Raw genomic sequence first — 57,671 nt, 5'->3', positions numbered from 1 at the left:
AAATCTTTTGATTTTCGAACAACAGCATCAGGGTAAATAAAATCCCAAAAATGAGAACGACACTTAATGTGAAGAGTACTAAGAAGGTTCTTTTTTTACTGTCCCTTAATAAGTTTATCATTTATAATCAATAAAATGAGAAATTCGGTGTACTACCTTTTACAGTATTTAAATTTAATCAAAGAAAAAGTTACAATGCTAGGCGAATGTCGAAAATCGATGTATTATGTGATTCACGTAGACAAAAAAGAGGCTAACTTCTCAATGAAATTAACCTCTTATCTAAAGATTAGTATGTTTTACTATCGATCCTTAAACTTTAATCACAATATTTTTTCTATATAAAATTAAGATCGGAATACCAATCAGTGTTACATAAGAGAATGCAAATAATAAACTATTTGCTTCTATTGGAAAAGCATTTAAGGAAATCAATGAAAAGATGTGGCCTTTTATTGTTGCATCGCCTATGGAAATCACTCCTATTAATCGAGCGATCATCTCTGCTAATACATAAGCTGCCATAGGATTTAAACCAAAAGCCCTTGGTATTAAAACATGATCTCTTCCCTTCTTTTTATAATCAAAAATGTAATAAGACAGGCCTAAAGTGATTGCTCCCAAACCTCCAGTATAAAGCACATAAGAAGAAGTCCAAAGACTTTTATTGATCGGAAAAACAATGCCCCATAACTGACCAATGACCACACCGACAACTCCCCAAACTGTCAACCTTTTTACAACTTCATTCCCTTTATATTTTTTAACAATTTCACCTGAAAACAAACCTAAAATTGCTGTTCCGATGGCTGGTATAGTAGTAAATACTCCTTCGGGGTCCCATGTTTTAGTCCCTGACCACATATGCCCTTTCAAAAGTAATTGGTCAATGTATGCTGAAAGTACAGCATTCGGGTCGTCCAGATTAGGTACTCCAATTCCTGGTACTGGAACGATGGTCATGACAAGCCAATAAACCACCAAAAGGCATATCAATGTAGCCAAAATTGTTTTCCTGTCTGCATAAAGAAATAAGGCAGAAGTAATGATAAATACCACACCGATTCTTTGCAATACGCCGGGAATTCTCATCTCTGCAAAATTGAAAAATGGAAACAATCCTAAAAACAAACCAATCCCTATAAGCTTTGCTCCTCGCCAAAGTGCTTTACGCATAGCCGTTGGTCGTTTAATAGGGTTATTTTTTACTTTAGACATTGAAAAACTAATGGAAACACCTACTATAAATAAGAAAAATGGAAACACTAAATCCGTAGGTGTACAACCATGCCATTGAGCATGTTGGAAAGGAGGGTAAATAGCAGACCAAGTGCCTGGATTATTTACCAAGATCATCAATATTACCGTTAAGCCACGAAATATGTCAAGTGATAGTATGCGTTCAGATTTGTTCATTATTATTCATTTCATTTATTAGAAAGGTAATAGGACAAATGTAAACCTGTTGTGTTTATAAAAAAGTGCCCTAATACACAATAAATGTAATTTGAGCACTTTTTATAATCAACAATTTTAGACTACTAGCACATATTCATATACTAACAACCTTTTTTCATTTATCAACTGAATCATTTGTCGATGACAAGAGATATAATCCCAAAATTGTAATAGCGGCATTGACCAATAAAATCTCAAAACCGAATTGATAACCAAAGAATAATTCTTTGGAATAAGAATTGATTAAATAAGATGCAACAGGAGAAAAAAGGCATAAATAAACTACAAATTTATCCTTGACTTTCCGGCCTGTATAAATTCCAAAAACAAACAAGCCTAATAATGGTCCATAGGTATACCCTGCCCATTTGAATACTTTCGAAACTACCGTATCATCATTTAAAGCCCTAAAACCTACAATGACTAAAAACAATAGCAAAGAAAAACCTAGATGTACAATTTTCCTTTTTTTATTATTATTCTCGTGACTTTTATCCATCGATAAAAAGTCAATACAAAAAGCTGTAGTAAGTGCTGTAAGGGCCGAATCTGCACTTGAAAAAGCGGCCGCAGTAATACCCAATAAAAAGACAATCGCCGTAAATAAACCAAAGTGATTTAAAGCCAACAATGGGTAAAGTTCATCTGATCGTTCTGGGGCTTGAATCCCATGGTAAGCGATGTATTCATACAATAAAACGCCTAAAGCTAAAAATACGACCGTGGCTATGAAAAATGCCAAAGCAAACCAAAGTACGTTTTTCTGTGCTTCTTTTACCGACTTACAAGTAAGGTTTTTCTGCATGATATTCTGATCCAAACCATTCATTGATATTGTAATGAAAATACCCGCGAAAAACTGTTTCCAAAAGAAATTCCCAGCCTTCCAATCACTCACAACAATATCAGACATCTGACTCTCCCAAACGGTGGTTACCATACTACCTAAATTCATATTTAATGAATCAGAAATCGTATAAATGGTCCATATTACCGCTAAAATTAGAAATGTCGTTTGTAATGTATCTGTCCAAACAATTGTTTTTATTCCTCCTTTAAAAGTATACAACCAAATCAATAAAATGGTGATCAGTACTGAAATGGCAAATGGAATATTAAACTCATCAAAAAAAGCAATTTGAAGCACCATAGCTGCCAAATAGAGTCTAAAAGCTGCCCCTAATGTTTGGGAGACCAAAAAGAAAAAGGAACCCGTTTTATAACTCACTATACCAAACCTTTCTTTGAGGTATTGATAGATCGATATCATTTTTTTGCTGTAGAACAATGGTATTAATAAATACGCAATGACTGCATACCCAACCATATTCCCCATCATAAACTGAAGGTAACTCCACCCCGATTTTGCAACCATACCAGGTACAGAAATAAAAGTCACACCTGACAGCGTAGCACCCACCATACCATAAGCCACCAAGTACCATTTGGAGTTTCTGTTGGCAGTAAAAAACGAATTAGACTGATTCTCACCTTTCTCTGAAGTGAGAAAAGAGATTAACATCAAAAAGGAGAAATAGAGGAAAATGACAATAAATACGGTTGTTGCTGACATAGTTTAAAAAATCATATTTTTATGAAAAATGAATATAATTTTTATACTTATCTTGTACAACAATTTCAATTAATTATACGACCTAAACCGTTTTTGATCGATTATACTTCACATCAACGGTACATAGAAAACCAATTTTATAATCATTTTATCATGACAAATATACTTTTAATACTTCTTCTAACTCTATTCGCCTGCCAATTTAATGCTCAAGCACAAGTCACTCAAAATACAAACCTTTATGAGTTGGCCGACCCGGATCAGTTGAATGTCTCCCTTCTTTATGAAAATCAAAAAAATGATTTCAAAGGCTCTCCTTTTTACAATGAAGGGTGGAAAACCGGTGCAGTAACCGTCAATGATGGTACTGAGTATAAAGATATTCAGTTACGCTTCAACGTGTATAATGATGAGCTTTGGTACAAGAAAACGGAAGAAAACATCATTGTTATTAATAGACTTAACGTTAAGGCATTTAGATGGAAAGATGAAAATAGAATGACTCATTTTGAGCAGTGTTTTATTCAAAAGAAACCTTATTATATGGAGGTAATCTATGCTGACGAACATTTTCAGGTTTATAAAATGCTAACTAAAAAATTTATCAAGAAAGATAATACATCTAGCAATTCTTATAACTCTGATCAAAAAGATCAGTATGTTTGGGGAAAATCAGTATTATATCATAGAAAAAATGGTAAGCTGTTAGAAATAGGCAGTAAAGACAAAGCATTCTTCTTGCTATTTGGCCAACAAAAAAGTGCTATTCAAAAGTTTGCGAAATCGAATAAATTAAAAATAAAGAATAAAGAAGATGTAAAGGAAATGTTCACCCATTATTACACTTTAATTCAATAATCTATTTAATATGATCACAGAAGAGCTTTTTCAATACCTTAAAGACCTAGGGGAAAACAATAATAGGGATTGGTTTAATGAAAATAAACCTACTTATCAGAAACACCTTCAAACCGTAAAATCTTTATTTCAAGAGATACAAGATGAGTTGTCACAAACAGATCAGATTGAAGGACATAAAATATATAGAATCTATAGAGATGTCCGTTTTTCAAAGGATAAATCTCCTTACAAAAAGCACTTCAGTGGTTATTTCTCAAGAATAAAACCAATGCTGAGAGGCGGTTATTATTTACATCTTGAGCCAGGTGATAAATCCATTGTAGGTGGTGGTTTTTATGGTCCCAATTCTGATGATTTAAAAAGAATTCGAGAGGAACTTTCATATGACGCTACCGAATTAAGAGACATCATTGAAGCTCCTTCTTTCAAAGAAATGTTTGGAGAAATGTATGGGGATGAATTAAAGTCGGCCCCTAGAGGATTTGATAAAAATGATCCCGCAATTGATTTGATCCGAAAAAAGCAATTTATCTTTTTCAGAACTTTTAAAGATGAAGAAGTAACTGCTCCTGATTTTTCTGAAAAGATAATGAAAGGTTTCATCGAAATCAGACCGTTCTTTGATTACATGAGTAATGTATTAACTACTGACTCAAACGGAGAACCTCTTTATTAATGGTTCATTCTAAAACGGAAGAATGTAGTTCGTCAATACAAAATGAAGAGAGGAGTTCAAAGGACTCCTCTTTTTTTATCCGAATTTGTAGACTTTACTAGGCTGAACCCCAAACTTTTCTTTGAACATTCTACCGAAATGGGTCACACTGATAAAACCTAACCCATAAGTACAATCCGATACATTGTGTTTTCCCTCTTGCAACCACTGATACGCCAACTGCAATTTGTAATCATTAGCGTATTGTAGAATCGTTACCCCAAAAATTTCCTTAAACAATTTTCTCAATTTGCTATAACCAAAACCTGTCACTTTTTCTAAGTCATGAGGCTCACTCTTAGAAGCATAATTTTGCTCAAGGTACTTTTTGACTCTAAACGTTTTATCAAGGTCATTAGAGCTGTAATATTTAGGGATACACTTGTTTTGAACTCTTTCTACCAAAATACTTACAAAGTCATAAATCAATAAATAAAGGTCGGAGTATTTTCTAAAAACATCACTCGCATCCCCATCTTCCAAAAGATACTGTAGCTTTGGAAGTATGGTCGCATCCATTTTTTTGAATAAAAAATAGCCTTCTCTTACTTCCGAAAAACTGTTTTTCAATACCTCATTTTCATGTATATTTTTAAATACATGTATAGAAGGAAAAGTAATGACGATTAATTCTAACGTTTTATCTGCATCAAAATAAAGGTATTCCTCTTCTTGACAATTTGAAAAATAGCTCCAGCTTTCTTCACTGTGCTGATACTGTTCCTCGTTGTTAGATGGAGGTAAAAAACGGAAAGATGAGTTTATATATAAGAAAGAGAAAAAGCCATCGGTATTGGACTCCTTAATGAATCGAAGGTTTTTTGTTGGGTTTCCCTTGAGGTGTACTATATTAAATGAGTCAATATTTTGATAAACAATGTACGGACTTGTCACCAGAAAGGATTCAGGGAATAAAATATGTTGACCGTCTATATTTTCATAAAATGAAGACCTTAGCCTTATTTCTTCCATAATAGGGATGGATACTTTAAAACGGTCAAGTTACAACTGTAAAAGAATAAAGAAAAAAAGTAGCAGAATTTTTTACGTTCTGCTACTTCAAGTTTGTATTTGAAAAGTAAATAGTTTATATCTTTTTTCTTGTGGCAATGAGAATCAGAAAATATATTTAAAAGGGGAGTCAAAAAAAACTGATCTTATAACTAAAAAAATCTCCCTCCCTTAAAATTCTTCTACCAAACGGTGTTCTTCTAAATCGATCATTGCGTTCAATGCCTTCAAATTCGCAATATGAGAAGCTTCAGTTTGATTTTCCTGAAACGTGCATTGCATCTCTCTTACTGCTCTTTGAAGCTTGTCTAGATTGTCTTTTCTTTCTTTGATTCTTTGGTTCAAAAGCTGATAGTAAGCTTTGTTCACTGCAGGATCAAATTCAACATTTTCATCATTTACTTTTCCTATAGTTCTTTGATTGTCAGAAAAAAATAATTTAATAGTCTTGATAATACTCATAATCTGTAGGTTTGCTCCCTTTAAAGTTCAATAATTATATAAGTAGAATTACTTTGATTTAATTAAGTTATACCTAATCATCAGAAATTTATTGTTACGATCCAACTATTTAGCCTAATAACATTGTAAACTCGTCTAAATTTTAACATATAAATCCTAAATATATTCATAAATCCTTAACATTAACAATTGTTTGAAATCAAGTTTTAGGTTCAATTCACTTCGTATAAAAATAAAAAATCTCAATATTATCCTATTTTAGACTGCAAATAGGATTTCAAAAGACACTAGTTAACATTCTGTTAACATATCACTGTTCCATAATTTCATAATTAGTATTTGTTAGGTAGATTGTTACAATAAAGTCATCTTAACATTTCAATATGTACTATGTTAAAATACAGCATCAATTCTCAACCTTCGGCTTTACATTCAAGTCATGTAGAGGTAAAGTTGAATAAAAAAAGCCATTCCATGGACAAACATGAAATGGCTCTTTGCAAAAGGTTTGAAAGCAGAAATGATTATTTCATTCCTTCTCGCTTAAACGCTTTAAATGTATTTTTACTAATTTCTTTATTGCTTTTTACTTCGTAGATACACACTTTTTCACTGGGTTGTAAAAAAGTTTCAAAGGTGTCATAAAATTCTTCCCTTGAGTTGACCTCCCAGTGCTTAAGCTTGAATTCTTCCGCTAAATATTTTGCAGATGTTCTTTGTTCCGTTTCAAAATACTCTTCCAACTCAGGTTGTCGGGCTGGTCCATCGATCATTCTAAAGATTACCCCTCCATGGTTGTTCAATAAAACAACTTTTAGGTTAGAAGGAACATAGTTATTCCAAAAAGCATTTCTGTCATAGAAAAAAGCAAGGTCTCCTGTCAATAAGAAATGTAACTCATCAGGGTTAGCTATAGCATGCCCTACAGCAGTACTTGTACTTCCATCAATTCCACTAGTGCCTCTATTGGCATAAACCTTCACATCCTCCCTTTCTACCCCAATAAAATTGGCATACCTTACCGACATACTGTTCGCTAAGTGTAGGTTCGAATTTTCGGGAAGGGAATTAATAAGGTAATTGACTACTTCTAATTCTGAGAAAGACAGTAATTCAAAGAAATCTGCCTTTTGAGCTTTGACTCTATTATTATGTTCTTGCCAGTCGAAAAGGAATTGGTTGTAATCCTCTTCATCAAAATTAATGGTACTCAACTGATCAAAAAATAATGCCTCAGAGGAACGTATCACTTTCGTCAATGACATGAAAGGATCTGGAACTTCTCCAGCCTCCTGTATGTGCCAATGTTCAACAGGTTGATTATTTCTTAAAAAGAGTTTTAGATTTTTTGAGATAACAGACTTACCAAACGTAATCAGAAGGTCCGGTTGAAGTGCTTGATTCTCATTTGGAGTCAAAAACACGTCTTGATGAACCGTAGCATTTTCTAAGTGGCCATAATTTGAGATGACATCAGAGGCTACTGGAAAAGGTAAAGATGATAAACTCTCTCCGACTTCATGATTGTACTTACCATGTCCCGCTACAATCAGAATTTTTTGATGTGACTGTAGTAAAGGTATAAGTTCTTCTTCCCAAACCTCATCTTCTATATAAGGTTCTGAACTTAACTCTTTTTGAATTCTTATCGTATTGGTCTCAAAGTCGAAATGCTCCTCTGCATCAGGGTAAAATGGTTCTCTCAACGGCCAATTAATATGAATGGGACCTTGAGGATAAGCCATAGCATAGTTAAATGCCTCGTTAGCAATTCGCTGCTTATACCATTTAGCATCAGCATGCGACAAGTCGTCTGGCATTTGGAAACTCTTCTTAATATGGTTTCCAAAAATGTTATTTTGACGAATGGTTTGACCATCCCATTGATCAATCCACTCAGTAGGTCTGTCAGCAGTAATGACAATGACAGGAATACGTTGATAGTAAGCTTCGGTGATGGCTGGAGTATAATTCAAGGCCGCTGTACCTGAAGTACAAGCAATGACCACTGGAGTATTAGTTTGCTGAGCGATACCCATTGCTACAAAAGCAGCTGATCTTTCATCACTGACTGAAATGGTATTGATTTTTGGATGCCTAGCAAAAGCAAGTGCTAAAGGTGCTACCCTTGATCCTGGTGAAAGTACTACATCTTTCACCCCCATTTCTGACAGTTGGGCTACAAACTGCCCTACCTCATGCAATAATTCTGACTTATTGTGCCCCATTACCTCTTATTTCTTTCTCTCCACAACATAAGTAATCAACTCATGCAAAGCCTGACGGTATTCTGAATCAGGTAACTCATCAAGAATTTGTCTTCCTTCCTTAATGTATTCATGCATAGTTTTTTCTGCATATTCCAAACCACCTGATTGTCTTACAAACTCAATAATCTCACGGACTACTTTCTGGTTTGTATTTTGAGTCTTTATCTTAAAAATGATTTCTCTCTTTTTTAACCATCCAGCATTGTTCAATGCATAGATCAGAGGTAATGTCATTTTCTTTTCTTTAATATCAATGCCAAGAGGTTTTCCAATCTCATCTGTTCCATAATCAAACAAATCGTCTTTGATCTGAAAAGCAATACCGATTTTCTCCCCCATGAGTCGCATTTTGTCTACAATCTCCTGAGATGCTCCTGCCGATGAAGCCCCCACTGCAGTACAAGCCGCTATCAAAGTGGCTGTCTTTTGTCTAATGATTTCAAAGTAAACATGTTCAGTGATGTCTAAACGCCTTGCTTTCTCAATCTGCATCAATTCCCCTTCACTCATTTCACGAACGGCAGTTGATACGTATTTCAGCAATTCAAAATCTTCATTTTCAACAGACAACAATAAGCCTTTTGATAAGAGATAATCTCCCACAAGAACGGCAGTTTTATTTTTCCATAATGCTTTAATGGAAAAGAAGCCTCTTCTATAATCTGCATCATCTACCACATCATCATGTACTAATGTGGCCGTGTGCAATAATTCAATTAAAGCAGCTCCTCTGTAGGTTTGATCTATAATTTTTCCAGTTGCTCCAGCAGTCAAGAATACCATGATAGGTCTCATCTGCTTTCCTTTACTTTTCACAATGTAGCTCATGATACGGTCTAACAGTGCTACATCGCTTTTCATAAAATAGCGGAACTTCTTTTCGAATTCAATCATTTGGTCCTTCACAGGACGTTGAAAATCCCCTAATACCTTCGGCATATATTATTTATTCTTCGTAACTGGAACGTAAGCAATCTTTTTTGTCTCAAAGAAATCCTCCTCGTAGAGGTCTTTCATATCAAACAACTTGTATTTCTTTTTGTTTAATTTTGAGAACTCTTCTGTCAAATCTCCTCCTTTCAAACAAATAATACCGTTATTCAGCTCATGTCCTTGTTGGAAAGCTACTTTAGATCTTACCCATCTTAAAAGCACGTCAATTCTTGTTACGGCTCTTGATACGATAAAGTCATACTCTCCATCTACTTTTTCGGCTCTCATTTGCTCCGCCTTCACATTCGTCAAACCAATTGTCTTTGCAATTTCATTGACCACGTTAACCTTCTTTGCAATAGAGTCTACAAGGTGAAACTTTACATTTGGAAAAAATATGGCTAAAGGAATTCCTGGAAATCCTCCTCCTGTCCCTACATCTAAGATCTCAGTACCTGGCTTAAACTCGATAATCTTAGCAATACTTAATGAGTGTAATACGTGACGTTCGTATAAGTTATCAATATCTTTTCTTGAAATAACATTGACCTTCTCATTCCATTCTGCATAGAGGTCTCTCAACTGTGCAAATTGATTTTTTTGTACTGAAGTTAAATCAGGAAAATATTTTTCGATAATATCTATTTGTGCCATAAATTTTTGTTCACTTTTCTGAAGGTCCAAATTTAAGGATATTTCAAAGGTATCTTAAAATTATTGTCGAGATTATTCCATAATATTTCTCAAATCTATGTTTTTTGGATATTCTGACTCTAAGTACCTTTAGGAATCCTAAATTTTAGAGGAAAAATTTCACTTTTTAAGGATCATTCAAGGCATTTTTGAAAATTCAATGATCAGATACACGTCAAAATAGTTTATAAATTCATCGTTTTTTAATTAAAAATAGGTTTCGAACTCCTATTTCTGATTGCTTCAAAAGAAAATAACCATCTATAAATTGAAAAAAAGGGAAAGGTTATGGTGCCATTTTCTTGACAAAATACCACATGTAAACAATTTAGGTTTTGAGTCATTTTTCAACATAAAACCTTATTTCAAAGGCCATTTCCCCTCAATAACCGTTTTAGAAGAAAAGATAATGTTTCCTTTTTGAGGAATAAAAGGTATTTCTAGTGTAAATTCCTTACATGCTTTATCATTCCAGAAGTGAACAAAAATGAGAAAACAGATGTAATAGATGCAAACAATCTGAATAACTGTTTTACATAAACCTAATATTATTATGACCAACTTTACCACGGATATCAACAGCAGAAATAATACGCTCACCATACGTATGAGGGGCTTTTTTCAACCGGATGCTTTTACAGAAAACCTTGAAAGTACGCTAAAAGATATCCAAAGTGGAAAGCCAGCGGTTGTACTATTAGATGCTCGATTCGTTAAAAGCGGATGGATGTCATCAAACCCTTGGTTAGTAAGTTGGTTTATCCCAAAAATACTACTATTGAAAGTAAAACATTTTGGAGTAATCATCGAAGACGACTGTGATCCGTTCACAAGATTTTCGATTATCAATCTAGAACACTTACTTGAAAATGAAACCAGTTTTAAAATAAAATTATTCGAATCTCCAGAAGAAGCCGCAATTTGGGGAAGAGATAATATTAAAGCAGCATAATAATTTTAAAAATATTTGGGTGGTTTATCACAGTTATTCTGTGAGAGGGGTCTCTTGGTCAGAGACCTCATTTTTTTGTCTAATTTTTCTGATCGTTTCTTGATAAGAACATATAGAAATGATCTTTTTTGATAGTAAGAAAACAAATGGATGCATATGCCCCCATTATAATGTGGAACACCTCAACCTTAGGAAGGTGACAACCTCAATTGAATTCGTAAAATCCCCTGAGAACTTGGACTCTCAAAAACCACTTTCTACATAAGAGTAGGTAAAGGTCAATTTTGAATATTTATTTATCAAAAATTGACCTTTACTTTTACCTCTCTTCTTTTTTATTTGAAGTTATTTCTGAACATTAATAAAAAAATATTATCATGCTATTAATTAACTTGAAACAGAATATTTCACAAACTCATCTCTTTTGATAATTACTAATAGAATTGGAAATTTCCATTATCATGTCTTTATTTTCAAAAAAAGTTTTAACGTAAAGATTAGGGCTAATCCCAAAAACGTATGAGCAATCCTCAAAATAAATTCTATAATACATAAAGAAAACATTCTCAACTTTTATAAATGAGTTTTTGCTATGTTTTTTTAAGAAAAAAACATCTTTTATAAAAAAAGTATTATTATCTATTCGGACCTCTTTGATATAATATAACATTACAATGACAAATACTTGGAACATGATGATTGGAAATATTATTAATAATATTTTCATTATATCTGGTGAGGAAAATAGATATTTTAACTCAAAAAATATAAACATTAAAATAATAATCCCTATAATCCTATTTACAAAAAAGTTAATTTTCATTGATACATACATAATCTTAATAATCAAATTTAATTCTAATACCAATTTCTCCTACAATTCCAATTCCTGCTTTTACCCCTGATCCTACCGAACCTGTAATTACTGTTTGATTTTTTTCAACTTCAATTTTCCCTCCACCAACTACTGCTGGTATTAACGTAGTTCCAAAAGTTGCTTCACCTTTCACATTTGAAATACGGCCTCCTCCTAGCCTTTGGTTATATTCAACTTTACCTCCACCTTCTAACGCTTTACCTACTGTCAAACCATGAGTTGTTTTAACTTGATTATTATCTCCATATACTGTAAAATCTGAATTATCCGTACTTAATGATAAATCTCCATCTGTATCATTACCTAAAATTACTTCTCCAGTTACATTAACCAATTCAGAAGATTTCAGGTCTGCATCAATTTGAAGACCACGAACACCAAGAGCAAACCTTCCTCCACCTGTAGCTTTTGCTTCAACTTTACCAAAACCTTCTATCGATACATTATCTTGAATATATTCCTTTGCTTGTTCAAACTTCTTTTCAGTATACTTGACTGCTGCATTCAAAAGAGATTTAGATGCTTTGGATGCTGCTAATTTTACTTCCTCCTTGGTTGGAATTACACCACTAGGTGCCATCCCATCAGGATCAATAAACCTGATAGGATTATCAAAAGCATAATTATAAACAGAATGCCTTCTCATCTTCTCGCCCAACGGATCCACTACAAACCATCTCCCCAAACTTGCATCATAATTCCTATCACCATAATCATAAAAACCAATCTCCTCTTGCTTCTCTTTTCCATTGTATTGGAATTTATGATCAGGAGTGCCTTCCTTCTCAATACCCGCCATATTCATACCAAACGGATAGTATTACTTTTCATGAAAATTTAATAATTAAGGTAGAAGTGATATGCTATATAATACCCAAAACCCTCAAAAAATCTTCTTCTACACATGAACTTCAAGTTGAATTCATTTAATTTGCATTTTTATTTAAAGGAGAGATTAGATGTTAGCCACTGTAAAAGAAAAATTAGTTTTAGGTATTGACCCAGGTACTCAAGTGATGGGTTATGGTCTTATTTTAGCCAAAGGACAAAAGCTAACATTGATTCAATATGGAGTGATTCACCTCAAAAAATACTCTTCTCATGCTTTAAAATTGAAGAAGATTCACGAGCGAATTACGTCTATATTAGAGGAATATGCTCCAGATGAAGTGGCTTTGGAAGCTCCTTTTGTGGGACAAAATGTACAGTCTGCTTTAAAACTTGGAAGAGCACAAGGAGTAGCGATGTCTGCCGCCCTAATGAGGGATATTCCGATTACGGAGTATGCTCCAAAAAAAGTAAAATCAGCCGTTACAGGCAATGGTAATGCTTCAAAAGAGCAAGTAGCAAATATGATTGAAAAATTACTAAAATTTAAAATTGATGATCAATCGCTTTTTGATGCCACTGATGCTTTGGGGGTAGCCATCACACACATTTTCCAAAATGGAGTCAACACTGCTAAGAAAAAATCTTGGTCTACGTTTATTGCCAATAACCCAGGGCGTGTTTCAAAAACTAAAAAATAATCGTTGTTAGGAAGCTACACTTTTTTTAATATCCAAAGGTACCTTCACAATAAAAGCACTACCTTTCCCTTCTTCACTTTCACAAATGATATCGCCTTTCATGGCTTCGATAAACTTTTTTGCGATACTTAAACCTAAACCTGTCGATGATTCACCACCGGTTGGTTTAGCTGATAAACGTTGAAATTTCCCAAACATGCGTTGCATATCATTTTTGGAGATGCCCGGCCCGTTGTCTTTAATGATCACACTTGCTTGTTGCTCATTACAAACTTTCACCTCTACTTCAATTTTCTCCTTTTTAGGTGAGAATTTAATCGCATTGCTCAACAAGTTGTCCAATACTTGTCTTACACCATTCGGGTCCGCAAAAACGGTAACAGGTTTCAATTTTTGAATAATCTGAATTTCTTTTTTCTCGGCTGTGTGTTCGCAATTTTCTACGACAGCCTCTACCACCTCATCGATATCAAAAGAACTCATATTTAAGTTCATATGCCCTGCCTCTATCGCTTTTACATCCAAAATTCTTGTAATCATCTCATTCATGCGTAGCAACGCATTTTTCACACCTTTAGCACAATCTTGATTATCTCCATCCAATTCTACTTCCAATAACTGCGAAAGTGTCAAGGCTGAAGTCAAAGGGTTTCTTAAATCATGGGCAACTACCCCTATCAGGTGATTTTTTTCTTCATTGAGATTATTCAACAATTCATTGTGTTCTTTTACTTCATTATTTCGAAGTGCAAGTTCCTTTTGTTGGTGTTGTAAAAGTTCGTTGGCTGCTGTCAGTCTTTTGGTCAGTTCTCTTTGCTTTAAACGTTCTTTGATAAACACCATAATCACCCCAATCAGTAAGAAGGAAATGACTAGAGAAGCAATGGTCACCACCAACTGTTTGTCCATACTTGCCTCTTGTGCCTTTTTTTGTTCCTCTAAAAGTTTATTCTTTGCCTCCTGCTCATTAAACCTTACCTGTGTTTCTAACAACGCAACTTCCCGCATTTTTTCTTGTGTAAATACACTGTCATAAAGTGCATGAGACTGACGGTTGTATTTCAAAGCTGATTTATAATCTCCTTTTCTCTCGTATAATTCTGACAATTGTGACGATGCTCCCATTAACTCATGCCTAGCTTCTAAAGTAGTAGCTAACTCGTAACTTTGCTGAGCATAATGTAAAGCCGAATCCAATCGGTTCATATCAATATAAAGGCCAGCAATATTACTAGAAACTTGGGTCAATCCTCTTTTGTCGTCCAATCTTTTTAAAATCGCATAGGCATCTTTATAAGCTCTTAGTGATTGCCCTATTTCACCAACAATTCTGTAGACAATGGCAATATCATTGTAAGAATAAGCCAAGGCATTCTTCTGTTTTTCTTTCGTTCTTATTTGAATAGCTTTTTTGTGGTAAGCCAGCGACTTTTCGTAATGTTGTTGATAAAAAAGAATATTAGCCATATTACTGTAAGCCAATGCTCTCAAACGTGCAGAAGAAGAGTCATTTAATAATTCCAACCCTTCCTTATAGTAATTGTAAGCTTTATCATGTTCCCCTTGAACCTCGTAGGCTTTTCCAAGATTTTGAATTGAGACATTCCATGCTGAGGTATCTCCAAGATTTTTTGCAATAGTAGTAGATTCAAAATAATCTTTTAGTGCCTCACTGTATTCCGCTTGATAATAATGAACTACACCTTTGAGGTGATATGCTTTTTGTAGATCTATTTGGTCGTCAATCTGTAGTGCATTCTGAATGGCAAGATCAGCAAAGTATAATGCAGAATCTAAATCAGACTGATTATAGAGCGTACAAAGAGACAAGAGGTCTTTGATGTAATTTTCATTGACTTCTTGCAGCTTAATATTTTTCCTTAAACTATCAATTTCGTGGTTCTTTTCAGATTCTAAAGATTGAGCTGAGAGTGATAGTGAAAAAATAAGAGTAACAAATAGCAAATAGTGTTTCAAAAGAAAAGCATTAATATAGATAATAATATTATCCCCAAGGGACTTCAATATATAAAGACAACGTTAAACTGTAAAGGTTGCATGGAAGATTTTATTTCAGTTTAATATTATTTAAGTTAATATTGAATGAAGGCAGCTTCACAAAAAAATGACTATATTCAGCTTCCAATTTGTACTATTTAACCTTCATAAGTGTCAAATTGATTGAAGACCTAAATCGTTAATTTAAGTCTTTAAATTATTCACTAAATTGAAAAATAGCCAAGTCAAGATTACTTAATCACTTAAATTTTAGCTTTAAATAAAGTACCATCCTATAAAATTACATATCCTTTTAAAAACAAACTACTCTATGTTACGAAAATTAGTTTTCATTTTATTTATTTTCTTCAGTACTAAAAGCCTTTATGCTCAAGAATTCATCAAAGGACAAGTCACTGACGCTGAATCTAAAGAAGCATTACCTTTTACAAATATCCTATTCTCCGAAAAAGGGAAAGGTACCGTTTCGAATGCCGAAGGGAATTATACTATTAATCTATCCAATTTAGAAGATACAGATTCTATTTCTTTCAGCTATGGTGGTTATACCACTATTAAGTATTTAGTAAAGGATATTAAAAAGCGATCTACCTTAAATGTTGCATTGAAACCGCTCGTCATCAATCTTGAGGAAGTTGTGATCACCTCTAAAAATATTTCTGTAAAAGACATTATTAGCAAAGTTGAAGAGAATTTCGAAAAGAACTATAAAAAGGAAAATGTAAAAGAAGAGCTTTTTATTCATAGTTTTCATCGAACAACCATGAACAAGGACAATCCTTTTCAGCTAAAAAAATCTAGTTTTGAAGAAATCAATCAAGCTAAAAGTGATAAAATAATGGCCATGCTTCCAGATGAGTTTATCAATTACCTTGATAGTAAACATAGTTGGTATACAGGAGAAGATGAGCATAAGCTTGTCGCAAAAAAAGCCATCTCACTGGAAGAAAGTTCATTTCAAAAAATCAATAAGGAATTAGAGAAGACACTTAATTTTTTAGCCGAAGATATTGAAAACTCATTTGGAAATGATGATGTCTACTATAGAATTAAATCGGGCATCATTGGTACAAAATTAAAAGACGAAGAAGAAGCGGAAAGTGATTCTATTAACTCATTGAACCCAGATGTATTGGACTCCCTTCACTACAACTTTAAGACTAAATATGTAAAAAATGGCATTGAAGAAGTTTTCAATAATGTGACGGATATTGACAGCGACTACTTGGAGTTCATCACCAAAAAAGGGAAATATAATTTTGAATTGGAAGGAGCTACGATGATCGATAATGATGTAGCTTACAAAATTTCTTTCACTCCCAAAGGGGGCAACTTTCAAGGAATGATTTTCGTTTCTTCCGAAACTTTTGCCTTACTTCAAATGGATATTGAATATGCCCCTGGAAAACGAGGAAAACATATACAACTATTAGGTATTGGCTTTTCTGAAAACTTCAAAAAGATGAAAGTGATTTTTGAAAAAGGAGAAACCAACTACTTTGTAAAATACATCTATAACCAAGTTGATATCTCATTCTCTTTTGAAAGAAACCTTTCCCTTCTCAAGAAACAAAAACGTTTTATGTTTGATAAAAAACTTGAGGAAATCAAAGTGAAAACAAATCTGCACATGAGCTCAGTTGAAACTAGAGAATTATTGGTGCTAGAGCGTAAAAAAATAACACCCGATCAATTTGATCAGGTGAAAGAAGAGGAAATTGTTAAGGTGAAAAGAGAACAGAAAAATTCTCTTGATTTGTGGGAAGGAGGAACTATAATTACTCCTACCAAGTCCTTAGAACAATACCAAAGAAAAGAGGAAATGTAATTTTCATTACATTAACCCCAACATATCTTCAACACTTTTGTCTTCGAGCGTCTTCCCTACATATTGTACAGGAGGAAGCTTGAAGCCAATCACTAAAATATCATCAGTTTGCTTTTCGGTTTCTTGCATCCATTCGTTGATGGTCATTGCAATAATGGACTTCTGCTCAAACATAGGCTTCTGCGCCACATCTAAGAAGAGTTGTCTCATATTTTTCTTGTAGAACTTTTGTCCGTTTTCCCCTCCAAACTGATCTTGATAGCCATCAGTACACATATATACAGATTCCACTTGTGCATTAGGATCATCTAATCGGATCACATGATTGGTGAAAGGCTGGTATTGTTTCTTTTTGAAAATATGACCGCCAATTGACTGTTTCTCTCCTTTGATCACATCAATTTCTTGATTACCCAACGCATCCTTTTTCACTAGATAAAGCGGATGATGAGCACCGGCATAAGTCAATTCACGTTTTCTTTTATTGATCACGCAAATACCGATATCCATCCCATCTTTATTATTCATTCTTTCCTGTTGCAAGGCTACTCTGATTCTAATATTCAGTTCATCCAACAATTGAGCAGCTGTAAGATTTTCTTTCGAATTAATAAGGTTAGATAAAATTTCTCTTCCCAAAATAGACATAAATGCACCAGGAACGCCATGACCTGTACAATCTGCCACTGCCAGATAGGTGTAATCTCCTTTGGTTTCTAACCAGTAAAAATCGCCACTCACAATATCTTTGGGTCTGTAGAATACAAATGCATCATGGAATTGAGAACGGATCAATGAGATGTTAGGCAACAAGGCTTGTTGGATTCTCTTAGCGTATTGAATACTACTTGTCTGCTGAGCATTCTTTTTTTCCAACTCCTCTAGTGTCCCTTGTAACAGCAAGTTACTACTCATCAATTCATCCCTATGTCTATTGATTTGCTCGGTCTTCTTCAATACCTGCGTTTCCATATCCTCATAGTTCATTGCTGTTTGTAAGGCACTAACAGCATAAACTACAATACTTCCAAGCATGTTGATTTCCACGTCTGAGTAAGCATTTGGTCTGTCATTATGAATGGCCAAAACACCAATTTTTCCTGAAGGTGTAGTCAACGGTAAATAGATTAATGAAGCCGCTTTTTTATGCGTAATAACAGGCAATAAATGCTTGTATGGATTTGGTGTACTGCCTAAAAAGTCCTCACAAATAATTGCTTCCTGAGCGTTAAAACACGTGACCCCCAAGTGCGTATTATCCAAAAGAGAACGTTTTAATTCATAGTACTTTCCTTCTTTATCATAACCTTGATAATGCATTTGATCTTCGTGCACAATCCCCACCATGAATAATGAGAAATCCAATACATTACTCAATGCTCTGTTGAATTCTTCTATGATTTCACTTACCGACGTATGGTTACTGATCTTATTACCGATTTGTCTGATCGTATCAATTTTCTCATAAGTCGTAGCCAACTCTTCCTTCTGTTGAAGGATTTCTTCACTTCTTTCGTTCATTTTCTCCAACACATAATTGAAGTCTCTCGAAAGTGCACCAATCTCATCCTGCGTTTTAATCGTATAGATTTTCCCTTGGAATTTATCTTCAACAATTTTATGAATTGAATTAGATAACTCATTAATAGGCTTTCCTAAACGATTCAATAAATAATAAAGTAGAATTGCATTGACTAAAATAATACTAAATGCAGAAACAAAAAGGATAAAAATATTTATGGATTGCCAATACCTTTCATAATCCTTTACTATTTCTGAGATCTTCGTGATATCCTTTTCGATAATATTTAATGAAACATTTAAATTATCTTTGATACCTGCATGACCGAAATAACCTAATTCAGCATCTAACGCAACCAATCTTTGAAAGTATTGCTCGTAATTATCCAAAGCTCCTTTCAAATAAACGCGTCCATATTTGTCAGATACCGTACGATCAATGTCTACCTTCAATCTCTCAATTACCTTAGAAAGTTTGTTGGCATACGTTTGATCCTTTCTTAAAATGTAATCTTTTTCATGTCTTCTTAAGGATAAAATCTTGACTTGATCAAGATCATACCCTGAGTTCATCACACTGTAGACAGAACGTCTCATATCACCTTCTACCCCGTAGCTTTTGAAACCGCGTTTAAGCTGAACGGCAACCAAAGAGTCTAAAGTAGTATGATATAATGCTATCGATTTTTCAAGATTACGTAGTGGAACAATCACATTTGCTCTCTTTACATACTCATTGACATAGAATTGATCAATCTGTTCATTGATCTCTAAAATCATCTGCTTGTTCTTTTCTATATACTTGTTCTTTTTAGTCTCGTAGAAAGTCGGGTTGATGGTTTCAGTGAGCAAGAAAGATTGTTGCCCCGCTTTAATTTTCTGAATCTTATTGGATACCGTAGCTAGATCAGTAACAACTTTTTCAGCATTTGTTGTCGTATTTTTGATGTATGCATACACAAAAAACACCACACTGATAATTAGTAAGTTTGTAGCAAATGACCAGACCAGTCTTGTTTTAATACTTTTAGCCTGTCGTTTCTGAGGTGATAATTTCATAATTGGATCTAGTTTAGAAAGCTGGAATGTATCCTTTGTGAGCCACCACTTGTTGTCCTTTTTCTGAAAGCGCAAACTTCACAAAACTTTGCACTGTACTCTTTTCTGAATCTCTATAATATAAATAAAGAGGTCTTGAAAGAGGGTAAGTTTTTTGAAGTGCATTCCTGAATGAAGGATACACATAATCTGTATTATTAACGCTCACTGATACAGGTTGAACAATTTCGTCAACGTAAGCAATACCACAATACCCAATAGCACCTTCTTCCTCACTCACTTTTTCTACTACTGCAGAATTAGACCCCACTTCTACGCTACCATCTCGCATAGGAGCACTTCTCATCACTTCAGATTTGAAAAAGCCAAAGCTACCTGAGTTTTCGTCTCTAGTGACCACAAGAATAGGAATATCATTTCCTCCTAATTCACTCCAATTGGTAATTTCACCTTTAAAGATCTTTGCAATAGTTTGAACTGATAGTTTTTTAACCGGATTAGAAGGGTGAGTAATAATTGATAAAGCATCAAATGCTATCACCTTTTCCATAAGATGATCATATTTGTCTTCAATTTTTTCCTTCTCTCCTAATTTCACTTTTCTTGAAGAAAGTGCGAATTGAATAGCGTAATTTGACAGTCCTCTAAAACCTAGAGAACTTCCACCTCCTTGTACATCGATTGATGCAGTAGATGAATATGTATTTACTAGTGCTTCTACTACTGGAAGCATAGTGTCACTTCCTTGTCCTTTAAGTGTGTTTGTTTGTGCGTTTGTTCTAGTAGTAAATATGCAAGTATAAAAAAGTATTACTGTTATGAATTTTAGAGATAGATTCTTCATTTTTTCAGCATTTATTGATATCACAAAAGTCGAGATCTAATGTTACAAGAATAAGTCATTATCTTTACATTATCTTGATGTTATAAGTGATCTAAATACACTTAATAGTGCAATGAAATAGTTAATAAATCCTCTTTTAAACTGACTTTATCAATATTTAGTGATAGTTTAGCACTTTTCTAATGTTAACATAATGAGAACAATTTGGATTTGGCTATTTAAATTAGCCGGTTGGAAAGTAGAAGGAATATTTCCAAATGAGGTAAAAAAAATGGTGGTAGTTGTAGGGCCACATACAAGTTTTTGGGATTTTATGGTGGGAGTACCTGCTCGAGATATTGTAGGTATTAAGGCGAAATTTTTTATTAAAAGTACGCTTTGTAAAGGTTTATTAGGTCGGTTTCTGTTAAAACAAGGAGCTATTCCAGTTATTAGAACAAAAAATACAAGATTGGTTGATCAAGTTATTCAAGAATTCAATCAAAGAGAGGAACTGATCATGGCCGTTACTCCTGAAGGCACTAGATCTTATAATGATAATTGGAAAACTGGATTTTATAGAATTGCTATGGGTGCTAATGTACCTATATACATGGTGGGTATGTGCTTCAAAACAAAAAGAATTGTATTCGGGGAGTATATAATTCCTTCGGGTAACATTGAGGAAGACACATTGAAAATCAAGACTTATCTCAGTCAATTTGTAGGCAAACACCCAGAGAAAGGAATTATAGTCTAAAACCTTTCTCTAAGTGCTTTCTTCTGATGACGAACAACTAAAATTATTCCTTATTTCAAAATCCCGATATTAAAACAGAATTTAAATACAAGCTGATTATAATTTATTGCTGCTATATCTTCCGTTAGTTTCACATTTGGAATGAAGTGGTACACAGTTGAAAATTGAAATATTCCTATACTCAATCCTAATTCTGGAGATACTCCAAAGGCATTAACAATTGGATATTCTTCTTCAAGCTCATCGGCACCAAATAAAGAAAAAATAGGTACAAAGGATAGCGGAGAAACTGATTTGGCAAGAATCCTATAATAACCAACCCCTAGCCCTAAAAAAGGCTTTAATTTTCCACTACCTAAGTAATACTTACCTCTTATTGAAAAATTTGTAATTTCTGATGATAAGATATAATCAGATTCATCACCGCCTTCTCCAATATAGTTGAGGTTAAAGTAGAGTTCTCCACCTACATCAATTTTGGGATGGACATGGTAAAAGCTATTGATGAAAAACCCACCACCACCACCACTCATCTTAGTATCATTTAATTTACTGGAAGTGTAGTTGCCTTCAAAACCAAGTCCAAGTGTTAGCTTTTTGTCTTGTGCTTTTAGGCTTGTTGATGAAAGAATAATCAATGAAAAAATTAATAATTTAAGTTTGCACATTGTATTGAAGAGTTTAAAAATTGAGAAAGTTACTATACGACAGGTATAGTTGAGTTTTAGTTCACTTATTCATACGACATGCAAAATTGAATGAATGACAATTACAGTTAGTTAAAATTTGTTATTATTTAGATAGATTCTAAAAAGTCATTTAGAACAAATACAGAAAATATGGATTACAGATTTTAAAGACTATAGGCTCTAAGCATGAGCTAAATCGAGCTAAACTCTATTAAAAAGCCCATTCAATTTATCTTCCAATAAAAACACTTGAAGTCCAAACTGATAGTTCAGCCATACATAACTGTAAGGACTAAGCGGTGTATGATCATCTGTATATTTATCGTTCAAAGAGGCCAACTCTTCTCTTGACGAAGTTAATCTTAGGTTGATTTTTCAGGTGCTTCAAAAGAATTATTCGACAGCTGCTCAATCATCAGATCAATACGTGATGTAAAAATTTCATGTTTTTCCTTGATGGAGTAAAGCTGAGAGATATACTGATTACCAATTTCAGAAGCGAAAGTTGACGTATTTAATAACTCAATTATACCAGACATCCTTCTAAGAATAACCATTGTTTCTTCTAATTCTTGTGATTTATTTTTGAAATAGGCACTCTCTTTCTTTACATGAGTAATGATCTTTCTTTGTTTTCGAATAGAGGCAATAATACCACTAATTTCCAGAAGATAAGGTTCTTCTACTAGATCTCCCTCTACTACGCTCTTGTATTCTTTATTTATCAAAGATAAAGCATGAGCCATTTCAAATTTTAATTCTCGAATTCCTCGAACCGGAAAAATTAATGAAAAAACCAAAGTAATAAGCCCTCCAAAAATAATATTTCCTGATCTCCACAAAGCTGTATCCAAGCCTTCACTCTCATTGACACTTAACAGAATTACTAGTGTCATCACTCCTATCAAATAGGCATAAGGGTATTTTTTGAAAACAACTAATCCAAATAATGGTATAGAAATAAGGATAATCAGTGTTTGAATGATCACATTATTTTGAAATAGTATCAAGGTCGCTACTCCTAATAAAGCTCCCGTCACCGTTCCTAATATTCTTTGTAATATACGGTGGATAATTCCTCCAAACTCTGGCACTGGTCCTATTAATACAACTACTGTAATACTCACCCATGAGCCGTGAGGGATGTCCAATAGATTGACAAGAATGAAACTTAACCCCACCAAAACCATGGTCCTGATCAGGTGTACTCTTTCTACATTTTGATAGATATATGTTTCGATCTTCTTGTTCATACTTTAATATATAAAAGAAAAGGCTACCTCTTTCGAAGTAGCCTCTTGATATTTCTAATTCCTAGTCAATATTACATAGACTCGTGGAATGTTCTTTGAATCACCTCTAATTGGTGCGCTCTTGATAATCTGATGAAGTTCACAGCGTATCCAGATACACGGATTGTTAACTGTGGATAGTTCTCAGGATTTTCGTAAGCATCCATTAAAGTATCTCTGTTCAATACGTTCACGTTTAAGTGGTGCGCCATACCGCCTTCTTCAGCGAAGTAACCATCCATCATAGTTACTAGGTTTTTCACTTGAGTACCTCTATCAGAACCTAATGACTTAGGAACGATTGAGAATGTATTTGAGATACCGTCTTGAGCGTCATTGTAGTCTAATTTTGCAACAGAGTTCAATGAAGCAACAGCACCGTTTGTATCACGACCGTGCATTGGGTTAGCACCTGGAGCGAATGGCTCACCAGCCTTACGACCGTCAGGAGTAGCACCCGTTTTCTTACCGTACATTACGTTTGAAGTAATTGTCAATAATGACATTGTAGGTACAGCGTTACGGTAAGTTTTGTGCTTCGCTAACTCAGTGAAGAAGATATGAGAGATTTCTTTAGCGATGTTATCTACGTCGTCGATATCGTTACCATATTTAGGGTAATCACCTTCGATTTGGAAGTCAACAGCTAAACCATTCTCATCACGAACTGGCTTCACTTTAGCATTCTTGATTGCAGATAATGAGTCAGCAATGATAGAGATACCAGCAGCACCGTAAGCCATATCGATACCTGGATCAGTGTCCAAGAATGCGAATTGTGCTTTTTCGTAGTAGTGCTTGTCGTGCATGTAGTGAATGATGTTCATTGTCTTCACATAAACACGAGCAACTTCTTTCATTGTTTTCTTGAATTGCGTCATTACTTTGTCGTAATCCAAGTACTCATCGTTCGCCATTGAATCGATACCATTCACTGTCAATACGTTTTTGTTTTCGTCATGACCAGCGTTGATTGCCATCAATAATGCTTTTGGTAAGTTTGTACGTGCACCGAAGAATTGGATTCTTTTACCGATTTCTTGGTAAGATACACAACAAGCGATACCATAGTCATCTGATCCACGGTTAGGACGCATTAAATCGTCATTTTCGTATTGGATAGATGAAGTATCAATTGATACTTGAGAACAGAATTCTTTGAAACCTTCAGGAAGATCTTTTGACCAAAGTACAGTTAAGTTTGGCTCTGGAGATGCTCCTAAGTTATAAAGAGTTTGTAAGAATCTGAATGAAGTCTTAGTCACTTTAGTACGACCGTCGTGGAATTGACCACCGATTGCTTCAGTTACCCAAGTTGGGTCACCACCGAAGATCTCGTCATAAGCACCTGGACGTAAGTGACGAACCATACGTAATTTCATTACGAAGTGGTCGATATATTCTTGTGCTTCAACCTCATTGATAGTACCTGCTTCTAAGTCTCTTTGGATATAGATATCTAAGAAAGAAGATACGTTACCTAATGACATTGCAGCACCATCTTGCTCTTTTACAGCCGCTAAGTAAGCAAAGTATACCGCTTGTACAGCTTCTTTTGCAGTTTCAGCAGGACGAGTTACGTCTAAACCGTACATTGCAGCCATCTCAGCGATGTCTTTCAATGCAGAGATTTGAGAAGTAATCTCTTCACGTAATTGGATGTTCATTGCGATGTCCGCTCCTGAACCTTCGCTTAAACCTTCCTCGATATTAGCAAAATCTTTTTGTTTTGCTGCGATTAATTGATCTGTACCGTAAAGTGCTAAACGACGGTAGTCACCGATTACACGACCACGTGCATAGTTATCAGGAAGACCAGTTAAAACACCTAATGAACGGTAAGTTCTGATTTCTTTATCGTATGCAGCGAACACTTGGTTGTTGTGATCTTTTGCATAGTTAAATACGTTTTCTACAGCTGGGTTAACTTTTTTACCTTTTTCTTCTACAGCGTTTTTAACAACTCTATATCCACCAAAAGGCTTCATAGCACGCTTTAAAAGCTCATCAGTCTGTAAACCAACGATTGTTTCTAATTCTTGGTTGATGTAACCTGCTTTATGCGAAGTTACACTAGAGATTGTATCCGTATCGATGTCACGGCAACCATTATTTTCTCTTTCTTCTTTCATACCTGCTAAGCAGATATCCCAAAGCTTTTTAGTTGCTTCAGTTGCTTCCGCTAAGAAAGAAGCATCTCCATAATAAGGTGTAACATTATTTACTACAAAGTCATAAACGTTGATTTCGTTTTGCCACTTTGTTCCTTTTAATTGAGAGTTTAATACAGCGTTTTCCATTCTATTCTTTTGGTTTTTCTTTACAATCTACATTTAATCTAAACGGTATTTTTAACGTTCAGATGTCTATGTTTAGTTTTATTAATTAAATCAACTTAAAATCTTACTAACCAGCGATCTTGCTATCTTTAAGATCTTTCTTAAGTTGTGAATTTTCTTTTTCCATGTCTGGCTTCACAAACATCCACCAGTAAATCGTCCCTACAAAGAAGGCTCCTCCTACGATGTTTCCTAACGTTGCAGGAATTAAGTTGGTGATGATAAAATCTGACCAAGTGATGTCAGCACCATTAAACATCGCTGCTGGAATCACATACATATTGGCAATACAGTGTTCGAAACCAAATGTTACGAAAGTCATTACCGGGAACCAGATTCCGATTACTTTACCCATCACATCTTTTGCAGCGTATGCTTGCCATGCAGCCAAACATACTAGCCAGTTCGCTCCTACTGCTTTAAAGAAGGTCTTATAAAATGGGTTACCTACTTTATGCTCTGCTACACTTATTAATGAGTTATGGAAGACCTCTGCGTCAACCACTCCTGTTAATGTAGTGATGAAGTAAGCCACAAATAGAGATCCTATAAAGTTACCTAAGTAACCAAATCCCCAAACTTTCCCTAGCTTTCCCCAAGACTGATCTTTTGAGAATACTGAAACAGTCATCATTGCAGTACTTGATGTGAATAATTCTGCTCCTGCAATAATTACTAATACGAGTCCTACCGGGAAAACTGCACCCATTAGAAACTTTGTGATACCAGGGTTTTCAGCTGCAATTCCAGGTGATCCTCCTCCAACAATAATAGCTAACAAGAATCCGAAGGCTACATATGCTCCTCCTAAAAATCCGAAGACTAGTAATTGTTGAATGGACATATTTCCTTTCTGAAGTGCCCCTCCTCTAATATTACTTAAAATCTCTTTTGGCGATGAATATCCCATACAATATGAAAGTTTATAAGATTATCTCTTTGTGATGATACAAATATGAAAGTAGTTGAAATCTATTTCAGTGATCGTCATCACTAAAATCTCGTGATGACAAATAATTATACGTAAATAGCTATTTTACACATAGTTAATTAACACTTGTATGGAAAAAAGTAGTAAAAAAGAGCACTTTTTTTAATGTGCTTTTTACACATAAATCAAAAAAGCGAAATGAATTTTCTCACTTAGCGTAAAGAATCAAAACGCGAAAATTCGCTTTCCTAAAAACGACTATATATATACGCTAAATCATTAAATTTTATTTATTAATTTTAGTAGACCATGATCGAAATGGGAATTTTAAACTAATTTTTTCTATCTTTTTTAAACTAAAATATACCAATATGGGACATCAACACCATCATCATTCACATGGTCAACATCATGACTCTACAAAAAACATTGGTTGGGCATTTTTTTTAAACCTTACCTTTACCATTTTTGAATTTATAGGAGGATTTTACACCAACTCAATTGCCATTTTATCTGATGCTGTTCATGACTTAGGAGATACTTTAGCGATTGGAGCCGGTTATTTTTTCGAGCGGTATTCCAACAAAAAAGAAAATACAACTTATACTTATGGCTATAGACGATATTCTACTTTAGCTGCTATTATCAATATCATCGTCCTTACCTCAGGTTCTATCCTTATTATAGTAAATACAATTCCACGTTTAATTGAACCAGAAGAAGTACATTCAGAAGGAATGCTATTGATGGCTTTTATTGGTGTAGCTGTAAATGGCATGGCAGTGTTTAAACTATTCGGCAATAAGAACTCCGCTAATCAAAGAGTAATGATGCTGCATTTAATGGAAGATACTTTAGGTTGGGTTGCAGTATTGATAGGTGCTTTGGTGATGAATTTTTATGATATTCCAATAATTGACCCTCTCCTTTCATTAGGCATTGCCTCTTTCATATTATATAATGCAATTAAGAACCTGATTGGAATACTCCCTATTTTCCTTCAAGCGGCACCTCACGATATAAATCAAAAAGATATCATCCATGACCTTATACAAATTAAGAACGTAGAAGATGCTCATGATCTTCATTTATGGTCATTGGATGGAGAGTTTAATATCATGAGTCTTCATTTAGTCGTAGAAAATACTACGGATATGTGTCGATGTGCCGAAATCAAGAAAGAGGTTAGAGAAATTATTAAAAAAGATAAGATCAAACATATTACAATTGAGATTGAGCGATCTGATGAAGATTGTGAAAAATAATAAATTTTGGGCGAAACAATTCGCCCTCTACTATCCTTACCTATTTCTTTTAGGTTTATCTCTAAATAAGTCCTTAAATACATCTATAGTGAGTGCTAAGCCAAGAATACCTGCAATCACATAACCTCCTATGGCAAATTTATTAATAAAGGTGGCATTTTCTGCAACTGCCATAGAAGAAGAAGCAATCAATAGACAACCTATAATAATTCCTATGGTCAATTTATTAATACCATTTCGAAAGGAGTCTAATATGGGTTGTGCTTCTTCCAATGTAATCATTACATCAATCTTTCCTCTTTTGATAAGTGCAATAATTTCCTTTATATCCGCAGGGAAATTTTTAAAGTCACGAATACCATATACCAAATCCAACAATAATTCTCTTTGTCCTTTTGAAGTCAGAAAATGCATTTGATACTTTAATATAAAGGGTTTAATTTCTTTCAAGAGATTCATTTTTGGATTGATCTCCAAGGCTGTTCCCAAAACTAACGCCAAAGCTTTCGCTAAAGTGACAAAGTAATTTGGCAGTTTAATATTATAACCAAACATAATGGTCATCACTTTTTCTGAAAAATCAGCCCAAGGAATAGTACTCACATCCTGATCCAAAAATTGGAAAAGGTCATGCAACTGGTATTGAAGATTCTTTCTATTTTCCTTTGTGATTTCATGTGTCAAAGCAATTCTTTTAATGGAATGAATCACCCTATCTGTATTTTTTGAAAGGAAGGCTTCTAAAAACTCCCCAATCACGGTAGTATCTTCCTTTAATAAATGCCCGACAATACCAAAATCTATAAAACAGAGTTTTAGATCTTTTGTAATAAAAACATTACCGGGGTGTGGGTCTGCATGATAAAAACCGTACTCTATGATTTGCTGGAAAAAAGACTTGACCAAATTCTTACTGATTACTTCTTTTTGCTGTTCGGTCGCCTTTTCAATGAAATCATTCATTTTGGTACCATCGGCAAACTCCATACATAATATCTTATCGGTACACAATTCCTTAATGACTGTAGGAGCAGTAGTTGTCTTGGAGTTTTTAAAATAAGAATAGAATTGCTCTTGATTTCTTTTTTCTATTGAATAGTTCAGTTCATTCTTTAAAGTAATTTCAAATTCATCAAACAAGCGCAATGGGTCCATCTTAGCAATATTTCTGCTTGATCGCACCACAATTCTAAGTATGGAACGTATAATTCTCAAATCTTCATTGACAGTAGCACTTGCAGAGGGTTTTCTAACTTTTAATACCAAAGGCTTACCATTTCTTTCTACTGCATAAGTTTGTCCAATAGATGCTATTCCTAATGGTTTATCATTTATTTTGTTGAATGTAGCAAACTCCTCCTCTCCTAATTCCTCTTTGATTACTTCCTCTACTTTAAAAGAATCATCTTGTTTCACTTCATCTTGAAGTTTCTTAAGTTCTTTTACATATTCTATAGGAATAAGGTCAGCACGATTACTCAACATTTGCCCCAGTTTAATAAAAGTGGGACCTAATTCTTCAATTGCCAATCGAAACCTGACTTCAATAGGTTCTCTTGATACTTCAAGATGCTTATCTAATATTTTATTAGGTATAAGATGAGATATACTTGAATTGACCAACCAACTTTGAAAACCGTACTTTACCATCACTTGTACAATTTCTATATATCTATTAGAGTATGTCGTTTTTGTTTGCATTTGAACATTTTTAATTGAAGTGCAATATAGAAAGAACTCACTATTGATTACTTACCAAATAAGTTAAGACTTTTTATATCGGTATAAAAAAACGAACCAATAAGAAAATCCTATTGGTTCGTCAAAAAACTAATAAATGCTTTATTGATATGATTTATCAATAAACTGTTAATCTGAGTTTATATACTACAAAATTCTTTTATTACCTCTTTATTTCGTTATTTCTAAACTGTCTATTTATCCTCGTGTTTATAATAACGTCGATTTTAAAAGCTGAAGTAATCTTTTTAAACTGAAACGTCTTTTTTTAATCCTGAAACGTCTTCATTGATAAATAAAAAAGCTACCCCTTAGATACAAGAGGTAGCTTTGAAATACATTTTAATAAAGTATTTACTAGAATGGCAAATCACCATCAATATCATCTCCTCCTACTGGCGGTGGTGGAGGTGGAGGTGTATTTGTTTGTGTCGGAGCAGGTGAACCGTAAGTAGGTTGTTGCTGAGGTGCAGCAGCAGGTTGAGCTTGTGCTTGTGCAGCTGGGTTGATTCTCCATGCTTCAAGGTTTGTGAAATAAATTGTTTCACCACCTTTATCAAAAGGTCTACCTTTTAAGTCAAATGTAACAGCAATGTCGTCACCCTCATTGTAAGAATCCAATAAGTTACAACGGTCTTGTGTTGCTTGGAACTTAATGTATTGTGGGTAGCTTCCTTCCTGAATCAAAAGAACGAATTCTCTTTTTTTGAAAGTCGCTGTCACTTGTGCTGTATCCATGATCTTTTCGATCTTGCCTACTACTTCAAATGCCATATTTATTAATTTTCTTTTTTTAATTTCTAATAAAACACGAAGCTACAAAAGGTTATTTACTTTTTTATACAATTCCTTTAAATATTCCTTACATTTTCTAAATAAACTAAGTCCTTTTCCTTTCAAAAAAAACTTGATAATGTAACTTTAGATTATTGAATAACAATCTAACCATAAACACACAACACAATATGAACACTGACTTTTATGCTATTGAAGACTTGCTCTCTGAAGATCAAGTCCTTATTCAGAAGTCAACCACAGACTTCATTCAAAAAAATGTAAAACCTATCATCGAGGATTATGCCCAGAAGGCTACATTCCCACAACAGTTAGTTGGTCAATTTGGAGAAATGGGACTTTTCGGCCCTGCCATTCCAACTGAATATGGCGGTGGCGGTATGGATTATATTTCCTATGGCCTGATTATGCAAGAAGTCGAAAAAGGCGACTCTGGCCTTCGTTCTATGGCTTCTGTTCAAAGTTCATTAGTTATGTTTCCTATTTATGAATTTGGCTCAGAAACTCAGAAAAAGAAGTTTTTACCAAAATTGGCTACAGGTGAATACTTAGGGTGTTTCGGGCTGACAGAACCAAATCATGGTTCAAACCCCTCTGGAATGGAAACTACTTTAAAAAAAGAAGGAAATCATTATGTATTAAATGGGGCGAAAATGTGGATTACCAATTCTCCTATTGCTGATATTGCTATCGTTTGGGCTAAAAATGAAGAAGGAAGAGTAAAAGGTGTGATTGTTGAAAAGGGAATGAACGGCTTTACGGCTCCTGAAATTCATAATAAATGGTCATTGAGAGCAAGTGTAACAGGAGAATTGGTGTTTGACAATGTAATTATTCCAGAAGAGAATATTTTACCACTCAAAGATGGTTTGGGTGCTCCCCTTAAATGTCTTGATAATGCACGCTACGGTATTGCTTGGGGAGCAATTGGAGCTGCCATTGACTGCTATGAAACAGCTAAGAATTATTCTTTAGAAAGAATACAATTTGATCAGCCTATAGGTGGATTTCAACTTACGCAAAAAAAGCTTTCGGAGATGTTAACAGAAATAACAAAAGCACAACTGTTAGCTTTGAGGTTAGGTCAGCTAAAGAATGTCGGAAAAGCAACTACTGCACAAATCTCTATGGCCAAGCGTAATAATGTTGAAATGGCATTAAAAATTGCTCGAGAAGCAAGGCAGATTCTTGGTGGAATGGGTATCACCGGTGATTATCCAATCATGAGACACATGATGAATTTAGAATCTGTCATCACATATGAGGGCACACATGACATTCATTTATTAATTTTGGGAGCTGAAATAACAGGTATTCCAAGTTTCAAATAAAATATATGCAACAATACAGGTACTTTATCATCAACAAACCCTATGGGGTACTTCCTCAGTTTTCGGACCAAGATGGAAGAAAAACATTAAAATCCTTGGGTAATTTCCCTAGTGATGTTTACCCGGTGGGGCGTCTTGATTTAGATAGTGAAGGTCTATTAATTATCACTAATGATAAAGCACTCAATCATCGTTTGCTTCATCCCAAATTTGAACATCAAAAAACCTACCTGGTACAAGTGGATGGAGATATTACGGAAGAAGCTCTTCAGAAATTAAGAAAAGGAACAGAGATTACGGTCAACAAGGAACAATACAAAACATTGCCGGCTCAATGTAAAAAGGTTGACAAACCTAAAAACCTTGAAGATAGAGATCCTCCTGTTCGTTTCAGAAAGAATATACCGACTTCATTTATTGAATTGACAATTCATGAGGGAAAAAATAGACAAGTCAGAAAGATGACCGCTTCTGTGGGTTTTCCAACCTTAAGATTAAAAAGAATTAGTATTCAGAATCTTAGAATTGAAAAGCTGCCTATTGGTGGTGTTATTGAATTAAAAAGGAATGAGTTACTTCCACTTTTAAAAATTAAAAATGAAGATCTCACTCCCCCTCCAAAGAAAAAACCATTTCAAAAAAATAGTTCTTATAAAACAAGAATGAGAACAGGTGGAGTCAGAAGAAAAAAATAAAAAAAGGCCTCTCAAATTTTCACTTGAGAGGCCTTCCTGTTTATAAAGACTATTTTGATACTACAAATCTTAGTGTTTTCGGTAGATATTTACCATCACTTAAATTTCTAATCAAATACACACCAGAAGCTAGGTCATCGACGTTTACTGAATATCGATTTCCCGAGAAAGCTCCTTCCTTGACTTTTTGACCATTTATATTTGATATTTCCCAATTTCCTCTTTGAATAAATTCAGTGGTTGATACCTGAATAAGTGAGCTTGCAGGATTAGGGTATATATTCCATTCTAAATCTTCCGCCAACTCAATATCATTTACGATACCTGTTGTAAGTAAATTGGGGTCTAATTGATAAGACATGGCTTGGAAGATTTCTTTCGAAGTATTGTCTTGTACAAAAAGAATCAGCTCTACAGCATTAGTGCTGTATACACTTCTATTGGCCCAATTGACATACACTTTTTCACTACTTCCTTTACTCCATGATCTTCCAAAGAAACTTGTTCCCTCTGCTCCTGGAGCTGGACTCATTGATTTCATTACATTCAAATGGGCACTGATATCATCTGTCATTTCTATTCCAGTAATCGATTTTTCAATCATCACAACATGTAATAAAATCTCAGAATTCGAAGCATCAAAAGTACCATGTGAGGTCAGCGTTACCCCAATTTTACCTGAAGAGTTGAGATCATCCAAATCCAAATCAATACTGAATTCAGGATCAAGCAATGTTCTTCCATAGACATAGTTTTCAAAATTCTTTAAGAATTCATCTGTATGATCTTGGAATGTATTACCATCTACAATCGTTCTTGGAGCATTGGTGATTCCGTAGAAGAACTTTCTACCACTTGATGCTTCCAAATTATCCTTATTAAGTTGATCAATAAAGCCTTCTAAATTAATATGGTAATTGACACTCAAAACATCCGATTCCATTGTTGCTAAATGTTCTCCTAAAGCAGACATTGATCGATTACTAGCTTCTTGCCCTGCATTGGTCATCGATTCTATTAATACCACTTTGTTTCTATTACCAACAAAGAAATTGTCGATCACTAGTCCTTCATATTCTTGAGCTGAATTTGACTTAAAGGCAAACCTTAAACGAAGATGTTCTTCTCCAATGAAATTATCTAGATGGTGTCTTACAGATATATATTCCGCATTGTCTTGACCAAAAGTGCTGTTATCACCAGTCCATCCTTTTGATAACGTATTTGTTCCAAAAATTTGATTACCGGGATCCGCTAAAATTGATTGGCTGTTGTACCAATTAATAGGATCACTTATATCTCCCAATAAGAACCACGTTTGACCTGAATCTAAGGAGTATTGTAAAATGGCTCCATCAATACCTTCTTCAATATCAATTTTCATATCAAATGATAACATTGGTTTTGATAAACCTGAAATATCAAAGGAAGGAAGGTTTAAGAATGATTCTTCATTTTCAAAATATGTAGAATCTAAATTCGTAACCCAAGCATTGTTGGCTGAACTGAAATTCGGAGTAGTCGGAATTCCATATTCCCAGCTGATATTCGTATCATTTGAAGTCGCTTTCCAATCGCCATCATCTATATCAAAGTTTTGGAAGTAAGCATCTTCATCTGAAAGTAATACTGGATGAGGTAAAACGTAAACCTCTTTTTCTAATAAATTCGAACATCCTTTTTCAGTAACCACTTCATAAGTAACCGTATAAGTTCCTACGCTAGAATACTGATGCTTTGGATCAATTTCCGTTGATGTTGTACCGTCTCCAAAATCCCAAAGGCGAGTGACAATAATATCATCATTATAGATTTCTAAATGCTCTTCGAAAACCATTTCACTACCAAATTCAGAAACATACCAATCAAATTCAACTGATGGAGGTGAATTGATAAATATTGATTTCTCATAACTAATTTCGCTACAGTTTTGGTTGGTAATCACTGTCAATGTCACATCATGACTTCCTCTTTCTTTATAAGTATGAGTGTATTCTCTTGCAGCTTCTTCCGTGTACAATACAATACTTCCTTCATTGTCCCCGAAGTTATATCTCCACTCCAAGATTTCAGTAAGATTATCATCTTCGGCAATGAAAGTCTCATCATTGAAAGTCACTTCTTTCGAATCACATATTACTGTTTCAGTGAATTTCACCTCTGGAACATCCACAATCGTAAACTTTAAGGTGAGAGATTCCACACAGTTATTTTCATTTGTAACAGTATAATTCAGTGTGTGCTCTCCTAATGGAGAATTCGCTAATAAAATTTCTTCATTATTTCGAATTACTGCACCTGTTGAAGAGGTCAATGTACCATTTGAAGGGAACGCTTGTATGATAGGGTTATCATCCGTTTTACATAGTACTTCACCCTCTGTAATACCCAATAAACTAATAACAGGTAAAGGATTTACAGTTACAGTTATTTTTGTCACTGGACTTTCACAATTATTTTTTGTGTAGGTCACGTAATAATCTTCTGTGAGTACAGATGTAGTAACGTTATTTATAGTAGGTGTAAACTCACTCTCTGTAGATAACAATTCTTTTTGCTCTTCATCTGCATACCATCTAAGATTATCCGATTGGCCTAAAACTAGAATAGGTTGTAAAACATCTCCAGAACAATAATTTATTTCATTATTACCAACAATACTTGGTGCGGTTGGTGTATTGTAAACAATCACGCTTACAGTTTCATAATTACTTTCACACCCATTTAAAGTTTCAGTATAAAAATAATTCACTGTAATATCTTCCGTAACATCAGTATCATCTTGTGGAGTAAAGGTATTTCCTGTCCCTACTTCATTTTCTAAAGCTGAGTCACTGTACCACCTGATATTTACTCCTCCCTCAACTGTAATGGGTTGGAGTACAGCTCCAGAACAATATTCAAAGGTATTTTGAGTCAACTTAGGTGCAATGGTCTCCTTGTAAAGTGTGATGGTCACTTCTTCTGCAACACCTTCACATCCAATCTCATTTTTCTGAGTCACGTAATACGTTAATACTGTATTAGATGTTGATTCATTAGGAATAAATGGCGGTCTGAAAGTATTTCCGCTTCTAACATTTTCCGTTAATTCTTCATCTTCATACCATGTCACCATATTACCTGTTACAACCAATTCTTCAACAGGTACACCATAGCAGTACTCATAATGTGTACTCTCAATACCAGGTTTTGAAGGAATAGGATAAACAGTAAAGCTCACTTTAGCTGCTTCACTAGTACAATTTTCAGGTGTAGTTTGAGTTACCCAAAAATCTAACGTTGTAATTTCATCAACATTTGGAGCTAAGCTATCTGGATCAAAAGTGCTCTGATCACCTACTTTATTAGTGAGTGATTCATTAGTGTACCATGTAAATGTAGCTTCTTCAACACCCTCAGCTTCCATGGTTTCAAGTCGGTCTCCCACACATAGTAAAGCATCATCTAGTTCAACAACAGGTGCTTCTGGCAAGCTATACACCTCGATTTCTACTTCTTGAGGTTCACCTTCACATCCATTGATGGTTTGTGTAACATAATATTCTACAGAAAAATCTTCTGTTACATCTGTGGAGATATTAGGTATAAAAATCAAGCCATCAGCAAGCTTTTCACTAAGGTCTTCATCAGCATACCATTGAAGATTCTCCCCTTCAGTCAACACAATAGGTTGAATTGTCTCTCCTGCACAATAGTTTATTTCCTCTGGTAACTCCTCTCCAACTAATGGTACTTTCTGATAAATGGTAATATTAACAGCCGTAGGTTCACTTTCGCATCCTATTTCATTCTGATCAGTTACATAAAATGTTATTGTTTTATCTTTCTCTTCTGATTTAAATTCAGAAAGGATAGGTAATAATCTGTTATCTGGCGTAATAAATCTTGGTGGAATTTCAAATCCACTTTCTAAATACCAAGTGATATTACCAAATTCCCCTGTAGCTTGTAATGGCACTCCATTATCATCATAGCAATAATAGATATCAGTACTTGACAATGTTGGTGATTTTGGAGTGGGGTAAACAGGAATACTCACTTTCAATGGTAAACTTGTACATCCTAAAGGAGTTGTTTGCGTCACCCAATAATGTACAGAGTCCAATTCAGTAACACTTGGAGCTGCATCTTCTACTTTCAAAATAGCATTATCTCCTTCTAGATCTACCTTTGTCTCAAGCTCCATCGTCTCACTTGTAAACCATTCAAAAGTTGCCCCGCTTTCACCAAAGACTGTAATATCTTTAATTTTATCTCCGATACAGTAACTTGGAATCTCAAATTCTACTAATTCAGGTGCATCAGGCAAGGCTTTAATTTCAACAGAAACAACTTCAAAATCTCCTTCACAACCTTTTCCTGAAGTAGAAGTAACGTAATAATATACTAAAGAATCCTCTACTACATTATAACTTAAATCAGGTGTATAGGTATCTCCTTCAAACGCTGCATTATCCATATCATCTGAAGCATACCACTTTACATTTTGACCCGTCACTTTCATGGTCGGGAGGTTATCACCTGAACAGACTTCAAGGTTTTCATACTCGGCCGGAATCGTAGGTATATCTGGTAAAGCATTTACATTTACAGTCACCTTCTTAGAAGGACTAAAACAACCGTTATCGTTCATTTGAGCTATGTAGTAAGTATAACTCACATCTGAATTTACTTCAGTATCATAATCCGGTGTAAAGTCTTCACCGTCCCAAATATCTTGATCATACCCAACCGTTTCTGGCTTATCTTCATACCAATATACAGTACCCACTGCATTTATTGTTTGGATATTTTCAGGGTCATCCCAAGCACAAACATCAAACACATCAATATTATCTACTAAAGAAGGTACAGGTGGGTTTTCATAAATATCATAACTCACTTTGAGAGGGTCACTATCACACCCATCAATTGTTTTGACTACCCAATAGCTAAATGTCTGTGTACCATCTACGGCATCTGGAGCGTCTGGTAATTTTAAATCTCTTCCGTTAGCACCGGTTGCTTCCACTGTCAATTCACTATTGGTATACCAAGTAAATGAAGCTTTACTCTCAGATCTTACAGTGATGTCATCCAAGCCTTTTGAACCTGCACAATAATCATAAACGTCACCCTCGATTTCTGGAATTGACGGTTTTGGATTAATCTTCACCGTAACTTTTTCAGGCATACTTTCACACTCATTGACTGTCGATGTGATAAAAAACTCGACTTCCTCTTCATCATCAATACCTGTTGTCTCAAAGCCAGAAGTGAAAGTAACGCCTTCACCTAATACATTTCCTTTATCATCATACCACTTCACATTATCACCTGAGGCAATTTCAAAAGTAGGCATTGGATCACCTTCACAAATATCAAATGGTCCTGCATTTACTAATGTAGGTCTGTCTGTTTTCTTGTAACTGTTAATTGTTACTTCTACTGTTTCACTTGAACAGCCATTAATGGACTGTGTAACATAGAATGTTTTTGTAACATCTTCGTCTATTTCTTTTTTGATTGGAGGATCAAATTCAAAGCCAGTACCTATAACAGTACCTCCTTCCTCTTCTCTCCATTCAATTAATCCAATGGCATCAACTGTCTTTAGTTTCTTGATGTTCTCTCCTTCAAAACAGTAATTAAATGTAGTACCACCTTCAATGTTTGGAAGGGAAGGTTCAAATGTTAATAATATCTCCTGAGTAAGTTCTTTCTCTTGTGTAATATCATCTTTATGCCCATAAACCGCTTTTAAAGTAATTAACTTTGAAGTGCCTACGTCGTCACTTTCCAATCCATCTCCTGCTGCAAACGTAAATGATGTATTCGTACCATAATCAACTATTTCATTTCCGTCATCATTAATTAGAACAGCTCCTTTAAAGATATAGTTATCGATAAGTTCATCAGGTACATTTACCTTTGCATCATCAGTCATATCAATCAAAATATCTGCACTTGTTTCACATATTTCAGAAGATACTTCTGCAAATGGCTGCGAGCCGTCATAAACCCTAATTGTTGATGTTTGAGTATAAACACACGCTCCTACTGTAATATGATAAGTGATTACATGATCTCCAATTCCTGCTAAGGATGGATAAAAAATATTATGATCAGGGCCTTCTCCATTACTGACTACTCCTTTACCTGTACAATAGAATTCGGTAACATCAGAAATATCCAAGGTTACATTTACTTGTGGACCATTACTGTAACTTGATCCATCTAGCGGTGATAAAACTAATCCTGTAGGTGCTGCATTTACAAATACATCCACCACATTATTTAAGGCCGTATCATCAATATCTTTTGAGGAAACTACTCTTTTATAAGTAAAGTCTCCTGCATCTGCAATATCATCTTCAAAGTAAAATGGTGTTTTTACAGATGTCAGTGTAAATGTGGTAGTGACATCATTATTTCTTTTATACCAACTATACTCATAACTTCCTGTTCCACCATTTGGAATAGAGCCTGAAATGAATACCTGATCCCCAATACAAGTTTCTGCTGCAGACTCAAGCTTAATAGTGGAAGACGATATTAATGCATATAATGTAATTGAAACTTCATTAGAGTATAATTCTCCACAAGCCTCAGAGACAACTTTTCTACGGAATTTGTATTCTCCTGCCTTATCTAATGCTTTAGTATAATTTTCAAACTTCGTTGTTGTAATTGTAGTTTCAACCCAACCTTCAGATTCATACTGGATTTCCCAAACCAATGTATTGTCAGTATCACCACCTTTTAACTTCTTATTTTCAATAACTAGGGAATTAGGGATTTCATCGTAATAAACGTCTGTAGTAGGTTTCTTGATTTCATTTTCTAACACAGCATCAATTGTGATAACAATTGAATTTGAAGTTACTGTATTCCCTGCTGATGTAACTGTACGAGTATAAGTATACTCTCCCGATGTTAAGGCTCCTACTTCAATATAATTTGAATTCGTTTGGCCAGATAACTCTTCATTTACTCCAGAACCTGTTTTTTCTCTATACCATTGGTAGTCATATTGGTCATCACCCCCAGCAACATTATCATTATTTATTTCAAAGCTAGAGAAAGTTTCACAATATCTTACGTCTCCCGCAATTGCAATTGTGTTTTCAATTTCAGGTAATGCTACAATTGTGATCTCATTCGAAATGGATTCACAATCACCAGAAGCATCATTCACAATTCTTCTAAACTTGACTTCAGAGTCTTCTCCAATTACTTTATCGTACGTATAATCCGGATCTGTGCCAGCATCTTCCCATGAAGACCCTGTATTGTATTGCCATTGATAGGTAAGATTATTATCTCCTCCTGATGCGTTTCCTGGGGTAAATGAAATTACATTTGCGGAAACTTCACCGTTGTATTTTGTTTTAGATGGTTCATCTATTGTATTGTCTGAAATTTCACTGTAAACCGTGATAACAATTGGGTTCGATTCAACCGTTTTTAATGCACTTGTTACTTTTCTTTTATAAGAATAAGTTCCTTGTGATAAAATTGCATTGTCCGTTAAATTCTCTGTATCAATTCCAATGGATGTAAATCCCCCTGGGCCTGTTCCCGTCTTTCTTAACCAATCATAAACATAAGATCCATCTCCTCCAGAAACCGCTTTTTCTGAAGAAAGTTCAACGGTTTGATTTCCATCGCAAAACACTGAATTGCCTATATTTTCTATATCATTTACAATTGGATCATATAAGTTGATCGTGATTTCATTAGAATATGATTCTCCACATTTTCCTGAAATTACCTTTCTTCTAAATTTATAGATACCCGCAGTTTCTATCTTTTCAGAATAGCTTTCAAAATCTTGAGTGGTTACAGTGGTAACTTCCCAAGCATTAGATTCGTATTTTATTTCCCAAACATAAGTATAACTATTATCTCCTCCCGAAAGGGTTTTGTTATTTATCTCGAAAGTATTTGGGATTTCATCAAAGTAAACGAGTGTTCCTGATTTTTCAATTTCGTTTTCTAAAATAGCTTCAATGGTAACCACGATTGAGTTAGAAGTTGTGGTATTTCCTGCTGATGTTACTGTACGAGTGTAAGTATACTCACCATCTGTTAAAGCGTCTAATTCAATATAATTAGGATTAGTTTGTCCAGTTAACTCTTCATTTACTCCAGAACCTGTTTTTTCTCTATACCACTTATAAGTGTACTGATCATCACCTCCTGCAACGTTGTCATTATTAATTTCAAAGCTTGAGAAGGTTTCGCAATATTTCCCATCTCCGACAATTGCTATTGTGTTTTCAATCTCGGGTAAAGCAACGATCGTAATTTCATTAGAAATTGACTCACAATCTCCTGAGGCATCATTTACAATTCTTCTAAACTTGACTTCTGTACCTTCACTAACGGTAGCATTGTAAGTATAATTTGGATCCGTTCCAGCATTTGACCAAGATGAACCTGTGTTGAATTGCCATTGATAAGTTAGGCTACCATCTCCACCTGTTGCACTTCCAGGTGAGAAAGAAATTGTATTTGCAGAAATCTCACCATTGTATTTTGTTTTGATAGCTCCTTCATCTAAAGTATTGTCTGCTATTTCACTATAGATCGTAATTTCAATTTCATCGGATTCTTCTGTGACACCTGCACTTTCAACTGTCCTCTTGTAAGTATAAGTTCCCGGAGAAAGGCTTACATTTTCTGTTAAATTTTCTGTAGTAATTCCCAAAGATGAAAATGAACTTACCCCATCATCTTTTCTTAACCAATCAAAAACATAAGATGCATCTCCACCTGTAACTGTAGTTTGTGAAGAAAGCTCAATCGTTTGATTTCCCTCACAAAAAACTGAATTTCCATCATTCTGAATATCATTTTCAATAGAAGCATAAAGATTTATAATGACTTCATTTGAATAAGCACTACATGCACCATCAATTGCTTTTCTTCTGAAATAATGACTACCAACTGAGGTAATTTCTTGATTGTATGTTAAATCTTTATCATTCTCAGAACCAATAGTACTCCAGCTTTCTCCATCTGTTGAATACTCCCACTCAAAAGAATAACTCGTGGCTACTTGTTCTGTAATTTGTATTGCGTTTGCTGAAATTGAAGTTCCTACAAAAACATCTGTTGTAGTTCCAATTGTATTATTCGTAATAGTATTTGACTCTACTTCAATTTCAAGCACGTTAGAAGGAAAATCAACTCCCCTTGAAGTGATCACTCTTCTATATTTGTAAGTTCCGGCCGATAGTGTGGCATTTTCCGTATACCCCTCACTATTTACGCCTATTGCACTGTACCCTGCATCATCTGTATTTCTTTCCCAAGAGATCGTATAATTACCATCTCCACCAGATAAATCATCATCTTTCACAAAAGCTACTGGAGACGACTCTTCACAAAAAACTAACTGATCGGAAGTTGTTATTGTATTGACAATTTCAGGGAAGGTATAAATTTCTGAACCATCGGTTGTGGTCGTAATAGTTGCTGTATTACCCGCAATATCTACTAAATTAATCTCAATAGGTACAGCAGCATAAGATGATATTGATAAGTCTGCTTGAGTAGCATCATAATTATTACTTGAAAGGTCATTAAAGTTTATGGCAGCAACGTTATTAATCGTTACAGTAGATGTGGAAGATAAAGCTTCATTTGTTTCAATAGTTATAGTGGCATCATCTGCTGTTGGTTCATCATCACTTTTTACTGCTAGTTGGTTATTTGCAGAATAGCCTGTCGCAATTGATGAAGAGAGGATTGATGGAGCCTTCGTATCTACAGTAAATGTAAAGCTCTCCTCGGCAGTATCATTACCATATTCATCCCTTATAAAATAAGTAATGGTGTGTGAGCCATCAGTTAAAGTAGGTAAAGTAATCGTTTCAGAATTTTCATCAATTGTAAAACTCGCTAACTCTTCGTCTGAGCTGTTTTGAATAATCAATTCCTGCGGAAGTGGACTGATCACTGTAAAACCATCAAACTTTAATTCAACATCGGGGTTATTTGTAACGTTATCAGGTGCTGATGATAAATTGTTATTAATGGATAAATCAATTGCATCAAAATCAACCACTAAAGTTGAAGATGTTGTATATCCAATTTCTATTGTATTGGAAGTATTTGTGTTACCTGCTCTATCTGTTACTACAATATGATATGAATAAACACCATCAGAGGATAAATCAGAGCCTGTTAAATTATCTCCAGTCCCGACCGCAGGGTCAATTGTACCTTCTGAATTCGACCCTCCTTCAAATAATTCAATTTTACAATTCTCTTCAATATTTGTAAAATCAAAAACTACTTCTGCCTCTTTTGTGTAATATATATCAGGATCACTATCCAAGTCCGTTCGCCCTGTAATTGAAGCGGCTTGAGGTGTAATAACTGGAACAGCTGGTGCTTCATTGTCTAAAATATAAGTGGAAGAAGCAGTGATCGTTGTCCCACTTTCATTCACATAGTAAAGAATGTATTCATCATTATTACTTTGAGAAGATACCTGCGAAAAATCTATTGTTATTGTATACTCTTCATTGGCACTTACTTCAGTAATTGATATCATTGAAGAACCTTCATAAACAACACTCCCATCAGCTCCAAGTTTTGTAATTAGGTAAAAATCACTTGCTGTTGGTGGTGCAGTAATATTATCATCTGCATCATCTAAGAGCGTCCATGATTTATCATCAGTATTATTAAAGTAAACATCATTGGAATGATCTAATGTTTGTGCATTTATAGTTGATGCTGTAAATACACTCACACTCATGTATAGTGCTATGATTAAAAATCGTATACTAAATTTATCCATAGTATGTAGTTTTATTGTGTCTGCCATTTAAGCACTGTTTTATATTATAAAGTCAAAAAAAATAGAAATGTACTTAATAGATTGATAAAACAGCTGTGTTTATAGATAGACCTTAACAGGTTTAATAGTAAAAAAAACAGAATGAAATTGATTGAAAATTATTGATTTTCAAGGAGTTATTTTCAAAATGTCATTACATAAAATAGAGTTATGCTTTTTCTAATTTGCTTTGATTAGATTAAAAAATTCTATTTTAAAAATTCCCCGCCGATCCGTTTATTCTATTATTTAATTTATTACAACAAGTATGTAAACGTATGTTAAGATGAAAAAGTTATAGTTTTGATAAATTACCTGTTTCATCCAATTTGAGTAAACAGATTTTATCATTATTTCCAAAGAAACCAGTACCTACAATAACAATAGAGTTGTCTTCTTCAATCAGCACTTTTGTACCAAAATCTACCCCTTCATGACCTACTGTATTTTGCCAAATCACTTCTCCTTGAAAATTCAATTTTAAAACTAAAATATCCTCACTGTTAGAGTTTTGGTTAGAACTACCTGTAATAAAAATACCCGTTGAGTTGATCACCATATCGTTTCCAACATCAATACCGTCACCACCATACTCTATAAGTGCTCCTGGGTTTCCATTGTTATCCAACCTAGAGAAAATAATATCTTTATCAATTGCTGAGGTTTCCCTTCTACCTAAAATATATAAATTCCCATTATAATTTTTGATTGCTACACCAAACTCATCATCAAAAGTAGATACTTGCTTGTCCCATACAATATTTCCCAACCTGTTGACACTTACCGTTCTCATATCAGAGACCACTACTTCCTGTTCTTCATCGTTTACCTTTGAGATATCAACAGAGCCAAATAAATAATAAAATTGTGCTCCATCTTCAGCAGATGAATTCCCTAAGTCGTCTGATCCTTCATCTCCTTTATATCCTTCTACTTTTTCCCAAATAATACTGCCGGCATTATCTAACTTCATGCTCAGCATATCCCATTCATTCTGGGCATTTTTGATTTCTCCAACAAGAAGATATCCGCCTTCAACCAAAGGCTCGATGGAGTTATATCTGACTTGAATATTGGGTGTTGTGGGCTTTAAAATAATCGGATCATTCTCATTAAAATCACTACCATCAGGTTTAGTATAGGTTAATATTCCTGTCGTATCGTTTCTGTTGGATAAAATAACGATATCATCATTTTCCAATTGAATCATACCGACTGCTTTATCTTCATTTAGATCACCTTCATAAACAGACTGCCACTCTTCGTTGCCATTTTTATCTGTTTTGACCAACATAATTGAAGCACCTGAAGTTGAAGATTCAGTATTTCCTAATAATAAATATCCATCAGATAATGATATTATATCTACACCCTGTTCTTTACTTGAGGTGCCATAAAATTTAATATAGGTTTCGCCAGATTTATAGGCATCTTCTTCTTCGCAACCCATAAAAAAGATAATCAACAAAAAAAATGGTATGTATCGCATTATAATAATGTCTTGTAGTTGTCTAGTCGATGTTCTTGTATTTCCTTAAAACTTTTGGTTTGTAAAGATCATAGGAGAATACAATGTTTAATGCTAAAATGTTGAGTCTTGTATCATTATCAATAAAACCATAATTGAAAATCAGGTCTGGATTATCGAATCTATTATTAGGTTTATTGAATGAAGATAATGCATAAGTATATGTGGCATAAATATCCCAATGAGTCATTCTCGTTTTCACTTGAAAACCCACTTGTGCTGTGGCCTCATAAAGCATTTCTTTTCTTTGATCTTTAATATCAATAGGAGAAGGTTCAATATCTGCTATATCACTTTCATCAAAAGACTGAGTACCTTCAATTGTTGAGGAAAGTAAATACCTCATTGCTCCTCCTGCACCTATGAATGGTTTTAATTTTGTATTCGGGGCAATTATCCACCTTAATGTTAAAGGCACGTGTAACCATGATTGATTTTCTGTCATTGTTGTAGTAGAAAATGACAATGGTCTTTCTACTGTCTCAAAGGAAACGTTTTCATAAGTAGGCGATAAATTGATTTGAATTTTCTTACTAATCAAATAAGAAAAAGAAACACCCACTTTAAAATTCACTTTAGGGTTATACTGTACCGATTGATGTAAACTTTCTTTACCCACACCATATGTCTGGTCAATAAATGCTTGATTATAAGTCAAACCAGCCAAAAGACCGAATGTCATTATTGGCCTAGTCCTAAATTTTTCATACAACTTTTTAAGTTCAGCAGGATCTGAATTCGCAGGTTTATATTCAGGGTATTCTCTTAGAAGATTCAACATCTCTTCCTCTGCTTCGGGTAACTTATCAGAGTATAAATAAGATAAAATGACTAATCTTCTTGCTGCTGTTTGTTTGGCTTCAGTTTCGTAACCAGAATTAATACAGTTGGCCAACTCCAATGGTACTTGTAGAAGTTTACCTTCTAAATACATTGCATTGGCACGTACATATAATTCCTCACAACTTTGAGCGACACTGCTTTCTATTGTTTGTATCAATAAAAACAGGAATAAAAAAAATCTGAATGAAGTTTTAAAAAAATACAATGTCTAAAAATTTAGTTTATGTCCGATCCACTACAAACATTTCTATTGTCAATACCTTCTCCTACATACCTGTTCCACTCTTTTGGTGTCATTTCTTTTCTAGGCATTAAAGAGCAAACATTGTCTGATAAAGTAGGAATATCCAATTCATATCTTCTCAAGTCATGTCCAGAAGTACCCACAAATAATGTTCTTCCATGGTCTGCAAATGATGCTTCAGAAGCCCACGCTCCCAAGTCATTTAATATGATTGGAGATTCATTCGTTCTCCCTTTTTCAATGTTCCAGATTCTGGCCGACCCATCCAAACTAGTACTTACTAATCGTTTGCGTTCGTTGTCAAATTTCAAAGAAGTAACACGAGTATCATGTCCTTGCAAGTTATCAATCTCAGTTCCTGTTATTCTATCCCAAAGAATGAGTTTTCCGTCCTCAAAACCTAATGCCACGGTCTTTCCATCATCTGAAAAAGCCAAAGCAGTTCCGGTCACTCTTTGATCCGAATAAACTTGGGTCTCACTGCACTCTCCATCAGGACACCATTTTAATACAGCACCTGACTCAAGCATTCCCCAAATACTTCCGTCGAGACTTGACACTTGTAATTTTGTAATTCTTGATGATGTCTGAGCGAAACTAGCAACAGCATAACTCTCTACATCCACAGAATAGATTTTTTGAGTTTGACCAGCAACAAAAAGGCGATCTCCGAATTGATCAAAAGAACCTGTCCAAAGTTTACCTTTTGAAACTTCCACTTTCTGTAACTCCTCAAATGCAGGGTAACTGAAAATAGTCAATTCACCTTGTTCAGTGAAAATTGCTGCTCTTCCTTTGTTCTTCGACACTAAGAATCCTCTAATAACTCCTTGATTCTCAGAAATCAGCTCAGACTCTAAGCTTCCATTCTTCCATTTGTGAATTGTACCATCTGAACCAGCGGAATACAATACATTTAATTCAGGATCAAAAAACAATGTTCTAACATAGTCAGTATGACCTTTCATTAAATTAAAGTCATCTCCTTTAAAGCCTTTCACCGACTGATATAAACCTTGATACACATCGGGGTGTGGATCTAGACCTTTGTACTGTTCATTAAACCCATAGGCTTGTGCCGCTAAAAGTGCTTTTTGCTCAGGATCTTTTAATTGAAGCGACTTTACAGCTAATGCCTGTGCAATAGAAAGGAAACGAAGCGTATCTGCATTCGCTTTTGCAAGGTCCGCAGCTTCTTTTTGTTGTTGTGCTTCTTTTGATTTTTTATCCGCTATATCTGCATTTAGCGTTGCTTTATCTTTTTCAGCATCTGCCAATTGTCTTTGTCTTTCGGCTTCAACCAAGGCTAAACGAGCTCTTTCTGACTGCCTCAAAGCCACATTCTTTTGATAATCAGCCGAATCTTTTGCAGCTTGAGCAATCTCTGTTTGTTTACGAGCTTCATCAGCGGCTTGCTCTGCTAATACCGTTTGTGCCTCAGCCTTTTTCTTTTGCTCTTCTGCTATTCTCGCACTTTCTTTGGCTTTCTCACCAAATTCAGTCGCTTGTATCGCTGCTATTTCAGCATCTCTAGCCTTCATTTGTGCGAAAATTACAAGCATAATTGCACCAATAGTGGCTGCAGCCAAAACGAGTGCAATCACTTTAGTACGTTTTACAATTCTTTTTTGTAACCTTTCCTTTACTCTTTGCTCCTCTTCGTACTCTTCTTGGCTAGATTTTAAGAAGGTAACTGCTCTTTCGTAAGAAGGTTCATATTGAATAGCCCATGCAAGATTGGGTCTAAATCTTTCTTTCCACTGAATGGCAATGTACAAATCTGGCGGGCGCCATAAACTTGCCTTTCCCTGTTGATACATGGCAGCTGCTTCAGCAAGACGTTTATATATTTTTACAGCTTCATATTCTTCATCTACCCAATCTCTACAACGAATCCATACACGCATTAAAGATTCATGTGAAATATCAACAACTGTATCACTTATAACATCAACGCTCTGATCAGGCATTAGTAAAGTTCTTCCTGAGGTTCTGAAACGATCCACTACACTAATCACTATCTCCTCCTCCGTTTCAGCAATATGTGCTAAACTTCTCAGCTTTGTCGGTCTACGGATACCTCTTCCGTCATCCCCTTTTTCAGTTAAAGCTTTAAATACCTTCTCACAAATTAGTTTCTCCTCTTCTGACAATTCACGATAGGCTTCGTCGGCATGCTGAGAAAGTGCTTCTCCCATACCACCAATCGCTTCATAATGGTAGACATCTACTTCGTCATTATCATCTGAATGTAAATTCCAATATTCCCAAGTTCTCATCAACGCGTGTTGCATGATAGGAAGTTGATCTTGCGTATCTCCTAGGTCATTGAGTAACCTTTGTAAAAGTCTTGGAGAAATCTTGGCACCACCAACTGACATTGGACCAAGGACAGCCTCTTTCTTTTGATCCCTCGTCATTTGAGGAATCAAATAATGGCTTTCATTGATAAGGTAGGTTAGTTCTGGGAATCGTGCACAGTCACCGATGTAGTCAGAACGCATGGTCATTACTACATAAATTGGTATTTTCTTTTGCTTTGTTGCTTCTACCAACAATTTCACAAAAGCAGATGCCATCCCCATCGAAAGGTCTTCTGATTCTAATCTTGAGAATCTAAAAAGCTCTTCGAACTGATCTATTAATACAAGGAAATTGCTTCCTTCTTCTTTCTGTAATCGATCTACTAAATTTACTAAACCTTTTGAACTACTAAGCAGCATTGTGATCGCTACATTCAATAGTAATTCTTGGTCTTCTTCTGATTTTTCAGAATAAGTGGTAGTAGATTGCAACACTGCTAATGCCAAGTTTTTGATAGGGTCAGTTCCTGGTCTAGAGGTCGATACATTCCATGAAGAACCTTGTTTCTCCATAAAACCACCTTGTAGGGCAGGAATTAAGCCACAATAAATCAAAGAAGATTTACCTGAACCTGAAGCACCTAATGCTGCAACAAATCTATTTTTTTCTAAACGCCATAATACTTCCTCAGTTTGGCCATCTCTACCAAAAAACAAGAAAGTTTCATCTGTACGGAATGGTCGTAATCCCGGAAAGGGATTAAATTGACCACCTAGGATCAACTTTTGAGCATCTGTATTTGTGGATGAAAATGAATTCATAGAAAGTCAGAGAATAGAAAATTTAAATTAAGACAATTAAATTAAAATGATGATAAAAAGCTAAGTAAATCATCGGAAATCATTACATCATCGAAAACGAAGATACCGACAGACTGATAGAGTGGATTACCATCTAAGATTTTAGATAATCTCGATGCCGTTCCATAATTTGTAGCAACAATTGCTTTAGTGTTTAATGGTTCAACTCTACCCAAACCAGAAGCACGTAAATTGTCCTGCAACTTGGCAAAAATCCAATCATCTGGAGCTTTATCAACAAAAATAATAGTGCTATTACAGACTTGAAGATGTCTTTGATGTTGTCTTCTCATCATTTTTGCACCTTGTCCTGTCCCCAATTTTAAAATACCAAAACCCAAAGTTGACAATCTATCCTCAAGTACTCCAGATTGCGTTACGTCTTCTACATCACACATGACATAGACTTTTTTTGAGGCGAAGTCATCATTTAAGGCCGCAACATCATGATCACTAGAAGTGCTTAACTCCCCATGAAGAATCGTTTTAAACTTCTCCAAGTCTGTTTTAAAAGTGTAGGTTGCCTCATGTTCATCAACATTCTTTAGAAGTTTCTCTATATAAAATTTTCTTTTATCTGTTGAAAAACGAACCGTAGGCGGTACCCAAACAAACTTTTTGATCCTGTTGTTATTCTGAAGTACATAAGTCTCCGTCACTTTTTCTTGCCATTCTAAAAACGAGTAGGCATCATGATTTATTTTATCACCTTCTCTTCCACCTGCTAGGTGAATAGCTATTTCAACATCATTTAGATCTTGCCATTGTGTTTGTGACATTTCATCAGTGTGGCATGGATAGTCTTTTTTGGGCAGGATATCAAAACCAAAAGCTTTGAGGTCTCTTTTTAAGAGTAATCTTTCCATCCTCAAATCATCTGAAGTATCTCCAAGGAATACTTTTTGAGCATACTCCTGAGCATTGAACGCATCAAAAATATCAAGGGCTAAATCAGAAATTACTAACCAATAAAAGACCCTGTAACCTTCCAATAGAGGAATAGAAAGTGTAACTTCTTTTCCAGTTCTATTATCAAATCTTGAAAGGTGATAAGTACGTAAATGTTTTATGGATTCGGGTTGGCAATCCTCTCTAAAAGAGTTAAGAAACAGTTTGTAATTCTTTTGATTGTCGTTTAAACTTACATCAACATTCGTTTCTTCACAAACAAACCACACAACAATATCAGCCTCCGAATTGGCAACAGTACCAAAAGAGACATTGACTTGTATGTTTTGGGATCTCATTTCTTTCAAGGCCACTTGTAAAGCATCTGAAACCATGAAGCCTAATTCTAGATAATCGTCAGGGGTCTCCTGATCTGCATTCACACAAACAATATGAATATGCATAGATTTAGTAAAAGTTTGTAATTAAGTGAAACGAATTGATTTTGTAAGTAAAAAATAACCAACTTATACGCTAACTTACATCAACATTGATCTAATAAAAAATAAAAAAGGGATTGAATTTATCAATTCGTTCTTTTTATTATACAAAATATAGGAATAATCATATTAGAACCCTTCTAAAAATCGATTTTTAAGTCAATTACAGCCATACCACCTTTCTAAAGTTCAAAAGTCAATCTACAGCTTGTTAAGCTATAAATAGAGGTTACAAAACATTACATCTAGCTTTTTAGAGGCATAATGACAGAAAATTGATGTTTAATATTGATACTTTTTCTGCCACATCAATTGCAACCTACTCATCATCTCTTTTTCTCTGCTATTCACCTTAGGTTTATAAAGTGTTTTTCCTTCTAACCCCTCAGGCATATATTCTTGTGGAATAAAGCCTTGTGGATCATCGTGTGGGTAAATGTAAGCATCAGCGTATCCTAATTCTTTCATCAATTTAGTCGATGCATTTCTAAGGTGTAAAGGTACTGGTAAGTCTCCGGTATTTTTTACCATTTTTTGAGCCTCTTTAATAGCCATATAAGCTGCATTGCTCTTAGGAGAACATGCCAAATAAGTTGTAGCTTGTGACAATACTATTCTCCCTTCAGGCATGCCTATATTTTGAATGGCCTGCATACAATTATTGGCTATGAGTAAAGCATTTGGATTGGCATTACCAATATCTTCTGAAGCAGAAATGATCAATCTTCTTGCAATAAATTTAGGGTCCTCTCCCCCTTCAATCATTCTTGCCAGCCAATACACTGCGGCATTTGGATCAGAACCTCTAATAGATTTTATGAAAGCTGAAATAATATCATAATGCGATTCTCCTTTCTTATCATAGCGAGCAGCCCTTTGTTGTGCTACCATAGACACTAGCTCGTCAGTAATGATGACAACCCCCTCCTCTTCTTTTGCAGCATCAACAGAAAGCTCTAATAGGTTTAATAACCTTCGGGCGTCTCCTCCAGAGTATCGTAATAAATTGTATGTATCTTTAAGCTGAATATTTTTCTTCTTTAGATAAACATCTTCCTTAAGAGCTCTATTCACTAATTCTAATAAGTCCTTTTTATCTAAGGACTCTAGTACATATACTTGACTTCTTGATATTAGTGCAGAATTGACTTCAAATGATGGATTTTCGGTAGTAGCTCCCACTAAAACGATAATTCCTTTTTCAACAGCATTTAATAAAGCGTCTTGCTGAGATTTACTGAAACGGTGAATTTCATCAATAAACAAAATTGTACCATAAGCGTAAGTTGCCTCTTTTATTACTTCTCTTACCTCTTTTACACCAGCACTGACCGCACTCAATGTCTTAAAAGGTCTTCCTGTTGCTTCTGCCAATAATCTCGCTAAAGTTGTTTTACCTACACCTGGAGGTCCCCACAAAATCATTGATGGAATAGTTTTACTTTCAACCATTCTTCTAAAAACACCATCATCTCCCAAAAGGTGACGCTGTCCTACAACATCAAAAACTGATTTCGGTCTCATTCTCTCCGATAAAGGTGCGGCTCCCATCATAACTTTATTGCGTTAATTTTAAACACTAAATTGTTCAATATAATAACAAATATACAGATAAAAATAAAAAAAGAGGCCAAGCTATACCTGACCTCTCTTAAATTTTATGCTAATAAAACTTACCCTTTAGAAGAGTAGTTTGGAGCTTCTCTTGTAATAGTGATATCGTGTGGATGTGATTCTTTCACACCTGCACCTGTAATCTTTACAAATTTAGCATCTTTCAATTGATCGATAGATCCAGCACCACAGTATCCCATACCTGCTTTTAATCCACCTACTAATTGATAAAGAACTTCCTCAACACGTCCTTTGTAAGGTACACGTCCAGCAATTCCTTCTGGCACTAATTTTTTGATATCATCTTCTGCATCTTGGAAGTAACGGTCTTTTGAACCTTGGTTCATTGCTTCTACAGAACCCATACCTCTATACGATTTGAACTTACGTCCTTCGAAGATAATCATATCACCAGGAGCCTCGTCAGTACCTGCTAATAATGAACCGATCATTACTACATCAGCACCACCAGCGATCGCTTTTACTAAGTCACCTGAGAAACGAATACCACCATCAGCGATGAATGGAATACCTCTCTCTCTTAATACTGAAGCCGCTTCGAATACTGCTGATAATTGTGGTACACCAACACCTGCGATAACACGAGTAGTACAGATTGAACCTGGTCCAACACCAACTTTGATACCATCAGCACCTGCATCAGCCAACATCTCTGCAGCTTCTGCTGTTGCAATGTTACCTACAATAACATCTAAATCTGGGAATTCCTTCTTGATTTTCTTTAAGGCGTCAATTACACCTTTTGAGTGACCGTGTGCAGTATCTAAGCCTACTACGTCAACACCTGCTGCTTTTAATTCAGCAACTCTTTCCATAAGGTCAGCTGTCACACCAATTGCAGCACCTACTCTTAAACGACCATATTGGTCTTTACAAGCGTTAGGTCTGTTCTTATTCTTTAGAATATCTCTATAAGTAACCAAACCAACTAATTTGTTTGACTTACTTACGATAGGAAGTTTCTCGATTTTATGCTCTTGAAGGATTTCTTGAGCCTCATCTAATGTTATACCATCAGCTGCTGTGATTAGGTTATCCCTAGTCATCACATCTTTTACAGCGATGCCTAAATCCTTCTGGAAACGAAGGTCTCTGTTTGTTAAAATTCCGATTAGAAGTCCTTCTTCGTCAACTACTGGAATACCACCAATTTTGTATTCTCTCATTAACTCGTTTGCTTCAAATAATGTTTTGTTAGCAGTTAACGTAACTGGGTCCAAAATCATTCCTGATTGCGAACGCTTGACTTTTCGTACTTGGGAAGCTTGTTGTTGAATGGTCATATTTTTATGAATGAAGCCTAAACCTCCTTCTAATGCCATTGCGATAGCTAACTCAGCTTCTGTAACAGTATCCATTGCTGCTGATACTAAAGGAATATTCAACGCAATGTTTTTTGTTAACATTGTTTTTGTAGTTGTTTCTCTAGGTAGGATTTGAGAGAAACCCGGTCTTAATAGCACATCATCATATGTGAGTGCTTCGTACAAAACTTTACTTGGATCGATAGCCATTTGAAGCAAATAATTTAACTGTGATTATTTGCGGTGCAAAGTTAGAACTATATATGACTATACAATAATATTGTTGTAATTTTTTTGTAAATTTTTCTCAATCAGTATTTTACGGAAACAAAAAAAGGACACACGTATAACGCATGTCCTTTTTTATTGTGGGGCGTACTGGATTCGAACCAGTGACCCCCTGCTTGTAAGGCAGGTGCTCTAAACCAACTGAGCTAACACCCCAGTTTTTACTATCTGTAAAAATCTGGTGGGACGTATTGGATTCGAACCAATGACCCCCTGCTTGTAAGGCAGGTGCTCTAAACCAACTGAGCTAACATCCCATTTTTCATCATGTCAATATTGTGGGGCGTACTGGATTCGAACCAGTGACCCCCTGCTTGTAAGGCAGGTGCTCTAAACCAACTGAGCTAACACCCCAGTTTTTACTATCTGTAAAATCTGGTGGGACGTATTGGATTCGAACCAATGACCCCCTGCTTGTAAGGCAGGTGCTCTAAACCAACTGAGCTAACATCCCAATATTTATGTAATACAGACACCGTTTGTGTCATTGCGAGTGCAAAGGTAAGACTCGTTTTCGGATATACAAATAATCTAATGTAAAAAAAAATCAACAGGTTATTTGAGGACTGAAATTCAAGCGTATAGAATTACATATTTTTTTCAATAAATAGCTCTATACGCTTCAATTTTTATTTCTTCAGCTTCTTCAAAACTTTCGATGCAATCGTATCACCGATCGCCAAAGAAGAAGTTGCAGCAGGAGATGGTGCATTTAATACGTTAATCATACGATCTTCTTCTACAAATAAGAAGTCATCAATCAACCCACCGTTCTTATCACAAGCTTGAGCTCTTACTCCAGAACCGCCAACTTTTAGGTCTGATTCTTTCAAATCAGGCAATAAACGTTGCAGTGCTTTTGTAAATGCGGCTTTAGAATAAGATCTATAAACTTCACCTAACCCCGTTGGCCAATATTTGGAGGCTACTTTAATGAACCCTTTCCATGTCAAAGACTCGAAAAGTTCACCAACATTAACATCTGTCTTTTTATAACCTTCTCTTCTATAAGCCAACACTGCATTTGGCCCTGCCTCTACACCTCCATGTATCATTCTTGTAAAGTGAACTCCCAAGAATGGGAATGCAGGATCAGGTACAGGATAAATCAAGTTTTTCACCAAATAATGTTTATTTGGCTTGATCTCATAATACTCTCCTCTAAAAGGGATAATACGTACATCCAATTGTTTCAAGGCCAATTGAGCTACACGGTCACTGTATAAACCTGCACAGTTCACTACTAAATGAGATCTATAAACATCTCTATTGGTAGTGACCTCTACGCCTATACTCCCTAAGCGAATATCTTCTACTTTGTTTCTAAACTTAACCTCACCACCATATCGTTCTTCAAAAACCTCTTGGTATTTCTTTGTCACCTCTGTGTAATCAATGATACCTGTCTGAGGAACGTAAAGACCTGCAATACCATTACAGTAAGGCTCATAGTCTTTAATTTCTGATGCTGATAATCGTTTTAGGTTTTTAAGTCCGTTTGCTACGCCTCTTTCGTATAACGTATTTAGATTGTCTAGTTCTTTTTGGTCTGTTGCTACTACAACCTTACCACACAAATCATACTTTACACCTTCTTCATCACAGAATTTAATCAACTGATTGTAACCATCAATACAATTTAATGCCTTGTGGCTACCTGGTTTATAATAAAGTCCGGAGTGAATCACACCGCTATTATGACCTGTCTGATGTTGTGCAACATCACCTTCTTTCTCCAATACTAAAACCTTTAACTCTGGAGATTGTTGTTTGATTTTCAAAGCTGATGCCATTCCGACAATACCGGCACCAACAATGATTACATCATACACCATTGTTAGATTTTTTATAAATGTTATTATAAGACAATGAGTTGCAGTTAAAAACTACAACTCATTGTCAATTTATTTTATACAGCTTATACCGCTGTCTCTTTCTTGAATAAGTCTAAGAAATCAGAAACTGACATTGTACCAATATCACCTTCTCCTTTCTTACGCACTGAAACTGCATTACCGTCCATTTCTTTTTCACCTACAATCAACATGTAAGGTGTTTTCTGAACTTCTGCATCACGGATTTTTCTACCAATCTTCTCTGCTCTTGCATCTACAGTACCTGTAAACCCTGCTTCTTCTAAATCGCTCATTACACCATAAGCGTAATCATTGTATTTATCAGACACTGGTAAGACAGTGAATTGCTCTGGAGCCAACCATAATGGGAAGTTACCACCTGTATGCTCAATTAAGATTGCAATGAAACGTTCCATAGAACCAAATGGTGCTCTGTGAATCATTACCGGACGTTTTAATGAGTTATCAGAATCTTTGTATTCCAACTCAAAACGCTGTGGTAATTGGTAATCCACTTGGATAGTACCTAACTGCCAAGATCTACCTAAAGCATCACGAACCATAAAGTCTAACTTAGGACCATAGAATGCCGCTTCACCGTATTCAACTACAGTATTAAGGCCTTTTTCAGCCGCAACTTCTTCAATATCCTTCTCTGCTCTATCCCAATCAGATTCTTTACCGATATATTTTGCTCTATCCTCTTGATCTCTCAATGAGATTTGAGCTGTGTAATCTTCAAAACCTAATGATTTGAACACATATAAAACTAGATCAATAACTTTACTGAACTCCTCTTTTACTTGGTCAGGACGACAGAAAATGTGAGCATCATCTTGTGTAAATCCACGAACCCTAGTCAGACCATGTAATTCACCTGACTGCTCATATCTATATACAGTACCAAATTCAGCCAAACGAACTGGTAAATCTCTATATGATCTTGGGCGAGAACGGTAAATTTCACAGTGGTGAGGACAGTTCATTGGCTTCAATAAATACTCTTCACCTTCGTGTGGAGTATGGATTGGTTGGAAAGAGTCTTCACCATATTTAGCATAGTGACCAGAAGTCACATAAAGGTCTTTTGAACCAATATGTGGTGTTACTACTTGTTGGTAACCCGCTTTTTGTTGTGCTTTTCTTAAGAAATTCTCTAATCTCTCTCTTAAAGTAGTACCTTTTGGCAACCACAACGGCAAACCTTGACCTACTCTTTGAGAGAAAGTAAATAAGTCTAATTCTTGGCCTACTTTTCTATGATCTCTTTTCTTTGCTTCCTCTAATCTTTCTAAGTACTCCGTTAATTCCTTTGCTTTAGGGAATGAAATACCATAGATACGAGTCAACATTTTATTTTTCTCGTCACCTCTCCAATAAGCACCTGCTACAGACATTAATTTAATTGCTTTAATAAAGCCTGTATGAGGAATATGTGGTCCACGACATAAATCGGTAAACGCACCTTGCTTGTAGAAAGTGATCTGACCATCCTCTAAACCTTCTAAAAGGTCTAATTTGTAAGGATCTTCTTTTTCTTCGAAGTATTTAACAGCATCAGCTTTAGAAATATCCTCGCGAGCGTAGATATTCTTTTGCTTTGCTAGTTCTTTCATCTTCTTCTCTACATTGACCAATTCCTCTGATGAGAATTCGTGATCACCGAAGTCTACATCATAGTAGAATCCATTTTCGATAGAAGGACCAATACCCAATTTCACACCAGGGTATAAAGCTTCTAAAGCTTCGGCCATCAAGTGAGCTGAAGAGTGCCAGAAAGTTGACTTTCCGTCCGTGTCATTCCACGTTAATAATTTTACATTTGAGTCTGCGGTCAATGGTCTGGTGGCATCCCAAACTTCTCCATTTACTTCTGCTGCAAGTACGTTTCTTGCTAATCCTTCACTGATGCTTTTTGCTACATCCAATGAAGACGCTCCGCTTTCGAACTCTCTTACCGAATTATCCGGTAATGTAATTTTAATCATTGTGGTATATAAATTTAAATTTTTAAATCCCCCCATTTGTGCCCCTACAACTGACCACAAGTTTTGCTGTGAGAATTTGAGGTTGCAAGCTACAATTTTTACCTATTAATTCACAATGATTCATCAGCATTAAAAAATTCATTAATAAAAAATGAGGCTGTCTCATAATTAAAAA

The 57,671-nt window shown here is 35.1% G+C and carries 35 protein-coding genes, 4 tRNA genes and 1 pseudogene (1 of these 40 running past the window's edge); 9 read left to right on the top strand and 31 right to left on the bottom strand.

The window, feature by feature from the left end:
- The 3 genes from PL77_RS20760 to PL77_RS20750 all read right to left on the bottom strand — a co-directional run.
- Positions 1-121, bottom strand: partial view of a PAS domain-containing protein gene (locus PL77_RS20760; RefSeq protein ID WP_082026660.1) — the start only. It extends 2,450 nt beyond the left edge of the window; only the first 121 of its 2,571 coding nucleotides appear in the window; its start codon is at positions 119-121; its stop codon lies off the left edge, out of view.
- A gap of 191 nt (positions 122-312) precedes the next feature.
- Positions 313-1,416, bottom strand: coding sequence for an acyltransferase family protein (locus PL77_RS20755; RefSeq protein ID WP_044209751.1), 1,104 nt, complete (start codon positions 1,414-1,416; stop codon positions 313-315).
- A gap of 157 nt (positions 1,417-1,573) precedes the next feature.
- The gene (locus tag PL77_RS20750) at positions 1,574-3,031 is read right to left on the bottom strand and encodes a sodium:solute symporter (RefSeq protein WP_044209750.1); all 1,458 of its coding nucleotides are present in this window, start codon (positions 3,029-3,031) and stop codon (positions 1,574-1,576) included.
- Between the two features lie 153 nt (positions 3,032-3,184).
- Between PL77_RS20750 and PL77_RS20745 the strand changes: the two genes are divergently transcribed.
- Together PL77_RS20745 and PL77_RS20740 are read left to right on the top strand one after the other, a co-directional pair.
- Positions 3,185-3,889: a hypothetical protein gene (locus tag PL77_RS20745; RefSeq protein WP_156152460.1), complete on the top strand. Its 705-nt coding sequence runs from the start codon at positions 3,185-3,187 to the stop codon at positions 3,887-3,889.
- Between the two features lie 10 nt (positions 3,890-3,899).
- Positions 3,900-4,568, top strand: coding sequence for a DUF2461 domain-containing protein (locus PL77_RS20740; protein WP_044209745.1), 669 nt, complete (start codon positions 3,900-3,902; stop codon positions 4,566-4,568).
- 75 nt (positions 4,569-4,643) lie between these two features.
- Here the strand turns inward: PL77_RS20740 and PL77_RS20735 are convergent, their stop codons facing one another.
- The 5 genes from PL77_RS20735 to rsmG all read right to left on the bottom strand — a co-directional run bounded on the left by PL77_RS20735 (position 4,644) and on the right by rsmG (position 9,937).
- Positions 4,644-5,579: a helix-turn-helix transcriptional regulator gene (locus PL77_RS20735; protein ID WP_044209742.1), complete on the bottom strand. Its 936-nt coding sequence runs from the start codon at positions 5,577-5,579 to the stop codon at positions 4,644-4,646.
- A 210-nt stretch (positions 5,580-5,789) separates the two neighbouring features.
- The gene (locus tag PL77_RS20730; RefSeq protein WP_044209739.1) at positions 5,790-6,080 is read right to left on the bottom strand and encodes a hypothetical protein; all 291 of its coding nucleotides are present in this window, start codon (positions 6,078-6,080) and stop codon (positions 5,790-5,792) included.
- A 524-nt stretch (positions 6,081-6,604) separates the two neighbouring features.
- A complete protein-coding gene (gene menD / locus PL77_RS20725; protein WP_082026659.1) occupies positions 6,605-8,308 on the bottom strand; it encodes a 2-succinyl-5-enolpyruvyl-6-hydroxy-3-cyclohexene-1-carboxylic-acid synthase in 1,704 nt (567 codons plus the stop codon).
- 6 nt (positions 8,309-8,314) lie between these two features.
- Positions 8,315-9,289 (bottom strand): polyprenyl synthetase family protein, encoded by a 975-nt coding sequence (locus PL77_RS20720; protein ID WP_044209736.1) that lies wholly within the window; start codon positions 9,287-9,289, stop codon positions 8,315-8,317.
- 3 nt (positions 9,290-9,292) lie between these two features.
- Entirely contained in the window at positions 9,293-9,937 is a 645-nt protein-coding gene (gene rsmG, locus PL77_RS20715; protein WP_044209780.1) for a 16S rRNA (guanine(527)-N(7))-methyltransferase RsmG, read from the bottom strand.
- 592 nt (positions 9,938-10,529) lie between these two features.
- Here rsmG and PL77_RS20710 point away from each other — a divergent pair.
- The gene (locus PL77_RS20710; protein WP_044209734.1) at positions 10,530-10,928 is read left to right on the top strand and encodes a hypothetical protein; all 399 of its coding nucleotides are present in this window, start codon (positions 10,530-10,532) and stop codon (positions 10,926-10,928) included.
- Positions 10,929-11,767: 839 nt separating this feature from the next.
- On the opposite strand, the pseudogene PL77_RS20700 reads toward PL77_RS20710, so the two are convergent.
- A pseudogene (locus tag PL77_RS20700) lies at positions 11,768-12,613 on the bottom strand (RHS repeat domain-containing protein); the annotation flags it as partial.
- Positions 12,614-12,764: 151 nt separating this feature from the next.
- Between PL77_RS20700 and ruvC the strand changes: the two are divergent.
- The gene (gene ruvC, locus PL77_RS20695; RefSeq protein ID WP_044209728.1) at positions 12,765-13,334 is read left to right on the top strand and encodes a crossover junction endodeoxyribonuclease RuvC; all 570 of its coding nucleotides are present in this window, start codon (positions 12,765-12,767) and stop codon (positions 13,332-13,334) included.
- Between the two features lie 6 nt (positions 13,335-13,340).
- Here the strand turns inward: ruvC and PL77_RS20690 are convergent, their stop codons facing one another.
- Positions 13,341-15,311, bottom strand: a complete 1,971-nt coding sequence (locus PL77_RS20690; protein ID WP_156152459.1) for an ATP-binding protein — start codon at positions 15,309-15,311, stop codon at positions 13,341-13,343.
- A 352-nt stretch (positions 15,312-15,663) separates the two neighbouring features.
- On the opposite strand from PL77_RS20690, the gene PL77_RS20685 reads away from it, so the two are divergent.
- Positions 15,664-17,181, top strand: a complete 1,518-nt coding sequence (locus tag PL77_RS20685) for a carboxypeptidase-like regulatory domain-containing protein (protein ID WP_044209721.1) — start codon at positions 15,664-15,666, stop codon at positions 17,179-17,181.
- Between the two features lie 6 nt (positions 17,182-17,187).
- On the opposite strand, the gene PL77_RS20680 is transcribed toward PL77_RS20685, so the two are convergent.
- Both PL77_RS20680 and PL77_RS20675 read right to left on the bottom strand, forming a co-directional pair.
- Entirely contained in the window at positions 17,188-19,761 is a 2,574-nt protein-coding gene (locus PL77_RS20680) for a SpoIIE family protein phosphatase (protein ID WP_044209718.1), read from the bottom strand.
- Between the two features lie 13 nt (positions 19,762-19,774).
- Positions 19,775-20,605, bottom strand: coding sequence for a phosphate ABC transporter substrate-binding protein (locus tag PL77_RS20675; RefSeq protein ID WP_082026657.1), 831 nt, complete (start codon positions 20,603-20,605; stop codon positions 19,775-19,777).
- Between the two features lie 193 nt (positions 20,606-20,798).
- On the opposite strand from PL77_RS20675, the gene PL77_RS20670 reads away from it, so the two are divergent.
- A complete protein-coding gene (locus tag PL77_RS20670) occupies positions 20,799-21,344 on the top strand; it encodes a 1-acyl-sn-glycerol-3-phosphate acyltransferase (protein ID WP_082026656.1) in 546 nt (181 codons plus the stop codon).
- A gap of 50 nt (positions 21,345-21,394) precedes the next feature.
- Here the strand turns inward: PL77_RS20670 and PL77_RS20665 are convergent, their stop codons facing one another.
- The 4 genes from PL77_RS20665 to PL77_RS20650 all read right to left on the bottom strand — a co-directional run bounded on the left by PL77_RS20665 (position 21,395) and on the right by PL77_RS20650 (position 26,574).
- The gene (locus PL77_RS20665) at positions 21,395-22,012 is read right to left on the bottom strand and encodes a hypothetical protein (protein WP_044209711.1); all 618 of its coding nucleotides are present in this window, start codon (positions 22,010-22,012) and stop codon (positions 21,395-21,397) included.
- A 383-nt stretch (positions 22,013-22,395) separates the two neighbouring features.
- On the bottom strand, positions 22,396-23,286 hold the full coding sequence (locus tag PL77_RS20660; RefSeq protein ID WP_044209709.1) for an FUSC family protein: 891 nt from the start codon (positions 23,284-23,286) through the stop codon (positions 22,396-22,398).
- A 71-nt stretch (positions 23,287-23,357) separates the two neighbouring features.
- Positions 23,358-25,625, bottom strand: coding sequence for a formate C-acetyltransferase (gene pflB / locus PL77_RS20655; protein WP_044209707.1), 2,268 nt, complete (start codon positions 25,623-25,625; stop codon positions 23,358-23,360).
- Between the two features lie 106 nt (positions 25,626-25,731).
- On the bottom strand, positions 25,732-26,574 hold the full coding sequence (locus PL77_RS20650) for a formate/nitrite transporter family protein (RefSeq protein WP_044209705.1): 843 nt from the start codon (positions 26,572-26,574) through the stop codon (positions 25,732-25,734).
- Between the two features lie 392 nt (positions 26,575-26,966).
- Between PL77_RS20650 and PL77_RS20645 the strand changes: the two genes are divergently transcribed.
- On the top strand, positions 26,967-27,860 hold the full coding sequence (locus PL77_RS20645; protein WP_044209703.1) for a cation diffusion facilitator family transporter: 894 nt from the start codon (positions 26,967-26,969) through the stop codon (positions 27,858-27,860).
- A gap of 36 nt (positions 27,861-27,896) precedes the next feature.
- Here PL77_RS20645 and PL77_RS20640 read toward each other — a convergent pair whose 3' ends face one another.
- Both PL77_RS20640 and PL77_RS20635 read right to left on the bottom strand, forming a co-directional pair.
- Positions 27,897-29,561, bottom strand: coding sequence for an AarF/ABC1/UbiB kinase family protein (locus PL77_RS20640; protein ID WP_044209701.1), 1,665 nt, complete (start codon positions 29,559-29,561; stop codon positions 27,897-27,899).
- 396 nt (positions 29,562-29,957) lie between these two features.
- Positions 29,958-30,374: a DUF3127 domain-containing protein gene (locus tag PL77_RS20635; protein ID WP_044209700.1), complete on the bottom strand. Its 417-nt coding sequence runs from the start codon at positions 30,372-30,374 to the stop codon at positions 29,958-29,960.
- A gap of 191 nt (positions 30,375-30,565) precedes the next feature.
- Between PL77_RS20635 and PL77_RS20630 the strand changes: the two genes are divergently transcribed.
- The gene (locus PL77_RS20630; RefSeq protein WP_044209699.1) at positions 30,566-31,726 is read left to right on the top strand and encodes an acyl-CoA dehydrogenase family protein; all 1,161 of its coding nucleotides are present in this window, start codon (positions 30,566-30,568) and stop codon (positions 31,724-31,726) included.
- A gap of 5 nt (positions 31,727-31,731) precedes the next feature.
- Entirely contained in the window at positions 31,732-32,421 is a 690-nt protein-coding gene (locus tag PL77_RS20625; protein ID WP_063769038.1) for a pseudouridine synthase, read from the top strand.
- A 49-nt stretch (positions 32,422-32,470) separates the two neighbouring features.
- Here the strand turns inward: PL77_RS20625 and PL77_RS20620 are convergent, their stop codons facing one another.
- The 13 genes from PL77_RS20620 to thrS all read right to left on the bottom strand — a co-directional run bounded on the left by PL77_RS20620 (position 32,471) and on the right by thrS (position 57,496).
- Positions 32,471-43,246: a PKD domain-containing protein gene (locus PL77_RS20620; RefSeq protein ID WP_156152458.1), complete on the bottom strand. Its 10,776-nt coding sequence runs from the start codon at positions 43,244-43,246 to the stop codon at positions 32,471-32,473.
- Between the two features lie 307 nt (positions 43,247-43,553).
- Entirely contained in the window at positions 43,554-44,747 is a 1,194-nt protein-coding gene (locus tag PL77_RS20615) for a hypothetical protein (RefSeq protein ID WP_172665916.1), read from the bottom strand.
- 22 nt (positions 44,748-44,769) lie between these two features.
- Positions 44,770-45,786 (bottom strand): porin family protein, encoded by a 1,017-nt coding sequence (locus PL77_RS20610; RefSeq protein WP_044209695.1) that lies wholly within the window; start codon positions 45,784-45,786, stop codon positions 44,770-44,772.
- A gap of 59 nt (positions 45,787-45,845) precedes the next feature.
- Entirely contained in the window at positions 45,846-48,998 is a 3,153-nt protein-coding gene (locus PL77_RS20605; RefSeq protein WP_044209694.1) for a hypothetical protein, read from the bottom strand.
- 41 nt (positions 48,999-49,039) lie between these two features.
- A complete protein-coding gene (locus PL77_RS20600; protein WP_044209691.1) occupies positions 49,040-50,389 on the bottom strand; it encodes a hypothetical protein in 1,350 nt (449 codons plus the stop codon).
- A gap of 318 nt (positions 50,390-50,707) precedes the next feature.
- Entirely contained in the window at positions 50,708-51,976 is a 1,269-nt protein-coding gene (locus PL77_RS20595; RefSeq protein WP_044209689.1) for a replication-associated recombination protein A, read from the bottom strand.
- Positions 51,977-52,098: 122 nt separating this feature from the next.
- Positions 52,099-53,574, bottom strand: coding sequence for an IMP dehydrogenase (gene guaB, locus PL77_RS20590; RefSeq protein ID WP_044209686.1), 1,476 nt, complete (start codon positions 53,572-53,574; stop codon positions 52,099-52,101).
- A 159-nt stretch (positions 53,575-53,733) separates the two neighbouring features.
- Positions 53,734-53,808: transfer RNA gene (locus PL77_RS20585), tRNA-Val, on the bottom strand.
- Positions 53,809-53,831: 23 nt separating this feature from the next.
- A tRNA-Val gene (locus tag PL77_RS20580) sits at positions 53,832-53,909 on the bottom strand.
- 22 nt (positions 53,910-53,931) lie between these two features.
- Positions 53,932-54,006, bottom strand: a tRNA-Val gene (locus PL77_RS20575).
- A 22-nt stretch (positions 54,007-54,028) separates the two neighbouring features.
- Positions 54,029-54,106: transfer RNA gene (locus tag PL77_RS20570), tRNA-Val, on the bottom strand.
- 175 nt (positions 54,107-54,281) lie between these two features.
- Entirely contained in the window at positions 54,282-55,484 is a 1,203-nt protein-coding gene (gene lhgO, locus PL77_RS20565) for an L-2-hydroxyglutarate oxidase (protein ID WP_044209774.1), read from the bottom strand.
- Positions 55,485-55,570: 86 nt separating this feature from the next.
- Positions 55,571-57,496: a threonine--tRNA ligase gene (thrS, locus tag PL77_RS20560; protein ID WP_044209771.1), complete on the bottom strand. Its 1,926-nt coding sequence runs from the start codon at positions 57,494-57,496 to the stop codon at positions 55,571-55,573.
- Between the last annotated feature and the right edge of the window lie 175 nt (positions 57,497-57,671).

The organism is Flammeovirga sp. OC4 (genome assembly GCF_000812565.1).
In the GTDB taxonomy this organism is placed as follows: Bacteria; Bacteroidota; Bacteroidia; order Cytophagales; family Flammeovirgaceae; genus Flammeovirga.
The sequence above is the reverse complement of the archived record's forward strand: the minus strand, read 5'-3'. Positions and strand labels throughout refer to the sequence as shown.

Excerpts from the sequence above, each read along its gene's own strand:
- PL77_RS20635 (WP_044209700.1), bottom strand. The coding sequence starts at position 30,374 with ATGGCATTTGAAGTAGTAGGCAAGATCGAAAAGATCATGGATACAGCA.
- PL77_RS20625 (WP_063769038.1), top strand. The coding sequence starts at position 31,732 with ATGCAACAATACAGGTACTTTATCATCAACAAACCCTATGGGGTACTT.
- menD (WP_082026659.1), bottom strand. The coding sequence starts at position 8,308 with ATGGGGCACAATAAGTCAGAATTATTGCATGAGGTAGGGCAGTTTGTA.
- PL77_RS20675 (WP_082026657.1), bottom strand. The coding sequence starts at position 20,605 with ATGAAGAATCTATCTCTAAAATTCATAACAGTAATACTTTTTTATACT.
- PL77_RS20645 (WP_044209703.1), top strand. The coding sequence starts at position 26,967 with ATGGGACATCAACACCATCATCATTCACATGGTCAACATCATGACTCT.
- PL77_RS20720 (WP_044209736.1), bottom strand. The coding sequence starts at position 9,289 with ATGCCGAAGGTATTAGGGGATTTTCAACGTCCTGTGAAGGACCAAATG.
- PL77_RS20680 (WP_044209718.1), bottom strand. The coding sequence starts at position 19,761 with ATGAAATTATCACCTCAGAAACGACAGGCTAAAAGTATTAAAACAAGA.
- PL77_RS20685 (WP_044209721.1), top strand. The coding sequence starts at position 15,664 with ATGTTACGAAAATTAGTTTTCATTTTATTTATTTTCTTCAGTACTAAA.
- PL77_RS20755 (WP_044209751.1), bottom strand. The coding sequence starts at position 1,416 with ATGAACAAATCTGAACGCATACTATCACTTGACATATTTCGTGGCTTA.
- rsmG (WP_044209780.1), bottom strand. The coding sequence starts at position 9,937 with ATGGCACAAATAGATATTATCGAAAAATATTTTCCTGATTTAACTTCA.
- ruvC (WP_044209728.1), top strand. The coding sequence starts at position 12,765 with ATGTTAGCCACTGTAAAAGAAAAATTAGTTTTAGGTATTGACCCAGGT.
- PL77_RS20605 (WP_044209694.1), bottom strand. The coding sequence starts at position 48,998 with ATGAATTCATTTTCATCCACAAATACAGATGCTCAAAAGTTGATCCTA.
- PL77_RS20730 (WP_044209739.1), bottom strand. The coding sequence starts at position 6,080 with ATGAGTATTATCAAGACTATTAAATTATTTTTTTCTGACAATCAAAGA.
- pflB (WP_044209707.1), bottom strand. The coding sequence starts at position 25,625 with ATGGAAAACGCTGTATTAAACTCTCAATTAAAAGGAACAAAGTGGCAA.
- PL77_RS20600 (WP_044209691.1), bottom strand. The coding sequence starts at position 50,389 with ATGCATATTCATATTGTTTGTGTGAATGCAGATCAGGAGACCCCTGAC.
- PL77_RS20620 (WP_156152458.1), bottom strand. The coding sequence starts at position 43,246 with ATGGCAGACACAATAAAACTACATACTATGGATAAATTTAGTATACGA.
- PL77_RS20615 (WP_172665916.1), bottom strand. The coding sequence starts at position 44,747 with ATGCGATACATACCATTTTTTTTGTTGATTATCTTTTTTATGGGTTGC.
- PL77_RS20660 (WP_044209709.1), bottom strand. The coding sequence starts at position 23,286 with ATGAACAAGAAGATCGAAACATATATCTATCAAAATGTAGAAAGAGTA.
- PL77_RS20740 (WP_044209745.1), top strand. The coding sequence starts at position 3,900 with ATGATCACAGAAGAGCTTTTTCAATACCTTAAAGACCTAGGGGAAAAC.
- PL77_RS20640 (WP_044209701.1), bottom strand. The coding sequence starts at position 29,561 with ATGCAAACAAAAACGACATACTCTAATAGATATATAGAAATTGTACAA.
- PL77_RS20595 (WP_044209689.1), bottom strand. The coding sequence starts at position 51,976 with ATGGGAGCCGCACCTTTATCGGAGAGAATGAGACCGAAATCAGTTTTT.
- guaB (WP_044209686.1), bottom strand. The coding sequence starts at position 53,574 with ATGGCTATCGATCCAAGTAAAGTTTTGTACGAAGCACTCACATATGAT.
- PL77_RS20745 (WP_156152460.1), top strand. The coding sequence starts at position 3,185 with ATGACAAATATACTTTTAATACTTCTTCTAACTCTATTCGCCTGCCAA.
- PL77_RS20710 (WP_044209734.1), top strand. The coding sequence starts at position 10,530 with ATGACCAACTTTACCACGGATATCAACAGCAGAAATAATACGCTCACC.
- PL77_RS20650 (WP_044209705.1), bottom strand. The coding sequence starts at position 26,574 with ATGGGATATTCATCGCCAAAAGAGATTTTAAGTAATATTAGAGGAGGG.
- PL77_RS20735 (WP_044209742.1), bottom strand. The coding sequence starts at position 5,579 with ATGGAAGAAATAAGGCTAAGGTCTTCATTTTATGAAAATATAGACGGT.
- PL77_RS20670 (WP_082026656.1), top strand. The coding sequence starts at position 20,799 with ATGAGAACAATTTGGATTTGGCTATTTAAATTAGCCGGTTGGAAAGTA.
- PL77_RS20630 (WP_044209699.1), top strand. The coding sequence starts at position 30,566 with ATGAACACTGACTTTTATGCTATTGAAGACTTGCTCTCTGAAGATCAA.
- thrS (WP_044209771.1), bottom strand. The coding sequence starts at position 57,496 with ATGATTAAAATTACATTACCGGATAATTCGGTAAGAGAGTTCGAAAGC.
- PL77_RS20665 (WP_044209711.1), bottom strand. The coding sequence starts at position 22,012 with ATGTGCAAACTTAAATTATTAATTTTTTCATTGATTATTCTTTCATCA.
- PL77_RS20750 (WP_044209750.1), bottom strand. The coding sequence starts at position 3,031 with ATGTCAGCAACAACCGTATTTATTGTCATTTTCCTCTATTTCTCCTTT.